Source organism: Mycobacterium sp. 3-98, from assembly GCF_035918355.1.
Taxonomy (GTDB): Bacteria; Actinomycetota; Actinomycetes; order Mycobacteriales; family Mycobacteriaceae; genus Mycobacterium; species Mycobacterium intracellulare.
This window is the reverse complement of sequence record NZ_CP142360.1, coordinates 4,551,741-4,609,411: the sequence shown is the minus strand read 5'-3', so window position 1 is coordinate 4,609,411 and position 57,671 is coordinate 4,551,741. Positions and strand designations below refer to the sequence as shown.

Annotated in this window: 49 protein-coding genes and 1 pseudogene (2 of these 50 cut by a window edge); 27 read left to right on the top strand and 23 right to left on the bottom strand. The window is 68.4% G+C overall.

Going from position 1 to position 57,671, the window contains the following annotated elements:
* From fadD6 to QGN30_RS21530, 6 genes are all read left to right on the top strand, one after another.
* Positions 1-1,207, top strand: partial view of a long-chain-acyl-CoA synthetase FadD6 gene (gene fadD6 / locus QGN30_RS21555; protein ID WP_009956208.1) — the 3' portion only. Its footprint begins 572 nt before the window's first position; the window shows 1,207 of its 1,779 coding nt (coding positions 573-1,779); the start codon falls outside the window, past its left edge; it ends in the stop codon at positions 1,205-1,207.
* 127 nt (positions 1,208-1,334) lie between these two features.
* Positions 1,335-2,210 carry a dihydropteroate synthase gene (gene folP / locus QGN30_RS21550; protein ID WP_416366867.1) on the top strand — a complete coding sequence of 292 codons (876 nt, stop codon included), beginning with the start codon at positions 1,335-1,337 and terminating at the stop codon, positions 2,208-2,210.
* Positions 2,207-3,205, top strand: coding sequence for a glucosyl-3-phosphoglycerate synthase (locus QGN30_RS21545; RefSeq protein ID WP_248923557.1), 999 nt, complete (start codon positions 2,207-2,209; stop codon positions 3,203-3,205). Before folP ends, QGN30_RS21545 begins: the two co-directional genes overlap by 4 nt.
* Positions 3,206-3,263: 58 nt before the next feature.
* A complete protein-coding gene (locus tag QGN30_RS21540) occupies positions 3,264-3,617 on the top strand; it encodes a DivIVA domain-containing protein (protein WP_014382009.1) in 354 nt (117 codons plus the stop codon).
* Positions 3,618-3,619: 2 nt separating this feature from the next.
* The gene (locus QGN30_RS21535) at positions 3,620-4,201 is read left to right on the top strand and encodes a DNA-3-methyladenine glycosylase I (RefSeq protein WP_009956315.1); all 582 of its coding nucleotides are present in this window, start codon (positions 3,620-3,622) and stop codon (positions 4,199-4,201) included.
* 166 nt (positions 4,202-4,367) lie between these two features.
* Complete coding sequence (locus QGN30_RS21530; protein ID WP_003878471.1) at positions 4,368-4,541, top strand: DUF3117 domain-containing protein; 174 nt, start codon at positions 4,368-4,370, stop codon at positions 4,539-4,541.
* A gap of 27 nt (positions 4,542-4,568) precedes the next feature.
* Here QGN30_RS21530 and glgA read toward each other — a convergent pair whose 3' ends face one another.
* Complete coding sequence (gene glgA, locus QGN30_RS21525; RefSeq protein ID WP_009956313.1) at positions 4,569-5,741, bottom strand: glycogen synthase; 1,173 nt, start codon at positions 5,739-5,741, stop codon at positions 4,569-4,571.
* A gap of 156 nt (positions 5,742-5,897) precedes the next feature.
* On the opposite strand from glgA, the gene glgC reads away from it, so the two are divergent.
* Entirely contained in the window at positions 5,898-7,112 is a 1,215-nt protein-coding gene (gene glgC, locus QGN30_RS21520) for a glucose-1-phosphate adenylyltransferase (protein WP_008254617.1), read from the top strand.
* 113 nt (positions 7,113-7,225) lie between these two features.
* Here the strand turns inward: glgC and QGN30_RS21515 are convergent, their stop codons facing one another.
* The 5 genes from QGN30_RS21515 to QGN30_RS21495 all read right to left on the bottom strand — a co-directional run bounded on the left by QGN30_RS21515 (position 7,226) and on the right by QGN30_RS21495 (position 11,882).
* Positions 7,226-7,900, bottom strand: coding sequence for a methyltransferase family protein (locus tag QGN30_RS21515; RefSeq protein WP_009956312.1), 675 nt, complete (start codon positions 7,898-7,900; stop codon positions 7,226-7,228).
* Positions 7,901-7,907: 7 nt separating this feature from the next.
* Positions 7,908-9,551 (bottom strand): ABC transporter permease, encoded by a 1,644-nt coding sequence (locus QGN30_RS21510; protein WP_014384062.1) that lies wholly within the window; start codon positions 9,549-9,551, stop codon positions 7,908-7,910.
* Entirely contained in the window at positions 9,548-10,513 is a 966-nt protein-coding gene (locus QGN30_RS21505; protein ID WP_014941451.1) for an ABC transporter ATP-binding protein, read from the bottom strand. Before QGN30_RS21505 ends, QGN30_RS21510 begins: the two co-directional genes overlap by 4 nt.
* Complete coding sequence (locus QGN30_RS21500; protein WP_009956308.1) at positions 10,503-11,141, bottom strand: TetR/AcrR family transcriptional regulator; 639 nt, start codon at positions 11,139-11,141, stop codon at positions 10,503-10,505. The genes QGN30_RS21505 and QGN30_RS21500 overlap by 11 nt, the downstream gene beginning before the upstream one ends.
* A 72-nt stretch (positions 11,142-11,213) precedes the next feature.
* Positions 11,214-11,882: an O-methyltransferase gene (locus tag QGN30_RS21495; RefSeq protein ID WP_009956306.1), complete on the bottom strand. Its 669-nt coding sequence runs from the start codon at positions 11,880-11,882 to the stop codon at positions 11,214-11,216.
* Positions 11,883-12,083: 201 nt separating this feature from the next.
* Here QGN30_RS21495 and sigE point away from each other — a divergent pair, with 201 nt between their 5' ends.
* From sigE to tatB, 4 genes are all read left to right on the top strand, one after another.
* Positions 12,084-12,839, top strand: coding sequence for an RNA polymerase sigma factor SigE (gene sigE / locus QGN30_RS21490; RefSeq protein ID WP_014384063.1), 756 nt, complete (start codon positions 12,084-12,086; stop codon positions 12,837-12,839).
* Positions 12,840-12,980: 141 nt separating this feature from the next.
* Complete coding sequence (gene rseA, locus QGN30_RS21485) at positions 12,981-13,376, top strand: anti-sigma E factor RseA (RefSeq protein WP_020821917.1); 396 nt, start codon at positions 12,981-12,983, stop codon at positions 13,374-13,376.
* A gap of 154 nt (positions 13,377-13,530) precedes the next feature.
* A complete protein-coding gene (htrA, locus tag QGN30_RS21480) occupies positions 13,531-15,045 on the top strand; it encodes a serine protease HtrA (protein ID WP_014384064.1) in 1,515 nt (504 codons plus the stop codon).
* Positions 15,046-15,465: a Sec-independent protein translocase protein TatB gene (tatB, locus tag QGN30_RS21475; protein WP_009956299.1), complete on the top strand. Its 420-nt coding sequence runs from the start codon at positions 15,046-15,048 to the stop codon at positions 15,463-15,465.
* 7 nt (positions 15,466-15,472) lie between these two features.
* On the opposite strand, the gene QGN30_RS21470 is transcribed toward tatB, so the two are convergent.
* Positions 15,473-16,627 (bottom strand): Mrp/NBP35 family ATP-binding protein, encoded by a 1,155-nt coding sequence (locus tag QGN30_RS21470; RefSeq protein WP_008254633.1) that lies wholly within the window; start codon positions 16,625-16,627, stop codon positions 15,473-15,475.
* Here QGN30_RS21470 and QGN30_RS21465 point away from each other — a divergent pair.
* Positions 16,626-16,881 (top strand): annotated as a pseudogene (locus QGN30_RS21465) (hypothetical protein); the annotation flags it as partial. The gene QGN30_RS21470 and the pseudogene QGN30_RS21465 sit on opposite strands and share 2 nt — an antisense overlap.
* Here QGN30_RS21465 and QGN30_RS21460 read toward each other — a convergent pair.
* The 4 genes from QGN30_RS21460 to QGN30_RS21445 form a co-directional block, all read right to left on the bottom strand.
* Positions 16,851-18,173 (bottom strand): lytic transglycosylase domain-containing protein, encoded by a 1,323-nt coding sequence (locus tag QGN30_RS21460; protein WP_196233641.1) that lies wholly within the window; start codon positions 18,171-18,173, stop codon positions 16,851-16,853. The pseudogene QGN30_RS21465 and the gene QGN30_RS21460 overlap by 31 nt on opposite strands.
* Before the next feature lie 104 nt (positions 18,174-18,277).
* On the bottom strand, positions 18,278-18,820 hold the full coding sequence (locus tag QGN30_RS21455; protein WP_008254638.1) for a DUF1003 domain-containing protein: 543 nt from the start codon (positions 18,818-18,820) through the stop codon (positions 18,278-18,280).
* Complete coding sequence (locus tag QGN30_RS21450) at positions 18,817-20,124, bottom strand: magnesium transporter MgtE N-terminal domain-containing protein (protein ID WP_008254643.1); 1,308 nt, start codon at positions 20,122-20,124, stop codon at positions 18,817-18,819. Before QGN30_RS21450 ends, QGN30_RS21455 begins: the two co-directional genes overlap by 4 nt.
* Before the next feature lie 60 nt (positions 20,125-20,184).
* The gene (locus QGN30_RS21445; RefSeq protein ID WP_248923558.1) at positions 20,185-20,763 is read right to left on the bottom strand and encodes a DUF4190 domain-containing protein; all 579 of its coding nucleotides are present in this window, start codon (positions 20,761-20,763) and stop codon (positions 20,185-20,187) included.
* Between the two features lie 183 nt (positions 20,764-20,946).
* On the opposite strand from QGN30_RS21445, the gene QGN30_RS21440 reads away from it, so the two are divergent.
* The 6 genes from QGN30_RS21440 to QGN30_RS21415 are packed head-to-tail and all read left to right on the top strand — an operon-like array spanning position 20,947 to position 26,447.
* The gene (locus QGN30_RS21440) at positions 20,947-21,474 is read left to right on the top strand and encodes a general stress protein (RefSeq protein WP_008254647.1); all 528 of its coding nucleotides are present in this window, start codon (positions 20,947-20,949) and stop codon (positions 21,472-21,474) included.
* A 23-nt stretch (positions 21,475-21,497) separates the two neighbouring features.
* Positions 21,498-22,910: an extracellular solute-binding protein gene (locus QGN30_RS21435; RefSeq protein ID WP_038535357.1), complete on the top strand. Its 1,413-nt coding sequence runs from the start codon at positions 21,498-21,500 to the stop codon at positions 22,908-22,910.
* 50 nt (positions 22,911-22,960) lie between these two features.
* Complete coding sequence (locus QGN30_RS21430) at positions 22,961-23,845, top strand: carbohydrate ABC transporter permease (RefSeq protein WP_014379469.1); 885 nt, start codon at positions 22,961-22,963, stop codon at positions 23,843-23,845.
* A complete protein-coding gene (locus QGN30_RS21425) occupies positions 23,835-24,674 on the top strand; it encodes a carbohydrate ABC transporter permease (RefSeq protein WP_014379470.1) in 840 nt (279 codons plus the stop codon). The genes QGN30_RS21430 and QGN30_RS21425 overlap by 11 nt, the downstream gene beginning before the upstream one ends.
* A 4-nt stretch (positions 24,675-24,678) precedes the next feature.
* A complete protein-coding gene (locus tag QGN30_RS21420; RefSeq protein ID WP_014382019.1) occupies positions 24,679-25,857 on the top strand; it encodes an ABC transporter ATP-binding protein in 1,179 nt (392 codons plus the stop codon).
* Complete coding sequence (locus QGN30_RS21415; protein ID WP_014941457.1) at positions 25,854-26,447, top strand: suppressor of fused domain protein; 594 nt, start codon at positions 25,854-25,856, stop codon at positions 26,445-26,447. Before QGN30_RS21420 ends, QGN30_RS21415 begins: the two co-directional genes overlap by 4 nt.
* 83 nt (positions 26,448-26,530) lie before the next feature.
* Here QGN30_RS21415 and corA read toward each other — a convergent pair whose 3' ends face one another.
* Positions 26,531-27,625: a magnesium/cobalt transporter CorA gene (gene corA, locus QGN30_RS21410; RefSeq protein ID WP_008254660.1), complete on the bottom strand. Its 1,095-nt coding sequence runs from the start codon at positions 27,623-27,625 to the stop codon at positions 26,531-26,533.
* A 179-nt stretch (positions 27,626-27,804) separates the two neighbouring features.
* Here corA and QGN30_RS21405 point away from each other — a divergent pair, with 179 nt between their 5' ends.
* The 3 genes from QGN30_RS21405 (at position 27,805) to QGN30_RS21395 (ending at position 30,926) form a co-directional block, all read left to right on the top strand.
* On the top strand, positions 27,805-28,794 hold the full coding sequence (locus QGN30_RS21405) for a malate dehydrogenase (protein ID WP_008254662.1): 990 nt from the start codon (positions 27,805-27,807) through the stop codon (positions 28,792-28,794).
* Between the two features lie 63 nt (positions 28,795-28,857).
* Positions 28,858-30,057: an NAD(P)-dependent malic enzyme gene (locus tag QGN30_RS21400; protein ID WP_008254665.1), complete on the top strand. Its 1,200-nt coding sequence runs from the start codon at positions 28,858-28,860 to the stop codon at positions 30,055-30,057.
* A complete protein-coding gene (locus QGN30_RS21395) occupies positions 30,054-30,926 on the top strand; it encodes a glycine betaine ABC transporter substrate-binding protein (protein ID WP_008254666.1) in 873 nt (290 codons plus the stop codon). Before QGN30_RS21400 ends, QGN30_RS21395 begins: the two co-directional genes overlap by 4 nt.
* Before the next feature lie 5 nt (positions 30,927-30,931).
* On the opposite strand, the gene QGN30_RS21390 is transcribed toward QGN30_RS21395, so the two are convergent.
* From QGN30_RS21390 to QGN30_RS21375, 4 genes are all read right to left on the bottom strand, one after another.
* Positions 30,932-31,783 (bottom strand): SDR family NAD(P)-dependent oxidoreductase, encoded by an 852-nt coding sequence (locus QGN30_RS21390; RefSeq protein ID WP_014384066.1) that lies wholly within the window; start codon positions 31,781-31,783, stop codon positions 30,932-30,934.
* A 111-nt stretch (positions 31,784-31,894) separates the two neighbouring features.
* Positions 31,895-32,722, bottom strand: coding sequence for an SDR family NAD(P)-dependent oxidoreductase (locus QGN30_RS21385; protein ID WP_008254671.1), 828 nt, complete (start codon positions 32,720-32,722; stop codon positions 31,895-31,897).
* 81 nt (positions 32,723-32,803) lie between these two features.
* Positions 32,804-36,532, bottom strand: a complete 3,729-nt coding sequence (locus QGN30_RS21380) for a multifunctional oxoglutarate decarboxylase/oxoglutarate dehydrogenase thiamine pyrophosphate-binding subunit/dihydrolipoyllysine-residue succinyltransferase subunit (protein ID WP_248921262.1) — start codon at positions 36,530-36,532, stop codon at positions 32,804-32,806.
* A gap of 183 nt (positions 36,533-36,715) precedes the next feature.
* Positions 36,716-37,495 carry a hypothetical protein gene (locus QGN30_RS21375; RefSeq protein ID WP_029385054.1) on the bottom strand — a complete coding sequence of 260 codons (780 nt, stop codon included), beginning with the start codon at positions 37,493-37,495 and terminating at the stop codon, positions 36,716-36,718.
* Positions 37,496-37,766: 271 nt separating this feature from the next.
* Here QGN30_RS21375 and QGN30_RS21370 point away from each other — a divergent pair, with 271 nt between their 5' ends.
* Positions 37,767-39,779 carry an MFS transporter gene (locus QGN30_RS21370; protein ID WP_248923559.1) on the top strand — a complete coding sequence of 671 codons (2,013 nt, stop codon included), beginning with the start codon at positions 37,767-37,769 and terminating at the stop codon, positions 39,777-39,779.
* Here QGN30_RS21370 and QGN30_RS21365 read toward each other — a convergent pair.
* Both QGN30_RS21365 and QGN30_RS21360 read right to left on the bottom strand, forming a co-directional pair.
* Complete coding sequence (locus QGN30_RS21365) at positions 39,776-43,198, bottom strand: TM0106 family RecB-like putative nuclease (protein WP_036458364.1); 3,423 nt, start codon at positions 43,196-43,198, stop codon at positions 39,776-39,778. The genes QGN30_RS21370 and QGN30_RS21365 overlap by 4 nt on opposite strands.
* A 60-nt stretch (positions 43,199-43,258) precedes the next feature.
* Positions 43,259-43,861 carry an LppP/LprE family lipoprotein gene (locus tag QGN30_RS21360; protein ID WP_036390547.1) on the bottom strand — a complete coding sequence of 201 codons (603 nt, stop codon included), beginning with the start codon at positions 43,859-43,861 and terminating at the stop codon, positions 43,259-43,261.
* A 99-nt stretch (positions 43,862-43,960) separates the two neighbouring features.
* Here QGN30_RS21360 and QGN30_RS21355 point away from each other — a divergent pair, with 99 nt between their 5' ends.
* Positions 43,961-45,664: a DEAD/DEAH box helicase gene (locus QGN30_RS21355; RefSeq protein WP_014382022.1), complete on the top strand. Its 1,704-nt coding sequence runs from the start codon at positions 43,961-43,963 to the stop codon at positions 45,662-45,664.
* Positions 45,661-46,800 (top strand): acyltransferase family protein, encoded by a 1,140-nt coding sequence (locus QGN30_RS21350; RefSeq protein WP_014382023.1) that lies wholly within the window; start codon positions 45,661-45,663, stop codon positions 46,798-46,800. Before QGN30_RS21355 ends, QGN30_RS21350 begins: the two co-directional genes overlap by 4 nt.
* Positions 46,801-46,917: 117 nt before the next feature.
* Here QGN30_RS21350 and QGN30_RS21345 read toward each other — a convergent pair whose 3' ends face one another.
* The 3 genes from QGN30_RS21345 to QGN30_RS21335 form a co-directional block, all read right to left on the bottom strand.
* Positions 46,918-47,499 (bottom strand): TetR/AcrR family transcriptional regulator, encoded by a 582-nt coding sequence (locus QGN30_RS21345; RefSeq protein WP_008254688.1) that lies wholly within the window; start codon positions 47,497-47,499, stop codon positions 46,918-46,920.
* A complete protein-coding gene (locus QGN30_RS21340) occupies positions 47,499-48,740 on the bottom strand; it encodes a cytochrome P450 (protein ID WP_008254689.1) in 1,242 nt (413 codons plus the stop codon). Before QGN30_RS21340 ends, QGN30_RS21345 begins: the two co-directional genes overlap by 1 nt.
* 114 nt (positions 48,741-48,854) lie before the next feature.
* On the bottom strand, positions 48,855-50,222 hold the full coding sequence (locus tag QGN30_RS21335) for an FAD-binding oxidoreductase (protein WP_008254690.1): 1,368 nt from the start codon (positions 50,220-50,222) through the stop codon (positions 48,855-48,857).
* A gap of 65 nt (positions 50,223-50,287) precedes the next feature.
* Here QGN30_RS21335 and QGN30_RS21330 point away from each other — a divergent pair, with 65 nt between their 5' ends.
* Genes QGN30_RS21330 through QGN30_RS21320 form a run of 3 tightly spaced genes read left to right on the top strand, consistent with a single transcriptional unit; the run spans position 50,288 to position 53,328 of the window.
* Positions 50,288-51,124 (top strand): uracil-DNA glycosylase, encoded by an 837-nt coding sequence (locus QGN30_RS21330; RefSeq protein ID WP_248923560.1) that lies wholly within the window; start codon positions 50,288-50,290, stop codon positions 51,122-51,124.
* On the top strand, positions 51,121-52,251 hold the full coding sequence (locus tag QGN30_RS21325) for an FAD-binding protein (protein ID WP_248923561.1): 1,131 nt from the start codon (positions 51,121-51,123) through the stop codon (positions 52,249-52,251). Before QGN30_RS21330 ends, QGN30_RS21325 begins: the two co-directional genes overlap by 4 nt.
* 45 nt (positions 52,252-52,296) lie before the next feature.
* The gene (locus QGN30_RS21320; RefSeq protein ID WP_248923562.1) at positions 52,297-53,328 is read left to right on the top strand and encodes an LLM class flavin-dependent oxidoreductase; all 1,032 of its coding nucleotides are present in this window, start codon (positions 52,297-52,299) and stop codon (positions 53,326-53,328) included.
* A 7-nt stretch (positions 53,329-53,335) separates the two neighbouring features.
* Here QGN30_RS21320 and QGN30_RS21315 read toward each other — a convergent pair whose 3' ends face one another.
* Together QGN30_RS21315 and QGN30_RS21310 are read right to left on the bottom strand one after the other, a co-directional pair.
* Positions 53,336-57,202 carry a bifunctional diguanylate cyclase/phosphodiesterase gene (locus tag QGN30_RS21315; RefSeq protein ID WP_248923666.1) on the bottom strand — a complete coding sequence of 1,289 codons (3,867 nt, stop codon included), beginning with the start codon at positions 57,200-57,202 and terminating at the stop codon, positions 53,336-53,338.
* 219 nt (positions 57,203-57,421) lie between these two features.
* Positions 57,422-57,671 carry the 3' portion of an HIT family protein gene (locus QGN30_RS21310; protein ID WP_009953969.1) on the bottom strand. Its footprint extends 185 nt past the window's final position, so only the last 250 of its 435 coding nucleotides appear in the window; its start codon lies beyond the right edge, outside the window; its stop codon occupies positions 57,422-57,424.

The window sequence follows — 57,671 nt, the reverse complement described above, 5'->3', positions numbered from 1 at the left end:
GGCCGTGCACGCCCGGGACACGGCGTTCTACATCTTCACCTCGGGCACAACCGGTTTCCCGAAGGCCAGCGTCATGACGCACCTGCGCTGGCTGAAGGCGCTCGCGGCGTTCGGCGGCATTGGGTTGCGGCTCAAGAGCTCGGACACCCTCTACTGCTGCCTGCCGCTGTACCACAACAACGCGCTGACGGTCGCGTTGTCGTCGGTGATCACGTCGGGAGCGACGCTGGCGCTCGGCAAGTCGTTCTCGGCGTCGAAGTTCTGGGACGAGGTCATCGCCAACGACGCGACGGCGTTCATCTACATCGGCGAGGTGTGCCGGTATCTGCTCAACCAACCGGCCAAGCCGACCGACCGAGCGCACAAGGTGAGGGTGATCGCCGGGAACGGCCTGCGCCCGGAGATCTGGGACGAGTTCACGAAACGGTTCGGCATCGCGCGCGTCTGCGAGTTCTACGCCTCCAGCGAGGGCAACGCCGCGTTCATCAACGTCTTCAACGTGCCCCGCTCCACCGGTGTCTTCCCGATGCCGTTGGCCTACGTCGAGTACGACCCCGACACCGGCGCCCCGCTGCGCGGCGACGACGGGCGCGTGCGCCGGGTGCCGGCCGGGGAGCCGGGCCTGTTGCTCAGCCCGGTCAACCGGCTGCAGCCGTTCGACGGCTACACCGATCCGGAGTCCAGCGAAAAAAAGTTGGTGCGCAACGCTTTTCGTGAGGGCGACTGCTGGTTCAACACCGGCGACGTGATGAGCCCGCAGGGCATGGGACACGCGGCGTTCGTCGACCGGCTGGGCGACACGTTCCGCTGGAAAGGCGAAAACGTGGCCACCACCCAGGTCGAGGCCGCACTGGCATCCGATGACTCCGTCGAGGACTGCACGGTCTTCGGGGTCGAGGTGCCGCGCACCGGCGGTCGCGCCGGGATGGCCGCTGTCAAGCTGCGCGACGGCGCCGAGTTCGACGGGCAGTCGTTGGCCCGCGCCGTTTACGAGCAGCTGCCCGGCTACGCGCTGCCGCTGTTCGTGCGGGTGGTCGAGTCGATCGAGCAGACCACGACCTTCAAGAGCCGCAAGGTGGAGTTGCGCGAGCAGGCCTACGGTCCCGACGTCGAGGACCCGCTCTACGTGCTGGCCGGACGCGACGAGGGCTACGTGCCGTTCTACGACGAGTACCCCGACGAGGTGGCCGAGGGTAAACGCCCGTAAGGCCGGCGGCGCCGATCAGTCGGTCGCGAGCGTAACCACACTGCGAGAGGGCGAATCGGATTTCGCAGTGCCGTCACGCTCGCGACCTGGCACTGCACGCTGTTCGGCGACCAGGCACCATAGACGCGTGCAATCGTCGTTCTGCGGCCGTCCCGTGTCAGCCGATCGCGCGCTGATCATGGCGATCGTCAACCGCACCCCGGACTCGTTCTACGACAGGGGCGCGACCTTCAGCGACGAGGCCGCCCGGGCGGCCGTGCACCGGGCCGTGGCCGACGGCGCCGACGTCATCGACGTGGGCGGCGTCAAGGCCGGCCCGGGCCAAGAGGTCGACGCCGACACCGAGATCGCCCGGCTGGTGCCGTTCATCGAATGGTTGCGCGACTCCTATCCCGACCATGTGATCAGCGCCGATACCTGGCGCTCCGAGGTCGCCAAGGTGGCCTGCGCGGCCGGGGCGGACCTGATCAACGACACCTGGGCCGGCGTCGACCCCGCCCTACCGGAGGTGGCCGCGGAGTTCGGGGCGGGTTTGGTCTGTTCGCACACCGGCAACGCGCAGCCGCGCACGCGCCCGTTCCGGGTGAACTACGGAACCGCCACACGCGGCGTCGTCGACGACGTGATCGCCCAGGTCACCGCCGCCGCCGAACGCGCGGTCGCGTGCGGGGTGGCCCGCGACCGGGTGCTGATCGACCCGACCCACGACTTCGGCAAGAACACCTTCCACGGGCTGCTGCTGTTGCGGCACGTCGGCGATCTCGTCGATACCGGGTGGCCCGTGCTGATGGCTTTGAGTAACAAGGACTTCGTCGGGGAGACTCTGGGTGTGGAACTGACCGAGCGGCTCGAGGGAACGTTGGCGGCCACCGCGCTGGCCGCGGCCGCCGGTGCGCGGATGTTTCGCGTGCACGAGGTCGCCGCCACCCGCCGGGTGCTGGAAATGGTGGCGTCGATCCAGGGGACGCGCCCGCCGACCCGCACGGTGAGGGGGCTCGCATGACGATGTCGGACCTGGTCGCCGGCGATCTGGCCAGCGACGGGATGCTCGCCGCGAGGCCGGGGGACACCTGGCTGGGCGACCGCAGCTGGAGCCGTCCGAGCTGGACCGTCGCCGAGCTGGAGGCGGCCAAGGCCGGGCGGACCATTTCGGTGGTGCTGCCGGCCCTCGACGAGGAAGACACCATCGAGTCGGTGATCGACAGCATCTCACCGCTGGTTGATGGGCTGGTCGACGAGCTGATCGTGTTGGACTCCGGCTCCACCGACGACACCGAGATCCGGGCGGTCGCCGCCGGCGCCCGCGTGGTCAGTCGCGAGCAGGCGCTGCCCGAGGTGCCGATACGGCCCGGCAAGGGCGAGGCGTTGTGGCGGTCGCTGGCGGCCACCCGCGGCGACATCGTGGTGTTCGTCGACTCCGACCTGATCAACCCGCACCCGATGTTCGTGCCGTGGCTGGTCGGCCCCCTGCTCACCTGCCCACCCTCCCGCGGCATTCACCTGGTCAAGAGCTTCTACCGGCGGCCCCTCAACGTCGCCGACGTGGGCGGCAGCGCGGGCGCGACCGGCGGCGGGCGGGTCACCGAGCTGGTGGCCCGGCCGTTGCTCGCGGCGCTGCGCCCCGAGCTGGGCGCAGTGCTGCAGCCACTGGGTGGCGAATACGCGGCCACCCGCGAATTGCTGACGTCGGTGCCGTTCGCCCCGGGCTACGGCGTGGAGATCGGACTGCTGGTGGACACCTTCGACCGGCTGGGGCTGGACGCGATCGCCCAGGTCAACCTGGGCGTGCGGGAGCACCGCAACCGGCCGCTGGCCGAGCTGGGCGCGATGAGCCGCCAGGTCATCGCGACCCTGCTGTCGCGCTGCGGGATCCCCGACTCCGGCGTCGGCCTGACCCAGTTCGTGGCCCACGGGCCCGACGGCGAGGGCTACACCCAGCACACCTCGCCGGTGTCGCTGGCGGACCGGCCGCCGATGCAGGCGATCAGGCCCCGATAGCCGCCGACGCCGTCACGCTGCGCATCGCGTGTCGGCGGCATAGGGCAGTATCGATCCCGTGGCGTTGGTGTTGCTGTACCTGGTGGTCCTGGTGCTGGTGGCGATCGTCCTGTTCGGCGCGGCCAGCCTGTTGTTCGGTCGCGGCGAGCAGCTGCCGCCCCTGCCCCGGGGGACGACGGCGACCGTGCTGCCCGCCTACGGGGTGACCGGCTCCGACGTCGACGCGGTCAAGTTCACCCAGACGCTGCGCGGATACAAGACCAGCGAGGTGGACTGGGTGCTGGACCGCCTCGCCCGCGAGCTGGAGGCCCTGCGCGGCCAGCTGGCCGCGGTGCACGCCGCGCCCGCCGCCGACCAGGACAACGAGGACGATTCGGCGGAACCCGGCGAGGGCGAGGATCGTCAGGACTGAATGTGAGCGAAGACGAGCTGGTTCGGTGCAGCTGGGCGGCCATTCGGCCCGGGCCGGACTTCGAGATGTACCGCGATTACCACGACCAGGAATGGGGTCGCCCGCTGCACGACGGGGTGGCCCTGTTCGAACGGATGAGCCTCGAGGCCTTTCAGAGCGGCCTGTCGTGGCTGATCATCCTGCGCAAGCGGGAGAATTTCCGGCGCGCCTTCTCCGGGTTCGACATCACGACGGTCGCCGAGTACGGCGACGACGACGTGCGGCGGCTGATGGCCGATCAGGGAATCGTGCGCAACCGCGCCAAGATTGACGCGACAATCGCCAACGCGCGCGCGGCCGCGGAGCTGGGTACTCCGGCGGACCTGGCGGAGCTGCTGTGGTCGTTTGCGCCGTCGCCGCGGTCACGCCCGGCCGACGCATCCCAAATTCCCTCGGCCACTGACGAATCGAAGGCCATGGCCCGTGAACTCAAGCGGCGCGGGTTCCGCTTCGTCGGTCCGACCACCGCCTACGCGTTGATGCAGGCAACCGGCATGGTCGACGACCATATCCGGGGTTGCTGGGTGCCCGCGACCGCCCGCTGAGCACACAGTTGTGGGTCTTTGTACGAGCGGTGACCTGGATAGGGAACAATGGAGGGGTGATAAGTCAGTTCGTGGCCGGGCATGGCTTGAAGTTCGCTGGCGGAGCGTGCTCGGTGCCGACCAGGTCCGCGCGGGCGGGCCAGCTCGAACCTGGAGGGAGCACTCGATGGCGGCGATGAAGCCCCGGACCGGAGACGGTCCTCTTGAAGCAACGAAGGAGGGGCGCGGCATCGTGATGCGGGTACCACTTGAAGGTGGAGGTCGACTGGTCGTCGAGCTGACGCCCGACGAAGCCGCTGCCCTCGGTGACGAACTCAAGGGCGTCACAAGCTCCAGCTAGGGCTTGCCGCCGAACGATTCGGCGGTGCTACGCACACACCTTCCGATAGATCTCCAGGGTCTGCTCGGCGACGTGGGCCCACGAGAACTCCTCGACGCAGCGTCGGCGTCCCGCCTTGCCGTAGCGCTGCGCTTTTGCGCGGTCGGCGACGAGCTCGTTGACCGCCTCGGCCAGTCCGGCCCGATAGCCCGCCACATCGCCGGGGTCGTAATGCACCAAAGTCCCGGTGACCCCGTCGGCGACCACCTCCGGGATCCCGCCCACATCCGAGGCCACCACAGCGGCCCCGCAGGCCATCGCCTCCAGATTCACGATGCCCAACGGCTCATACACCGACGGGCACACGAAAACCGCTGCGGCCGATAAGATTTCGCGCAACTCGCCGATGGGAAGCATTTCCCGGATCCAGAAGACGCCGGTGCGTCCGCGGGCCAGGCCGGCGACCGCATCCCGAATCTCCTCGGCGATCTCCGGGGTGTCGGGCGCCCCGGCGCACAGCAGCACCTGCGCCTCCGGGCTGAACCGGTGGGCGGCCGCCACCAGGTGCGCGACGCCCTTCTGCCGGGTGATGCGGCCCACGAACACCACCAGGGGACGGTCCGGATCGACACCCAGTGCGGCCAGCATCGACTCGCCCTGCGATGGGGCCGCCGGGCACCACACGTCGGTGTCGACACCGTTGCGGATGACGTGCACGGCCCCGGGATCCAGCGCGGGGTAGACGCGCAGGATGTCCTCGCGCATCGCGGAGCTCACCGCGATCACCGCGTCGGCGGCCAGCACCGCGGTGTGTTCGACCCAGGTCGAGATCCGGTAGCCCCCGCCGAGTTGTTCGGACTTCCACGGGCGCAGCGGCTCGAGCGAATGCGCGGTCAACACGTGCGGGACGTCATAGAGCAGCGCGGCCAGGTGCCCGGCCATGCCGGTGTACCAGGTGTGTGAATGCACCACGGTGGCCGCCGATGCCGCGTTGGCCATCAGCAGGTCGGCGGACAGCGTCGTCATCGCCGCGTTGGCGCCCTGCAACCGCGGGTCGGGCTGATGCACCTGCACGCCCTGGGCGCCCGGCCGGGGTGCCCCCATGCAATGCACGTCCACCGCGCACAGCCGGCGCAATTGGCTGACGAGTTCGGTGACGTGTACGCCCGCCCCTCCGTAGACCTCTGGGGGGTATTCCCGAGTCATCATCGCCACCCGCATACCCGCACGGTAGTTCCGCGACGGGGAGGGCCGCGAGCCGGGCGGCACCCTCGGTGCGCCCGCGCAGCCAAATACCTTGACGGACAGCCCCACAGAACGCGGGCAATAGCCCCTTCCCCCTGGCAGCGTTTCGCGGCGGCCGATAGGTTTGACACCATGAGGGAAGCACCACACGTGCTGGGCATCGTCCTGGCCGGCGGTGAGGGCAAGCGGCTGTATCCGCTGACCGCGGATCGCGCCAAGCCCGCGGTTCCCTTCGGCGGCGCCTATCGGCTGATCGACTTCGTGCTGTCCAACCTCGTCAACGCCCGCTATTTGCGGATCTGCGTTCTGACGCAGTACAAGTCGCATTCACTGGACCGTCACATATCACAGAACTGGCGGTTGTCCGGCTTGGCCGGTGAGTACATCACCCCGGTGCCCGCGCAGCAACGGCTCGGTCCGCGCTGGTACACCGGTTCGGCCGACGCGATCTACCAGTCGCTCAATCTGATCTACGACGAAGACCCCGACTACATAGTGGTTTTCGGCGCCGACCACGTGTACCGGATGGATCCCGAGCAGATGGTCCGGTTCCACATCGACAGCGGGGCGGGCGCGACCGTCGCCGGCATCCGGGTGCCGCGCAGCGAGGCCACCGCGTTCGGGTGTATCGACTCCGACGAGTCCGGGCGCATCCGCCAATTCGTGGAGAAGCCACTGGATCCGCCCGGCACCCCGGACGACCCCGAGACGACGTTCGTGTCGATGGGCAATTACATCTTCACCACCAAGGTGCTCATCGACGCGATCCGCGCGGACGCCGACGACGACCATTCCGATCACGACATGGGTGGTGACATCATCCCGCGACTGGTCGACGACGGGATGGCCGCGGTGTACGACTTCAGCGACAACGAGGTGCCCGGCGCCACCGACCGTGACCGGGCCTACTGGCGTGACGTCGGGACGCTCGACGCGTTCTACGACGCACACATGGACCTGGTGTCGGTGCATCCGGTGTTCAACCTCTACAACAAGCGTTGGCCGATCCGCGGCGAGTCGGAGAACCTGGCGCCGGCAAAGTTCGTCAACGGCGGTTCCGCGCAGGAGTCGGTGGTGGGCGCCGGCAGCATCATCTCGGCGGCCTCGGTGCGCAACTCGGTGCTTTCGTCCAACGTCGTGGTCGACGACGGCGCGATCGTGGAGGGCAGCGTGATCATGCCCGGCGCTCGCGTCGGCCGTGGCGCGGTGGTGCGCCACGCGATCCTGGACAAGAACGTCGTCGTGGGGCCGGGCGAGATGGTCGGGGTGGACCTGGAGAAGGACCGCGAGCGCTTCGCGATCAGCGCCGGCGGTGTGGTCGCGGTGGGCAAGGGCGTCTGGATCTAGCTCGGTCAGGCACCGCGAACCGTGCTTCGGCGCCGACATTGCGAAAGTTGTTGATCCGCAACATCGTCGCGCCTGGTGGCGCCGACGCCGGGCTAATACCCTCGGCGCGCCGGCTACCAGAGGTAGGGAACCAACCGGTAGCGCACGCGCTCGGCGTATTCGCGGTACCCGGGCAATTCGTCGAAGAGGAGCTTCTCTTCGTCGAACATGCGCAGCGCGAGCACGATGGTGCCGGGGATGACGAAGAGCAGCCCCCAATACGAGTCGAGCGCCAGGGGGATACCGATCATCATGATCACGTTTCCGACGTACATCGGATGGCGCACGAATCGATACAGGCCACCGGACACCAAGGTCTGGTCCGCTTCCACCGTGACCGTGGCGCCGGCATAGTTGTTCTGGACGATCACCAGCATGGCGATGCCGAGCCCGGTCGCCACCAGCAGATCGCCGAGCAGCGACAGCCAGACCGGTACCGACGACCAGCCGAACCGATGATCGAGCGCGCTGAACACCATCGTCGCGAAGAGACCCAGGAACGAGGCGGTGATGATGAACTTCTGCGAGGTTCGGGGTTCGGCCCGCGGGCCGGCACGCATGCGCCGCTGCAGGGCCGCGGGGTTGGCCCTGCTCAGGTAGACCGTGGGCACGATGGTCGCCACCGTGAACACGGCGATGAAAACCCACGCCTGCCAGTAGTGCAGCGTGCCCGCCGGCAAGAGCAGGATCAACACCCACGAGAGAATGCCTCCGAGGGATGTCGTCGTCACGCGGATCCCGGTTTTCATCTCGCTCCTAGCAGCGTAGATCGCGGCGCCGAAAAGCCAGGGCGCCCAGAATTACCAACCCTACGTCGATGGCCAGTAGGCATAGCAAGGGCACGGCGGTGAAATCGGCGCCAATTCTCGGGATGTGCCCGAACGGTTCCAGGTCGAGCAACCACTGCGGGAACCGGGCCAACGATCCGATCAGGTACAGAGCGATGAAACCGATCAGCACGCCCCAGGCCACCGGTGTGAACCGCGGCGCGACGCCGAATACGCAGACCGTCACGGCCGACAACAGCCAGACGGCCGGGAGTTGGACCGCCGCGCTTGCGACGACCATCGCGAGTTTGCCGCCCACATCGCCGGCCGCGATGCCGTAGACAACTCCGGCGGTTACCCCGCAGGCCAGCATCGCGAGCGCGGATCCGCCCAGCGCGGTCACCAAATGGCTCGCGAGCCAACGAGTTCGCGACACCGCGCCGGCCAGCACCGTTTCGGCTCGCTGGCTGGATTCTTCCTGGTGCAACCGCAACGTGAGCGAAACGGCGAACGCGGCGGCCACCATGCCCATCATGGCGAAAGCCACGGCGATGAAGGCCTGCTCGAGGGCGCTGGTGCCGCCCATCCGCGCGACGATATCGCGGGCCGGACCGCTGTCGCCCAGCTCGTCACCGATGCCGTGCACCACGCTGCCCACCAGCAACCCGTATAGGCACAGTCCGACCGTCCACAACAGCAGCGCGGCCCGGTCGAGACGCCACGTCAGCCCGAACGCGTTGCCCAGCGCCGGCGCGGCGGTCGCGGGACCGGGCCGCTCCGCGATGAGCCCCGCGCCGACGTCACGGCCGGCGAGCAGCCAATACGCCACCATGGTCAACGCGGACGCCGTGACCAGGTGCAGCAGCAGCACCCACCAGCGATCACCCGCATACGGTTTGACCAGTAGCGACCACCCCAGCGGAGACAGCCACGACAGTGTGCCCGACCCGGCGTCGCCGACGGCGCGCAGCGTGAACGCGGTTCCCAGGACGGCGAACGCGGCACCGCGGGCGAACCTGGCGCTGGGCGACAACTGCGCGGTCACCGCGGCGACCGCGGTGAACACCAGGCCGGAGCAGGCCAGCGCCGCACCGAACGCCAGTGACCCGGCCGCCGGGACGTCGGTGCTCAGCAGGCCGGCCGCGCCGATCGCGCCGGTGCCGAGCGAGGCCCCGAAAGACAGCAGCAGCGCCGCGCTCAGGCTGGCGTAGCGACCGATCGCGGTCGAGTCCACCAACTCGGTCCGTCCGTTCTCCTCGTCGGCGCGGGTGTGCCGGATCATCGTGAGGATGACGGCCACCGCGATCAGCACGTGGAACATCCCGGCCTTCCAAATCCCCACGGCGCCAAGGCTGTCGCTGTAGACCTGGCCATACAGCGCACGCTGGGCCGGGCTGGCCATGATGGAGGCGGCGAACCCGGCACGGGCGGCCTCGGTGGGGTAGATCTTTTCGATGCTGCCGACGTACACCGTCGCCAGCGGCACCGACAGCAGAAACACCCACAGCGGCAACGAGAGCCGATCCCGGCGCAGGTATAGCCGCAACATCGCAAGCGTTCCGGAGAAGTTCGAACTGCGCTGGGGCGCAGGCGATGCCGACGCGTGAGGCCGGTCCAGTGTGGTCGCGCTCATGACAACGACACCTTTTGCGCATCGCGCCCGTGCCGGCCGTCGCCGCCGGACGCGTCTCCGGACGTGTCATAGTGGCGCAAGAAGAGCTCTTCGAGCGTCGGCGGCTGGCTGACGAGACTGCTCACGCCGGCGTCACCGAGCACGCGGATGAGCTCACCCAGGCTTTCGCTATCGACCTGGGCGCGCAGCGTATTACCCTCGACGCTGATGTCCTCGACGCCCTTGATCCGCCTGAGATCGCCCGGATCGCCGATCATTTCGGCCCTGATCGAGGTGCGGCTCAGATGCCGCATGGAGCTCAGCGAACCACTTTCGATGGTCTTGCCCGCCCGGATGATCGTCACGCGTTCGCACAACGCTTCCGTTTCGGCCAGGATGTGGCTGGACAACAACACCGTCGTGCCCCGGTCACGGGCCTGCGCCACGCACTGTTGAAACACGTTCTCCATCAGCGGGTCCAGTCCACTGCTGGGCTCGTCCAGGAGCAACAGCCTGGCATGGGACGAGAACGCCGAGATGAGGGAGACCTTCTGGCGGTTGCCCTTCGAATACGTGCGGGCCTTCTTGTGCGGGTCCAAATCGAAGCGCTCGATCAGCTCCGCGCGGCGCCGCTTGTCGATGCCGCCGCGCATGCGGGCCAGCAGGTCGATGGTCTCTCCACCTGTCAGCGACGGCCACAGCGTCACATCACCAGGAACGTAAGCGATTTGACGATGCAGCGCAACGGATTGGGTCCAGGGATCACCGCCCAGCAACCGCACGCTACCGCTGTCGGCCTTCACCAGGCCCAGCAGGATGCGGATCGTGGTGGACTTCCCGGCGCCGTTGGGGCCGAGGAATCCGTGGACCTCCCCCTCTCGCACAGTGAGATCGAGGCCGTCCAGCGCCTGCACCGCGCCGAATCTCTTGGTGAGGCCCCGGATTTCGACAGGGGCGGAGCCGACTGAATTTTCAGGTGCCATGGAATTCTCCTTGATCTTCGGCAGCCAGGAACGCGTCGTACATGGTCCGGTCGGTCAGCAGCCCTTCGGTATAGACCTCGAGGGCGGGCAGGATCATGTCGCGCGAGTAGTCGCGCAGCACCGCGCGCAGATCCGTTGGTGTGTCGTGCATTTGGATGTAGAGCAGGAATCCGCCGCCTCCGGTGATCGCCAGATACTTGGCCCGGGCCTGGGGATCGCGGCTGGGTTTGATCGTCCCTGCGCGCACGCCCTCTTCCATGTACCCTTCCGTGTTGTCAATCATCCTGCGCCACATCATGTTCGCTAGATCGCCGCCGGTCTGCATGCTGCGCACCAGGTATGCCATCAGTGGTGCGTAGTCCTCGATCTCTGCCAACTGGGCGAACCAGGTGGCCGGGTCGTTGGACTGGATAGCCTCGGACTTGGTGTTGCGGATCTTTTCGGCGATGTAGTCCTCGCAGGCCTTGCGCAGGCCCTCCTTGGAGCCGAAGTGGTGGATCACCAGCGCGGCACTCACGCCCGCCGCTTCGGCGATGGCGCGAAGCCCGACACCGAACCCGTGCTCGCCGAACTGCTCGATGGCCGCATCGCGGATCCGGGCGGCGGCCGTCAGGTCGGCTGAACGCATGTTCAGTACACTAAACATGCGTTCAGCCCGCGGTCAAGGACGACCCGCGTCAAGAATTCGTAAAAGTGCGAATCAGTCGCGAACGGCGGCCAGGATGCCGTCGCCGAGCGGCACCAGCGCCGGGGTGAGCCGCTCGTCCTCGGCGATGAGGCGGGCCGCCTCGCGCACCGCCACCACCTCGGCGTCGCGGGCGGTCGGATCGCCGGCCCGCCCGCCCAGTGCGGCCCGGTGCACCACGATCACGCCGCCCGGGCGCAGCAACCGGACGCCCTCGACGACGTAGTCCGGCTGATCGATCGGGTCGGCGTCGATGAACACCAGGTCATAGGACTCGTCGGCGAGCCGGGTGAGCACCTCTTGGGCGCGGCCGCCGATCAGCCGGCTGCGCGACGGTCCGATGCCCGCCTCGCTGAACGCCTGCTTGGCCAGCCGCAGGTATTCGGGCTCGATGTCGATCGTGGTCAAGACGCCGTCGTCGCTCATGCCCGACAGCAACCACAAGCCGCTGACGCCGGCGCCGGTGCCCACTTCGGCGACGGCCTTGCCGCCGCTCAGCTTCGTAAGCATGCTCAACAACGCCCCGACGGCCGGCGTCACCGCGCCCGCCCCGATGTCGACGGCCCGCTCCCGGGCGGCGGCCAGCAGCGCGTCCTCCGATATCGATCCCTCGGCGTGGGCAAACAGCGATTCGGCCCGGCTGGGCGCCGTGTGGCCAGGGGCTTCTGCGTCGGTGCCGTCCATGCCCGCAGCGTATTCCAATTCATCGCACGAACGGACAGGCGCGCCTGAACCGCACGCTGGCGACACGCCCAAGAGGCCCGGCGCGTTTAAGGTCACCGCGCGGTGGATATTTCCTGCACAACGCAGGGCAAGAAACGGTTTCTCAGGCGCAGCTCAGATTGTTCATATACCGCACATACGCCGATACGCGACGGTGTCCGTATGGATCGCGGAGCGCGTTGGACGGGGAATACCGAATGGCAGCTGCCTGTTGCCGTCAATGACGAAGTGCCACTGGGTGGCGCACCCGATTCGGAGGAATTGATTATCACCACTCTTCTCAGTCCGTCCAGCATGTCGCACGCGCAAGAGCGCCCCACCGACGAGTGGGTGGAGCCCTCGGACGTCCCGCAGGGGACCGCGGTTTTCGACGCGACCGGGGACAAGGCGGCCATGCCGTCGTGGGACGAGCTGGTACGCCAGCACGCCGACCGGGTGTACCGGCTGGCCTACCGGCTTTCCGGCAATCAGCACGACGCCGAGGACCTCACCCAGGAGACCTTCATCCGGGTCTTCCGGTCCGTGCAGAACTATCAGCCGGGAACGTTCGAAGGGTGGCTGCACCGCATCACCACCAACCTCTTCCTCGACATGGTGCGCCGACGCGCGCGCATCCGGATGGAGGCGCTGCCCGAGGATTACGAGCGGGTGCCCGCCGACGAGCCCAACCCCGAGCAGATCTATCACGATTCACGGCTGGGGCCCGATTTGCAGGCCGCGCTCGATTCGCTGCCGCCGGAATTTCGCGCGGCCGTCGTCCTGTGCGACATCGAAGGCCTGTCCTACGAGGAGATCGGTGCCACCCTGGGCGTGAAGCTCGGGACCGTCCGCAGCCGCATCCACCGCGGACGCCAAGCCTTGCGGGACTACCTGGCCGCCCACTCCGGTCGGCAGGAACTGCGCGCCCAGTCGGCGTAGGCAGCGTCGCCCGCCTGTTTCGGCAGCGGAGCGATCAGGTAGATATTCAGCGGCTTTGCGCCCGTAGCTGCGGTATTGCGCACCGGCTCGCGCTACATTCGAGAGGAGGCGGCAATGAGAATGAGTGGCAAGGAGCTGGTAATGCCCGATCGAGGACATGTGTTCCGCCGCGCGTTCTCCTGGCTTCCCGCCCAGTTCGCCTCCCAGAGCGACGCGCCCGTGGGCGCACCCCGCCAGTTCGGTTCCACCGAGCACCTGTCCGTCGAAGCAATCGCCGCGTTCGTCGACGGCGAGTTGCGGATGAACGCTCACCTGCGGGCCGCGCATCACCTGTCGATGTGCCCCCAGTGCGCGGCCGAGGTCGACGATCAGAGTCGGACGCGCGCGGCGCTGCGCGACTCCCACCCCATCCGCATCCCCAGCACGCTGCTCGGCATGCTGGCCGAAATTCCCTACGACTCGCGCGACGACTCGACCGCGCCGGCCTCCGACCCCTTCGCCGACCGCGAGGCCCGCGAGCGGCGCAAGCGCCGATAGTCGGACCCGCTGCGCACTCGCCCCACACGCTCGTTCATGTCGCCCTACGGCGCGCCGTGGATACTAGGGTGGACACGGACAACGCCGGTGCCGCGTATCTCGGCCGGTAAAGGCCCGTCTCGCGCGCTCAAGTAGAGGATCCAAAAGGGATAACGTGACGTCCGACCAAGGCTTCGACCGAAGCAATGACAGCGGCAACCGCCTGGCGCCGCGCCCCGTCTCGCGTCCGCCGGTCGACCCCGCATCGCGTCGGGAGTTCAGTCGTCCCGACGGGTTGCGCGGGTCGTTCGTGGCCGAGCGCGTCCGCCCGCAGAAGTACCGGGACCAGGCCGAATTCCGGCCGAGCGATCGTCCGGCCGACCCCGTCCTCGAGGAGGCGTTCCACCGGCCGGAGGGCAGCTCCGATTCGCTGCAACGCCACCCCGTGGACGTGGGCGCGCTGGCCGCCGAGAAAAACGGCGGGGAGCCCGACGAGCTGGACGACCCCTGGCGGGACCCGGGGGCCGCGGCGGCCCTAGGAACGCCGGCGGTCGCGCCATCGACGTCGCGCTCCGCCCTGGGCTACGGCGGCAAACTGGGCGTGCGCGACGTGCTGTTCGGCGGCCGGGTGTCCTACCTCGCGCTGCTCGTGTTGGCGCTCATCGCGTTGGTCATCGGCCTCGTCGGCGGGGTGGTGGGCCGCAAGACGGCCGAGGTCGCCGAGGCGTTCACCACCTCCAAGGTGACGCTGTCGACCAACGGCAACGGGGAAGGCCCGGCCGGGCGCTTCGCCAAGGTGGCGTCGGCGACCGCGAACTCCGTGGTGACCATCGAGTCCAAGAGTGACCAGGAGGGCATGCAGGGCTCCGGCGTCGTCATCGACGGGCGTGGCTACATCGTCACCAACAACCACGTCATCTCCGAAGCGGCGAACAACCCCAGCCAGTTCAAGACCACCGTGGTGTTCAACGACGGCAAGGAAGTGCCCGCCAACCTGGTCGGGCGCGACCCCAAGACCGACCTGGCGGTGATCAAGGTCGACAACGTCGACAACCTGAGCGTGGCGCGCCTGGGCGATTCCGACAAGGTGCGGGTGGGTGACGAGGTCCTCGCCGCGGGTGCGCCGCTGGGGCTGCGCAGCACCGTGACGCACGGCATCATCAGCGCGCTGCACCGGCCGGTTCCGCTGTCCGGGGAGGGCTCGGACACCGACACGGTGATCGACGCCCTGCAGACCGACGCGTCGATCAACCACGGCAACTCGGGTGGCCCGCTGATCGACATGGATTCCCAGGTGATCGGCATCGACACCGCGGGTAAGTCGTTGTCGGACAGCGCAAGTGGGCTCGGCTTCGCGATCCCGATCAACGAGGCCAAGGAAGTCGCCCAGACCTTGATCCGGGACGGAAAGATCGTGCATCCGACGCTGGGCGTCAGCACCCGCTCGGTGAGCAACGCGATCGCCTCCGGCGCCCAGGTCGCCAACGTGAAGGCGGGAAGTCCGGCGCAGAAGGGCGGCGTCCTGGAAAACGACGTCGTCGTCAAGGTGGGTAACCGCAAGGTTGCCGACGCCGACGAGTTCGTGGTCGCGGTGCGGCAGCTGACCATCGGCCAGGATTCCCCGATCGAGGTGGTCCGCGATGGCCGCCACGTCACCCTGACGGTGAAACCGGACCCGGATAACGGCTAGATGTTCGCCAACGTCGGCTGGGGAGAGATGCTCGTCCTCGTCGTGGTCGGGTTGGTGGTCCTCGGCCCCGAACGGCTCCCCGGCGCCATCCGATGGTCGGCCAACGCGCTGCGTCAGGCGCGCGATTACCTCAGCGGTGTGACCAGTCAGCTGCGCGAGGACCTCGGGCCCGAGTTCGACGACCTGCGGGGCCCGCTCAGCGAATTGCAGAAGCTGCGCGGCATGACCCCCCGCGCCGCGCTCACCAAGCACCTGCTGGACGGCGACGACTCGTTTCTGACCGGAAACTTCGACAAGCCGGTGAACGGCGCCCCGCCGGAGACGCCGCCACCCGCGCCTCCCACGCCGGCGAACGGCCAGACGCTTGGGGCGGAACAGCAGACGGGCGACCGCACGCCGTTCGACACCGACGCGACCTGAACCGGTTTCAGCGGCCTTTGGGATCGAGCCCGAGCGATACGCCGGCCAGCCCGCGCCGACGTGAGGACAAACTGTCGGCCACCCCGCGCAGCGCCTTGCCCACCGGCGAATCCGGCGCACTCAGTACCAGCGGAACGCCGGAATCGCCCGCGGCCACCAGCTCGGGATCCAGCGGGATCTGGCCCAGCAGCGGCACATCGGCGCCGACCGCGCGCGACAACCGCTCGGCCACCTGCTCGCCGCCGCCCTCACCGAACACCTTCAGCGTCGAGCCGTCCGGCAACGTGAGCCCGGACATGTTCTCCACGACGCCGGCGAGGCGTTGGCGCGTCTGCAGCGCGATGCTGCCGGCCCGCTCGGCGACCTCGGCCGCCGCCAGCTGTGGCGTCGTCACCACCAGAATCTCCGCGTTGGGGATCAGCTGAGCCACCGAGATGGCGATGTCGCCGGTCCCCGGCGGCAGATCGAGCAGCAGCACGTCCAGGTCGCCCCAGTAGACGTCGGCCAGGAACTGCTGTAGCGCGCGGTGCAGCATCGGTCCGCGCCACACCACCGGAGTGTTGCCCTCGGTGAACTGAGCGATCGAGATGACCCGCACCTCGTGCGCGATGGGCGGCAGGATCATCGACTCGACCTGGGTGGGGCGGTCGGTAGTGCCCATCATCCGGGGGATGGAATGGCCGTGGATGTCGGCGTCCAGCAGCCCGACGGACAGGCCGCGGGCCGCCATCGCCGCGGCCAGGTTGACCGTGACGGTGGACTTGCCGACCCCGCCCTTCCCGGACGCCACCGCATAGACCCGCGTCAGCGAATTCGGTTGTGCGAACGGGATAATCGGCTCGCGGGCGTCACCGCGCAGCTGCTTGCGCAGCTCGGTGCGCTGTTCGTCGCTCATCACGTCCAGGGTGACCTTCACCGCGCCGGTGCCCGGGACGTCGGAGACCGCCTGGCTGACCCGGTCGCTGATCTCGTTCTTCTTCGGACAGCTGGCGGTGGTCAGATAGATCGCGACGTGAACCGAGCCGTCGGGTTCGGTGTCGATGCTTTTGACCATCCCGAGATCGGTGATGGGGCGCCGCAGTTCGGGGTCGATGACCTTCCCCAGTGCGGTGCGGATCGCCGCGCTCAGGTCGGCTGCGTCAGAAGAGTCGTGGCTGGACATCACCGCCGAGTGTAGGCGTGCGCGACGGAGCGGTTGGGCGGCGACCCGTTCAGGATCGTTTGGCGGCGACCCGCTGCGCCCGGCCTTGCCGCGCTTGCGATCGCCGCGGGGTCAGTTGGCGGCGACCCGCTGCGCCCGGCTTCGCCGCGCTTGCGATCGCCGCGGGATCGTTTGGCGGCGACCCGCTGCGCCCGGCTTCGCCGCGCTTGCGATCGCCGCGGGGTCAGTTGGCCGGGCCCGGCGCGGGCTTAAGCGGCGCTGACGCGTTCGGCGCCGCCGGGGGAGCGGCCGGCTTGGGCGACGGTGCGGCTTGCGGCGCAACCGGGGGCGCCGGCGGCGCGATCGGTGCCGGGGGCGGGACGACATCCGGGGGCGGCGGAGCGAACGGCGGCTGCGCGAAGGGCGCAGGCGGCGCGAACGGTGGCGGGGGCCCCGCGGGCGCCGCGCTTTGGGTGCCGATGCAGATCACGGTGCACCCGGGAAGTTGGGTCGGCGCCTGCTGAGGCGTGGGAGACATCCAGGGGAACATCGGCGGCGGACTGACCATCGCCGGGCTGCTCAGGTCGATAAGCGGCACGCGCGCCAGCGGGTCGTCCATCGGCAGGCCGTTGATGTTCATCGGCAGGTTGGGTCCGAGCCCCTCGGGATGCTCGAGGTGCGCGTCGCCCAGCGGCGGCGGCGGTCCGGTCATCGGCGGCAGGTCGACCGGGACGACGCCCGTGGCGTAGGCCGCGGCCCAGCCCAGCACGTTCTGCGCGTAGGGCATCGAGTTGTTGTAGCGCAGAATCGCGGCCAGCACCTGCGACTGATCACGCAGGTTCAGCCCGCCGCTGCACAAGTACCGCGCGGCCGCGAGCGTCGAGTCGAACAGGTTCTGCGGGTCGGCCACGCCGTCGCCCTTGCCGTCGGAGGCGTAGCGCGCCCAGGTCCCCGGCAAGAACTGCATCGGTCCCATCGCGCGGGCGTAGGTGACGCGATTGCCGGCGCTGCTCTGGATGATGACCTCGTTGCCGGGCAGCGTGCCGTCCAGCGACGGGCCGTAGATCGGGTTGATCGCGGTTCCGCGTGCGTCCACCGCACCGCCGCCCGCGTGGCCCGATTCGATGCGCCCGATGCCGGCCAGCAAATTCCAGCTGACGCCGCAACCGGGGGCGGCGACGGCCATCTTCTGCTCCGCATTGCGGTAGGCGGCCAATGCGATGCTCGGAATGCCCAGTGCGCCACGCGCATTGACGATCATCGCCGGCGGCGGCGCGGACAGCGCGGGCTCGGCGACGTGAAAGGCGGTGGGGCTGCGGTCGATTGGGACGACGGCGGGCCCGGAGAGGTCCGGGAAGGAGGGCGAGACCGCGGCCACCGGAGTGACTGCGGCGTGGACCGGCGGCATGTGCGCCGGAAGTTCAGGAGCCGCCCCGCTGACGGCGCCCGCGAAGACCAATGGAGTAATCATGGCGACGCCGAATATCGGCTTGCGCGTGTTCCGAAGTGCTTGCTGCCGCACAGTCGCGGCGGCCGGGCCCGCACCCCGGCTTCCCCCTATGCGCACTCGACCGTCCTAGTGTGAGCTGGGCGTACTTTCTGTTAGCTCGGTGAACCAGATCACCATACATAACTCTTGTGACACGAGTGGCGCAATGGTTGAAGAGGTTCTCACCTGGATTTCTTAGCCGCGCGCTCCAAGTTGTCGCCCTGCCGCGGCGGCCCCGAGTCCGGGGTCCCGGGCTGCAGATTGGCCAGCCTTTCGCGCAGGTCATCCAGCTCGTGGCGCAGGTATTCACGCGTCACCACCTCGCCGACGGCCAGGCGTAACGCGGCCAGTTCGCGGGCCAGGTACTCGGTGTCGGCCTTGGTCTGGGCGGCGCGACGGCGGTCCTCTTCGAGCGTGACGCGGTCGCGGTTCTCCTGCCGGTTCTGCGCCAGCAGGATCAGCGGGGCCGCGTAGGCGGCCTGGGTTGAGAACGCCAGGTTCAGCAGGATGAACGGGTAGGGGTCCCAGCGCACCGTCACCGCGAACAGGTTCAACGCGATCCACACGAACACCACGACCGTCTGCAGCAAAAGGTAGCGGCCGGTGCCGAAGAACCGCGCGATGGACTCGGTGAATTGCCCGACGGTCTCGGGGTCCAGCCGCGGCGAGTATCTGCGCGATGTCCGCGGGGTGTACAGCCCTCGCGGAGCCGTGGATTTGCTCACGAGGATCCTCCCAGTCCTTCGAACCGGCCGGCGGTGTCGAGTTCCTGCATGTCCACGCGCCAGTCGTGCGGCAGCAGGTGATCGAGCAGGTCGTCCACCGTGACCGCGCCCAACAGGTGGTTCTGGTCGTCGACGACGGGACCGCACACCAGGTTGTACGCGGCGAGGTAGCGGGTCACGGCGACCAGCGGAGTCTCCGGTGTCAGCGTGAGCAACTCGCTGTCGACGATCCCGCCGACCAGCTCGGCCGGCGCCTCGCGCAGCAGCCGCTGCAAGTGCACGCAGCCCAGATAGCGGCCCGTCGGCGTCGCCGTCGGCGGCCGCGCGACAAAAACCATCGACGACAGGGCGGTGCTCAGGTCCGGATCGCGGACCCGTGCCAGCGCCTCCGCGACCGACGTGTCGGGGGTGAGCACCACCGGATTGGAGGTCATCAGGCCGCCCGCGGTGTCCGGCGAATGCGTCAGCAGCCGGCGCACGGGGGCGGACTCGTCGGGGTCCATCCGGGTCAACAGCATCTCGGCGTCGGTGGGGTTCAGCATGCCGAGCAGGTCGGCGGCGTCGTCGGGATCCATCTCCTCGAGCACGTCGGCCGATCGCTCGGTGCCCAGCTGCGAGAGGACCTCGGCCTGGTCCTGCTCCGGCAGCTCCTGCAGGATGTCGGCCAGCCGGTCGTCGTTGAGCGCCCTGAGCACCTCGTAGCGGCGCTTGGCCGGCAGCCCGCGGATCGCGTCGGCCACATCGACCGGCTTGCGCCCTTCGAACTGGCCCAGCAGCTGCGCCACTCCCTGCCCCGGCAAGGCCAGGGCCGACGGGGTCAAACCCTGCACGCTCTGCCAGTCCACGACGTGCACGGGACCGCGCCGTCCGAGCCGCCGGTGGGTGCGCACGGCGACCCGGCTCACCATCCAGTCGCGCGTCCGGTTCTGTTCGATGCCCAGGTCGGTGACCACCACGTCGAGGCCGGCAAGCTCCGGCAGTTCGGGGTCGTTGACTTTGACCTGGGTGTCCAGCACCTGGCCGATCGCCAGCACCTCCCCGGGTCGCTGCACGAAGTGGCGTAGGGACACGTTGCCGGTGCTCAGCGTCACGGCGTTGGGCTCGATGGACGCGACCCGCAGGATCGGGATGAAGATGCTGCGCCGGGTCGCGAGGTCGACGACCAGTCCCAGGACCCGCGGCTGCTGGCGGACGATGCTGATGCTGATCACCACGTCGCGGATCCGACCGACGGATTCCCCGAGTGGACCCAACACCAACATCCGCGCGAGCCGCGCGATGTACACCCTGTTGACCGATCCCATGGAAGTAGAGCCTAGGCAGCCGCCGGCCCGATGGCAGACCGGCCGGGGGCGGTCAGGCCGTTAATGCGTGCGCAGTGTGAAGAGCACGACCACCAAAATCACCACCAGCGTGGCGATTCCGATGACGATGCCGGCGACCGCCAGGCCGAAGCCCTCCTGCCGGGTCCGCTTGATCTGATCCAGGGCGATCGCGCCCAGCACTATGGCGACGATTGAGCCCAGCCCGCACAACAGGCCGGTGAACGACGCGATGAGCGACGCGATCGCCAGCGCGTTGGTGCCGGGTACAGCGGCTTGAGTGGGATAGCCGCCCTGGTAGTCCGGCGGCGGGTAATAGCCCGGATATCCGTGCGCCCCGTAGGGGGGCGGGCCGCCGTACGGCGGCGGCGCCATCGGGTAGGGCGGTCCGAAGTAGCCGGGCGGTTGTTCGTACCCAGGGGGCGGGGGGACGGGCGGGGGATACGACGGCGGGTACCCGGGCGGGTGGTCGGTGGGACCCGGCGGCGGATACGCCGGGGGCGCCGAATCGGCGGCGGGGGACTCCCAGGGGGCGGGCTCGGAGGCTTCGCCGCCGGTGGGGGGCGAGTCGGTGTTGTCGTCGTGGCCGCCCTCGCCGAAGCCGCCGCCGGGAGCTGTCATGGTGTTCAACCTAACCCATCCGCCGCCGGTGACCGTGGGTGCGAAACGTCAGCGCGCCACGGGCGCCCGGGAGGGTTCCCGCCACCCCGTGCGCCGTGTTTTCGCAGGTGGCGGAAGGCCGGTGGTTAGGCTGGGGAGGGCCTGAGATGAAACCATCCCCAAGGCGGAGGACAATGAACGGCGATGACTAATCCTTACCAGCCTGGGCAGGTTCCCGGCGCGACACCAGGAAACGCGACGGGGCGTGGACGAGGCGCGCCCGGACTGCCGACACCGCCCAGGGGCTGGCCGGTCGGCTCCTATCCCACCTACGCCGAGGCGCAGCGTGCCGTCGACTATCTGTCCGAGCAGCAGTTCCCGGTCCAGCAGGTGACGATCGTCGGGGTCGACCTGATGCAGGTGGAGCGGGTCACCGGCCGGTTGACGTGGCCCAAGGTGCTCGGCGGAGGCGTGCTGAGCGGGGCGTGGCTGGGCCTGTTCATCGGCTTGGTGCTGGGTTTCTTCAGTCCCAATCCGTGGGGTGCGCTGATCACGGGCCTGGTCGCTGGCGTCTTCTTTGGGCTGATCACTTCGGCCGTTCCGTACTCAATGGCCCGTGGCACAAGGGATTTCAGTTCGACCATGCAGTTGGTGGCCGGGCGTTACGACGTGCTGTGTGACCCGCAAAACGCAGAGAAGGCGCGGGACCTGTTGGCGCGCTTGGCGATTTGAGGCGCGCACGAGAGGTGTGAGCGGTGGTGAGTCGTCGTGGGCGCGTACGCCGGGCAGGCGCGATCGCGCTGGCGACGCTCACCATCGCCGCGACGGTACCCGCGTGCGCTTCGGGAACCCACGGGCTGGTAATCAGCTTCTACACCACGGCCGCCGACGGCGCGACGTTCACCGCGGTCGCTCAGGATTGCACGAAGCAGTTCGATGGCCGCTTCGCCATTCAACAGATCAGTCTGCCCAGAGCCCCCGGCGAGCAGCGTTTGCAGCTGGCGCGGCGGCTGACCGGTCGCGACCGCACGCTGGACGTGATGTCGCTCGATGTGGTGTGGACGGCCGAGTTCGCCGAGGCGGGCTGGGCGCTACCGCTGTCCGACGATCCCGCGGGGCGCGCCGAACCCGACGCGACGGCCGACGTCCTGCCGGGCCCGCTGTCGACGGCGCGCTGGGAAGGCAAATTGTTCGCGGCCCCCGTCACGACGAACACCCAATTAGTTTGGTATCGACCCGATTTGGTGCGTCAGCCGCCGAGAACCTGGGATGGGATGGTGCGCGAGGCCACCAGATTGCACGCCGCGGGGCAGCCCAGCTGGATCGCCGTGCAGGCCAATGAGGGCGAAGGCCTGGTGGTCTGGTTCAACACGCTGCTGGCCAGTGGGGGCGGCCAGGTGCTCTCGGAGGACGGCCGCCGCGTCACGTTGACCGACACGTCGGCGCACCGGGCCGCCACCGTCGATGCGCTGCGGATCCTCAAATCCGTGGCGACCGCGCCCGGGGCCGATCCGTCGATCACCCGCACCGACGAGGGCACCGCGCGGTTGGCGGTCGAACAGGGCCGGGCCGCACTCGCGGTCAACTGGCCGTACGCGCTGGCATCGATGCTGGAGAACGCGGTGAAAGGCGGTGTGCCCGTTCTGCCGCTCAACCAGGATCCGCGGCTGGCCGGCAGCATCAACGACGTCGGGACGTTCGTGCCCAGCGACGAGCAATTCCGCATCGCCTATCAGGCCAGCCAGAAGGTCTTCGGCTTCGCGCCGTATCCCGGTGTGGCGCCGGGCCATCCGGCCAAGGTGACCATCGGCGGGGCGAACCTGGCGGTGGCCAGCACCACCCGCCACCGCGCCGAGGCGTTCGAGGCCATCCGCTGCCTGCGCAGCCTGCAACATCAGAAGTACGTGTCGATCGCAGGCGGCCTACCCCCGGTGCGCACGTCGCTGTATTCCGATCCGCAGTTCCAGGCCAAGTATCCGATGTACACGATCATCCGGCGGCAACTCACCGACGCCGCGGTGCGTCCGGCCACGCCGGTCTACCAGGCGGTGGCCATCCGATTGGCCGCGACACTGAGCCCGATCACCGAGATCGACCCGGAGCGAACCGCCGACGAACTCAGCGCCGAGGTGCAGAAGGCGATCGACGGGAAGGGGCTGTTGCCGTGACGGCCACCGCCCCCGCAACGCGCGCCCGGCCGTCTTCCGTCGCACCGCGTTTGCGGACCCGAAACCGGCTCTCCGAACAGCGCTTGGCCTTGTTGCTCGTCGCCCCGGCGGCGCTTCTGATGCTGACGGTGACGGCCTATCCGATCGGTTACGCCGTGTGGTTGAGCCTGCAGCGCAACAACCTTGCCGTCCCCGACGACACCGCGTTCATCGGCCTGGGCAATTACGTGACGATCCTGACCGATCGGTATTGGTGGACCGCGCTGGCGGTCACGCTGGGCATCACCGTCGTGTCGGTGACCGTCGAATTCGTCCTGGGCCTGACACTGGCGCTGGTGATGCACCGCACCCTCGTCGGAAAAGGCATGGTGCGCACCGCGATCCTGATCCCGTACGGCATCGTCACCGTGGTCGCGTCGTACAGCTGGTACTACGCCTGGACGCCCGGGACGGGCTACCTGGCCAACCTGCTGCCGCATGGCAGCGCACCGCTGACTTCGCAGATCCCGTCGCTGGCGATCGTCGTGGTCGCCGAGGTCTGGAAGACGACGCCGTTCATGTCGCTGCTGCTGTTGGCCGGGCTGGCATTGGTGCCAGAGGAGCTGCTGAAAGCCGCCCAGGTCGACGGCGCCGGCCCCTGGCGCCGGCTGACCGGCGTCATCCTGCCGATCATCAAGCCGGCCGTGGTGGTCGCCCTGCTGTTCCGAACCCTGGACGCGTTCCGCATTTTCGACAACATCTACGTCTTGACCAACGGCGCCAACAACACCGATTCGGTGTCAATCCTGGGCTACGACAACCTGTTCAAGGGGTTCAACGTCGGGCTCGGCTCGGCGATCAGCGTGCTGATCTTCGTGTGCGTGGGCCTCATCGCCCTACTGTTCATCAAGGTCTTCGGCGCGGCGGCGCCCGGTGGTGACGTCGATGGCCGCTAACCGGCAGGACGCGCGGCGCACCGCGATCTGGGCCGTCATCGACACGGTGGTCGTGGTGTACGCGCTGCTGCCGGTGTTGTGGATCTTCAGCCTCTCGCTGAAGCCGACGTCAACGGTCAAGGACGGCAAGCTGATTCCGTCGTCGGTCTCCCTGGACAACTATCGCGGCATCTTTCGCGGCGACATCTTCAGCTCGGCACTGATCAACTCCGTCGGGATCGGGTTGATCACCACCGCGATCGCGGTGACTCTCGGGGCGATGGCCGGCTACGCGATCGCGCGCCTGAATTTTCCGGGCAAGCGGGCGCTGGTCGGCGCCACCCTGCTGATCACGATGTTTCCCGCGATCTCGTTGGTCACACCGCTGTTCAACATCGAACGCTTCGTCGGCCTGTTCGACACCTGGCCGGGCCTGATCCTGCCCTACATCACGTTCGCGCTGCCGCTCGCGATCTACACGTTGTCGGCGTTTTTCCGCGAGATCCCCTGGGATTTGGAGAAGGCGGCGAAAATGGACGGCGCTTCCCCGGCGCAGGCGTTCCGCAAGGTGATCGTCCCCCTGGCGGCGCCGGGCGTGGTGACCGCCGCGATCCTGGTGTTCATCTTCGCCTGGAACGATCTGCTGCTGGCGCTGACCCTGACCGCTACCAAGGCGGCGATCACCGCGCCGGTGGCGATCGTGAACTTCAGTGGCAGTTCACAGTTCGAGGAGCCGACCGGATCGATCGCGGCCGGCGCCGTGGTGATCACCGTTCCCATCATCGCTTTTGTTCTAATCTTCCAACGACGAATCGTCGCCGGGTTGACCTCCGGCGCCGTGAAGGGATGACGCGATGGCCGAGATTGTGCTGGACCATGTCAGCAAGAGTTATCCCGACGGCGCCGTGGCGGTGCACGACCTGAACATCACCATCGCCGACGGCGAATTTCTGATCCTGGTCGGCCCGTCGGGCTGCGGTAAGACCACGACGCTGAACATGATTGCCGGGCTTGAAGATATCTCCTCGGGTGAGCTGCGCATCGGCGGCGAACGGGTGAACGAGAAGGCGCCCAAAGACCGCGACATCGCGATGGTGTTCCAGTCCTATGCGCTGTACCCGCACATGACGGTGCGGCAGAACATCGCGTTCCCGTTGACGCTGGCGAAGATGCCGAAGCCCGAGATCGCGCAAAAGGTCGCCGAGACCGCCAAAACCCTTGACCTGACCGACTTTCTGGACCGCAAGCCCTCCCAGCTGTCCGGAGGACAGCGGCAGCGGGTGGCGATGGGCCGCGCGATCGTGCGCCATCCCAAGGCGTTTCTGATGGACGAGCCCCTGTCCAACCTGGATGCCAAACTGCGCGTCCAGATGCGCGGCGAGATCGCCAGGCTGCAAAAGCGCCTGGGCACGACGACCGTTTACGTCACCCACGATCAGACCGAGGCCATGACACTGGGCGACCGGGTGGTGGTGATGCATTCGGGCGTCGCACAGCAAATAGGCACCCCCGATGAGCTTTACGAGCACCCGGCCAACCTGTTCGTCGCGGGCTTCATCGGCTCGCCGGCGATGAACTTCTTCCCGGCCACGTTGACGCCGATCGGGCTGACGGTGCCCTTCGGGGAGGTGATGCTGACACCGGACGTCCAAGAGGTGATCGCCCAGCACCCCACGCCGGGCAACGTCATCGTGGGGGTGCGGCCCGAGCATCTGTCCGACGCCGCGTTGATCGACGGTTACCAGCGCATCAGGGCGCTGACCTTCGAGGTGAAGGTCGACCTGGTCGAATCGCTGGGCGCCGACAAGTACGTGTACTTCTCCACCGCGGCATGGGCCGCGCACTCGGCGCAACTGGACGATCTGGCCGCCGAGGGAGACGCGCACGAAAACCAGTTCGTGGCACGGGTTCCCGCCGAATCCAAGGCGGTCATCGGGCAGTCGATCGAGTTGGCGTTCGACACGACACGGCTCGTGGTCTTCGACGCCGACTCCGGGGCCAACCTGACCATCGCGCCGTCGGACGCGCGGTGACACAGCCGTTGGAGCAGGTCCGTGCGCATGTACGCGCCCACTTCGGCGACCTCGAACCCGATTCGGCGAGCGTGACATTCCTGGGCACCGAAACCATCGAAGTGCTGCGATTCCGCGAGACAAGCGGGCTGGTGCACTACGTCTCCCTGGGCTGCTCGCGCCACCCCATGGCCGAACCGACCCTCGATATCGCCGACCCGGTGCGCGGCCCGCGGGCCGAAATCGTCCTCCAGTTGCGCGATCCCGGCCCGATCACCGGCATCGCCCGCAGCATCGCGATACTGGCGGCAACTCCCGCCGTCGAGGGCGCCGTGCTGAGTGCCGATGCGCTGATCGACCTCGGCTCGCCGCTGTGGGCGTCGCCGTCGCGGAAGGTGCCGTTCACCGCGGTGTTGCTGGGCCGCAGCGAGATCGCGGATCTGCCGCTGGAACCGCCGCGCGACCCGGTGCGCTTCCTGTCGGCGACCCCCATCACCGCGACCGAGGCGGCGTGGGTGCGGTTGAAAGGCGCCGAGGCGATGCGGCAAGCGTGGGATAACGACGGCGTCGATGTGCTGAACACGAATCGCCCTGCCGCACAACCAAACTGACGCCACGGCGCATCGTCGAACGTGCACTCAGGGCGAGAATTCTGCGATTTCGTCGCCGTGAGTACACGCTCGGCGAGGAAGCGTCAGAGCCAGTTGCGGTTGCGGAACTGGAAATACAGGACCAGGCAGACGACGACCATCACCGCCATCACCCCCGGGTAGCCCCACGTCCAAGTCAGCTCGGGCATGAAACGGAAGTTCATCCCGTAGATGGCGGCGACCATGGTGGGCACCGCCAGGATGCCGGCCCAGGCCGCCATCTTGCGCATGTCGTTGTTCTGCTGCATCCCGACGCGAGCCAACGCGGCCTGGATCAACGAGTTGAGGGTGTCGTCGTAGCTGGCGATCTGGTCGGCGGCCTCGGAGTGGTGGTCGGCGACGTCGCGCAGATAGCGCCGCAACTCCTTGGAGATCACGTCCTTGTTCTCCACCTGGATCCGGTGGAACGCGGCCGACAGCGGATTGACGCACCGGCGGAGCTCGACGACCTCGCGTTTGAGCAGATAGATCGGCTCGACGTCGATCTTGCTGCCCGGCGCGAAGGCCAAACCCTCGATGCTGTCGATGTCGGACAACATCAAACTGCTCACCTCGAGGTAGTGGTCCACCACGTGGTCGGCGATCGCGTGCATCACCGCGAAGGGGCCCAGCCGCATCTGCTCGGGGTCGCCGTCCATCCGCTTGCGCACCTCGGACAGTCCGCCGTGTTCACCGTGGCGGACCGTGACCACGAAGTCGCGGCCGACGAAGACCATGATCTCGCCCGTCTCGACGATCTCACGGGCCAGCACAACCGATTCGTGCCGGACGTAATTGACGGTCTTGAGGACGAGGAACAGGGTGTCGTCGTACCGCTCCACCTTGGGCCGCTGATGGGCGCACACCGCGTCTTCCACGGCCAGCGGGTGCAGGCCGAAGACGTCGGCCACCTCCTGCATCTGGGCCTGGCTGGGTTCGCGCAGGCCCACCCAGACGAACCCTTCGTGCCCCTGCGCTTCGATCTCGCGCACCTTGTCCAGGGAGGCGGCGTAACCGATCTTGCCGGGCAGCCGGTGGCCGTCGGCGTAGACGGCGCAGTCGACGAGCGTCTCCTTGGCCGGTCGCGCGCCCGGCTGCGGTTCGGGTTCCTGCGCGAGGGGCCGAAGCGCTTCGGGCAGTGCGTCGAATCCTTGGAACACATCCACCTCCCTCGCAGCGCAGGTCCCGACCAGGCGGTGCTCCATGCTACGCGTCCCGGCTGTTCAAAGCCTGACGATCAGCCCTGGTAGCGGACCGGAGAATGCGATCGAAAAAGGGTGCGCTAGTTTCGAGCCGAAACCGGAATCCACACGACCTTCTCCACAAGGAGTACATCGACGTGAGCGCAAGTCCTCTCAAGGTCGCCGTCACCGGCGCCGCCGGCCAGATCGGCTACAGCCTCTTGTTCCGCCTGGCCAGTGGCTCGCTGCTGGGCCCCGACCGCCCGATCGAGCTGCGTCTCCTGGAGATCGAGCCCGCGCTCAAGGCGCTCGAGGGCGTCGTGATGGAGCTCGACGACTGCGCCTTCCCGCTGCTGTCCGGCGTCGAGATCGGCGCGGACGCGAACAAGATCTTCGACGGCGTCAACCTGGCCCTGCTGGTCGGGGCGCGGCCGCGCGGCCCGGGCATGGAGCGCAGCGACCTGCTGGAGGCCAACGGCGCGATCTTCACCGCCCAGGGCAAGGCGCTCAACGAGGTTGCCGCCGACGACGTCCGCATCGGCGTGACCGGCAACCCGGCGAACACCAACGCGCTGATCGCGCTGAGCAACGCCCCCGACATCCCCAAGGAGCGGTTCTCGGCGCTGACCCGGCTGGACCACAACCGGGCTATCTCGCAGCTGGCCCGAAAGACCGGCGCCAAGGTCACCGACATCAAGAAGATGACGATCTGGGGCAACCACTCCGCGACCCAGTACCCCGACATCTTCCACGCCGAGATCGGCGGCAAGAATGCCGCCGAGGTGGTCAACGACCAGGCCTGGATCGAGAACGACTTCATCCCGACCGTCGCCAAGCGCGGCGCGGCCATCATCGACGCCCGCGGCGCGTCCTCGGCCGCGTCGGCCGCCTCGGCCACCGTCGACGCCGCCCGCTCCTGGCTGCTCGGCAGCCCGGAGGGCGACTGGGTGTCGATGGCCGTCTACTCCGACGGCTCCTACGGCGTGCCCGAAGGCATCGTGTCGTCGTTCCCGGTGACCACCAAGGACGGCAACTGGTCGATCGTGCAGGGCCTGGAGATCGACGAGTTCTCCCAGGGGCGCATCGACAAGACCACCGCCGAGCTGGTGGAGGAGCGCACCGCGGTCACCGAGCTCAAGCTGATCTAACGCCGGAGTATGACCCAGATCACCAATTAGGCCTACTAATGGGTAGGCCTTACCCTGAACCCCGTGTCCGAATTGCTTGAATCGATACAGACGCAGGCCGAGCATGGTGCGATCACCGATGCCGAGATCTTCGAGGCACACGTAGGCGGCAAGCTTTCGGTGAGCCTGACGTCCCCGCTGGACACCCAGCGCGCGCTGTCGATCGCCTACACCCCCGGCGTGGCGCAGGTCAGCCGCGCGATCGCCGCCGACCACGCTCAGGCGGCCCGCTACACCTGGGCGAACCGGCTGGTGGCCGTCGTCAGCGACGGCAGCGCGGTGCTCGGCCTGGGCGACATCGGGCCCGCGGCGTCGCTGCCGGTCATGGAGGGCAAGTGCGCCCTGTTTCAGGCGTACGGCGGGCTGAACGCCATCCCGATCGTGCTCGACACCAAGGATCCCGACGAGATCGTCGAAACCCTGGTGCGCCTGCGCCCGACGTTCGGCGCCGTCAACCTCGAGGACATCTCCGCGCCGCGCTGCTTCGAGATCGAACGCCGGGCCATCGAGGCCCTGGACTGCCCGGTGATGCACGACGACCAGCACGGCACGGCCATCGTGGTGCTGGCCGCGCTCATGGGCGCCAGCAAGCTGCTCGGCCGGGACATGAACTCGCTGAAGGTGGTGGTGTCCGGGGCCGGGGCCGCCGGTGTCGCGTGCACCAATCTCCTTATGGTGATGGGTGTTTCGGACATCACCGTCCTCGACTCGCGCGGAATCCTGCACACCGCTCGGGACGACATGAACGACGTCAAGGCGGCCCTGGCGCGGCGCACCAATCCCGACGGCCTGACCGGCAGCGCGGCGGAAGCCCTCCGCGGCGCGGACGTGTTCCTCGGCCTGTCGGGCGGCGTGGTCCCCGAAGAGATGATCGCCACGATGGCACCCAACGGAATCGTGTTCGCACTGTCCAACCCCGATCCGGAGATCCACCCCCAGATCGCGGCCAAGTACGCCTCGGTGGTGGCCACCGGCCGCAGCGACTTCCCGAACCAGATCAACAACGTGCTGGCATTCCCAGGGGTGTTCCGCGGCGCGCTAGAGGCGGGTGCCCGCCGGATCACCGAGAAGATGATGGTCGCCGCGGCCGAGGCGATCTTCTCCGTCGTCAGCGACGACCTTGCCCCCGACCGGATCGTCCCCAGCCCGCTGGACCTGCGCGTCGGGGAGGCGGTTGCCGCGGCCGTGGCGATCGCCGCCGACATTTCCGTCTCCGGGGGGTGAAAATCGGCAGGCTGGCGGCACCGCTGCTCGCCGCCATACTCGCCGTTTCCGGTTGCGCGACCGACACCGGCGGCGATCCTCGCGCCCGCGCGGAGGTCGTGGTCGGGTCCCGGTCTGATGCCGAATCGGCGCTGCTGGCCGGCATCTACGTGGCCGCCTTGCGGTCCTACGGATTCGGCGCGCGGTTCCAGCCGACCACCGACCCGAAGGCCGAATTGGATTCGGGCGCAATCACCGTCGTTCCCGCCTTCACCGGCCGGGTGTTGCAACGCCTGCAGCCAAGCGCCACAGCGATGTCCGACAAAGACGTCTACCGAGCGATGATCGCCGCCCTACCCGAGGGCATCGTGGCGGGCGACTACACGACCGCCGCCGAGGACAAACCCGTGCTGTTGGTGAGCCGGGCCACCGCCAAGTCATGGGGCGGCAGCGACGTCAGCGCGGACTTGAGCACGCTGCCGCGGCACTGCGCCGATCTCGTCCTCGGGACCGTCGCCGGCCACCGGGCGCCGTCGGCCATCGGCCCCTGCCGCCTTCCGGATCCGCGTGAATTCCCGGATGGCACAACGATGTTCGCGGCGGTCGCGTCCGGACGGCTGACCGCGGCATGGACGACCACCGCCGACCCGGGTGTCCCCGCCGACCTGGTCGCGCTGGCCGACACCAAGCCCACGCTGATCCGGGCCGAAAACGTGGTGCCGCTGTATCGGCGCAACGCGCTCAGCGAACGGCAAGTGTTGGCGATCAACGAAGTGGCCGGCGTGCTCGACACCGCGGCCCTGGTCGACATGCGCCGGCAAGTGCGTGCCGGCGCCGACCCGCAGGCGGTGGCGGCCGGCTGGTTAGCCGAGCACCCGCTGGGCCGCTGAACAAATCAGCGCTTGGGCAGCAGCCGGTGCACGACCTGCTGAAGCCGGCTCATCACCGGCCCGCCCAGCAGCAGCTCCGGCCGCGAACCCGTCAGCCGCACGACCAGGTCCATCGCCTTGACGTCCGGCCCAACCAGCACCCGGGCCTTGTTCTTGCGCACCCCTTCGAGGATGAGCTGAGCCGCACGCTGCGGGGTGGTCTTGGCCTGCTGTTCCTCGAACAGGTTGGCCAACTCGGCGTGGTCGAGCCCCTCGACGCCGGTGGCGTTGCGGGCGAACGCGGTTTTGATGCCGCCCGGATGCACTGTCGTCACCCGCACCGGGTGACCGGCGCGCGCCATCTCCTGGTGCAGCGCCTCGGTGAAGCCGCGGACGGCGAACTTGGCCGAGACGTACGCCGCCTGGCCGGGCGCGGAAAACAGGCCGAGCGCGCTCGAGATGTTGATGACGTGTCCGTCCCCGGAGGCGATCAGGTGCGGAAGGAACGCCTTGGTGCCGTTGACGACGCCCCAGTAGTCGACGTCGATGACGCGCTCGATGTCCTTGAACCGGCTGTCCTCGATGGATCCGATGAACGTGATGCCGGCGTTGTTGTAGACCTGGTTGACCGCGCCGAAGTGCTCGTTGACCGCGTCGGCGTAAGCGAGGAAGGCGCTGCGCTCGGTCACGTCGAGCTGGTCGGATTTGACCGGTGCGCCGATCGCCGCCAGTTGCTCTGCGGTCTGCGCCAGCCCTGCGGTGTCCACGTCGCTGATCGCGACCTTGGCGCCGGCGCGACCGAGCTCGACCGCCAGCGCCTGGCCGATGCCCGAGCCCGCGCCCGTGACCACGGCGACCTTGCCGGCGAACCCATCCATGCAACACTCCCTCGACCAGGCTTGACCGCGTTGAGGCTAATCGTTACCAGTGATGGTGGCTAGCGCAGGGCGAAACGGTGAACGCGCGCGCCCGTCACACTGAGAGATCGATCACTGCTTGGGCAGCAGCCGGCCCATGACGGGGCCGAACAGCTGCTGATACCCCGAACCCGTCAGGCGCACCAAGATGTCCAACACCTTGGCGTCCGCGCCGACGAGCACCCGCGCCTTCTTCTTGCGCACCGCGTCGAGGATGATCTGGGCCGCGCGCTGCGGGGTGGTCTTGGCCAGCCGCTTGTCGAACAACTTGGCCAGCTCGGCCTGATCGAGGCCCTCGGCGGTGGTGGCGTTGCGGGCGATCGCGGTCTTGATGCCGCCCGGGTGCACCGTGGTCACCGCCACCGGGTGGCCGGCGGCCACCATCTCCTGGCGCAGCGCCTCGGTGAAGCCGCGGACGGCGAACTTGGCCGAGTTGTAGGCCGCCTGCCCCGGCACCGAGAAGAGCCCGAACACGCTGGAGACGTTGATGACGTGCCCGTCGCCGGAGGCGATCAGGTGCGGGAGGAACGCCTTGGTGCCGTTGACCACGCCCCAGAAGTCGACGTCCATCACGCGTTCGATGTCCTTGAACTGGCTGACTTCGACGTCGCCGGTGAAGGCGATCCCGGCGTTGTTGTAGATCTGGTTGACCGTGCCGAAGTGCTCTTTGACCGCGTCGGCGTAGGCCAGGAACGCTTCGCGTTCGGTCACGTCGAGGCGATCCGCCTTGACCTGGGCGCCGATCGCCTTCAGCTGCTCCTCGGTCTGGGCCAGCCCTTCGAGGTCGACGTCGCTGATGGCCAGCTTGGCCCCCGAGCGCCCCAACTCGACGGCCAGCGCCTGCCCGATACCCGAACCCGCGCCCGTCACCACCGCGACCTTGCCGGCGAATCCTTGCATGAGCACCCTTCCTAGTCGGCCCGTTTGCGTCGAGGCTAGCCGGTACCGGCGGTCCCACTTTCTTCGGGTGTGAACGGCGAATCAGCCGAAGGCCGTGTCGATGATCTCCTGCTGCTCGACGGCGTGCACCTTCGACGAGCCCGACGACGGGGCCGACATCGCCCGGCGGGAAATCCGCTTGAGCCCGGTCAGCTTGTCGGGCAGCAGCTCGGGCAATTCCAGGCCGAAGCGCGGCCACGCGCCCTGGTTGGCCGGCTCTTCCTGGACCCAGAAGTACTCCTGGACGCTCGGGTAGCGGTCCAGCGTTTCGCCCAGCCGGCGCTTCGGCAGCGGGGCGAGCTGCTCGATCCGCACGATCGCCACGTCGTCCCGGTTGTCCTTGGCCTTGCGGGCCACCAACTCGTAGTAGAGCTTGCCGCTGGTCAGCAGGACCCTGCTGACCTTGCTGCGATCGCCGATGCCGTCCTCGTAGGTCGGCTCTTCGAGCACCGAGCGGAACTTGATCTCGGTGAAGTCCTTGACGTCGCTGACCACCGCCTTGTTGCGCAGCATCGACTTGGGCGTGAACACGATCAGCGGGCGCTGCACCCCGTCGAGGGCGTGCCGGCGCAACAAGTGGAAATAGTTGGACGGCGTGGAGGGCATCGCGATCGTCATCGAACCCTCTGCCCACAGCTGCAGGAAGCGCTCGATGCGGCCGGAGGTGTGGTCGGGGCCCTGGCCTTCGTGGCCGTGCGGCAGCAGCAGCACCACGTTGGACAGCTGGCCCCACTTGGCCTCGCCGGAGCTGATGAACTCGTCGATGATCGACTGCGCGCCGTTGACGAAGTCCCCGAATTGGGCTTCCCACAGGACGAGCGCGTCCGGGTTGCCCACGGTGTAGCCGTACTCGAAGCCGACGGCCGCGTATTCCGACAGCGGGGAGTCGTAGACCAGGAACTTGCCGCCGGTGGGGGTGCCGTCGGGGTTGGTCGCCAGCAGCTGCAGCGGCGTGAACTCCTCGCCGGTGTTGCGGTCGATGATCACCGAGTGGCGCTGCGAGAAGGTGCCGCGCCGGGTGTCTTGCCCCGATAGGCGCACCAGCTTGCCCTCGGCCACCAGCGAGCCGAGCGCCAGCAGTTCGGCGAAGGCCCAGTCGATCTTGCCCTCGTACGCCATCTCCCGGCGCTTCTCCAGGACCGGCTGCACCCGCGGGTGCGCCGTGAAGCCCTCGGGTAGCGCCAGGAACGCGTCACCGATGCGGGCCAGCAGCGCCTTGTCCACCGCGGTGGACAGGCCCGCGGGCAGCATCTGGTCGGCCTCCACCGATTCGCTGGGCAGCGCGCCGTGCTTCTCCAGCTCGCGGACCTCGTTGAACACCCGCTCGAGCTGGCCCTGGTAGTCGCGCAGGGCGTCCTCGGCTTCCTTCATCGAGATGTCGCCGCGGCCGATCAGGGCTTCGGTGTAGCTCTTTCGGACCCCGCGCTTGATGTCGACGACGTCGTACATGGCGGGGTTGGTCATCGACGGGTCATCGCCTTCGTTGTGCCCGCGCTTGCGGTAGCACAGCATGTCGATGACGACGTCCTTCTTGAACTCCTGCCGGAAGTCGACGGCCAGCTTGGCCACCCACGCGCACGCCTCCGGGTCGTCGCCGTTGACGTGGAAGATCGGCGCCCCGATCATCTTCGCGACGTCGGTGCAGTACTCGCTGGACCGTGAGTACTCCGGCGCGGTGGTGAAGCCGATCTGGTTGTTGGCGATGATGTGGATGGTGCCGCCGACGCGGTAACCGGGCAGGTGGGTCAGGTTGAGGGTCTCGGCGACCACGCCCTGACCGGCGAACGCCGCGTCGCCGTGCAGCATCATCGGCACCACCGAGAAGGCCTTGTCGTCCCCCTGGTCCTCGGCGCGCCGGTCCAGCAGGTCCTGCTTGGCGCGCACCAGGCCCTCCAGCACCGGGTCGACGGCTTCCAGGTGCGACGGGTTGGCGGTCAGCGACACCTGGATGTCGTTGTCGCCGAACATCTGTAGGTACACGCCGGTGGCGCCCAGGTGGTATTTGACGTCGCCGGAGCCGTGCGCCTGTGCCGGGTTGAGGTTGCCCTCGAACTCCGAAAAGATCTGTGAGTACGGCTTGCCGACGATGTTGGCCAGCACGTTGAGCCGGCCACGGTGCGGCATCCCGATGACCACCTCGTCGAGCCCGTGCTCGGCGCACTGGTCGATCGCCGCGTCCATCATCGGAATGATGCTTTCCGCGCCCTCAAGTGAAAACCGTTTCTGCCCAACGTATTTGGTCTGCAGGAAGGTCTCGAAGGCCTCGGCCGCGTTCAGTTTGCTCAGGATGAACTTCTGCTCGGCCACCGTCGGTTTGACGTGCTTGGTCTCGACGCGCTGTTGCAGCCACTCCTGCTGCTCGGGATCGAGGATGTGGGTGTACTCCACGCCGATGTGGCGGCAGTAGGCATCGCGCAGCAGGCCCAGCACATCGCGCAGCTTCTTGTACTCGGAACCGGCGAAGCCGTTGACTTTGAACACCCGATCGAGATCCCACAGCGTCAGGCCGTGGTTGAGGATCTCGAGGTCGGGGTGGCTCCGGAACCGGCTGCCGTCCAAGCGCAGCGGATCGATGTCGGCCATCAGGTGGCCGCGATTGCGGTAGGCCGCAATCAATTCCATCACCCGGGCGGTCTTGTCGACGATCGAGTCCGGGTTGTCGGTGCTCCAGCGCACCGGCAGATACGGGTTGCCCAGCTCGCGGAAGATCTCGTCCCAGAACGCATCCGAGAGCAGCATCTCGTGGATCGTGCGCAAGAAGTCGCCCGATTCCGCGCCCTGGATGATGCGGTGGTCATAGGTCGAGGTCAGCGTGATCAGCTTGCCGATCCCCAGTTCGGCGATGCGTTCCTCGCTGGCGCCCTGGAACTCGGCGGGGTACTCCATGGCGCCGACGCCGATGATGGCGCCCTGGCCGTTCATCAGCCGCGGCACCGAGTGCACGGTGCCGATGGTGCCCGGGTTGGTCAGCGAAATCGTCACGCCGGCAAAGTCTTCGGCGGTCAGCTTGCCGTCGCGGGCCCGCCGCACGATGTCTTCGTAGGCGGTGACGAACTGCGCGAACCGCATGGTCTCGCAGCCCTTGATGCCGGCCACCACCAAGGAACGCTTGCCGTCCTTGCCCTGCAGGTCGATCGCGAGCCCCAGGTTGGTGTGCGCCGGGGTGACGGCCGTGGGTTTGCCGTCGACCTCGGCGTAGTGCCGATTCATGTTCGGGAACTTCTTGATCGCCTGCACCAGCGCGTACCCGAGCAGGTGGGTGAACGAGATCTTGCCGCCGCGCGTGCGCTTGAGTTGGTTGTTGATGACAATCCGGTTGTCGATCAGCAGCTTGGCGGGAACGGCGCGCACGCTGGTCGCCGTCGGCACCTCCAGCGACGCCGACATGTTCTTGACGACGGCCGCCGCGGCGCCGCGCAGCGTCTGCAACTCGTCGCCTTCGGCCGGCGGGGGGGCGGCGGCCTTCACCGGCGCGGGACGCGCCGGGACCCCGTTGCCGGCGGCGGTGCTGACGGGGGGCGCCGTGCTAGCGGGGGGCGCGGGCTTGGGGCTTTCGGGGGCCGCCGGGGCCGGCTTGGCGGGGGCCGCGGCCGGCCGGCCATCGCCGCTGGTCGGGGTGGCCGTCGCCGCCTCGCCCGTCGGCTCGGGGTTGTAGTCGACGAGGAACTCGTGCCAGCTCGGATCCACCGACGAGGGGTCATCGCGGAACTTGCGGTACATCTCCTCGACCAGCCATTCGTTTTGACCGAATGGTGAACTTATGTTGCTCACGACCGCAGTTCGCCTCAATCCCTTTGTCCTACAGGGCCACCGCAGCTATCGCGCGGTGCCTGCACCCTCGTCTGCCCGGCGGGCCGAGCACCTCATATCCATGGCGGTACCCATTGCTGCCGCCCTATAAAGGCTAACCTCTCGCCACCAATCTGCCAGGGCGACCGGGGGCCCCGGGGCGGGTCAGCCGGCTTCGTGGATCGGGGGCACCAGATGCAGCGCGCGGGGCCAGCGCCCGGGTGGGGGGCCGAACGCCCGGTTGGCGTTGCGGACCATCTTCTTGCCGGCGAGGTAGTTGCCGACCGCTCCCACCACGACCCCGATCCCGACCGGCAGCAGTTTGCCGAACAACAGGGCGCCCCGCCGCACCGTGTACTTCCTGACCCACGACTTGAGCAGCCGCGAGTTCAGTCCCGACATCGACGACAGCGGAAGCGCGGCCAGGCTCTCGGAAATCCAGCCGCCGTTGGTGCGCCGCGGACCGATCAACTGCGTGACGGCTTGCTCGCTGTTGTCACCGACAAGCACCGCCAGCACCAGGGCGCGGCGCCGTTCCCGGTGATCGGCCGGAATGTCGTGGACCACCGCGACCGCCAACACGAAGAACGCGGTGGCCTCGAGGAACGTCACCGTTTCCGCCGCCGCCGCGGACAGGGCACTCAACGTGCCGATTCCGGGGACGGTCGCCGCGGCTCCCACCGCAACACCGCCGGCCGTCACCATGGCCACGTAACGCTTCTGCAGCTTGGCCAGGATCTCGGCCGGGCTGGCATCGGGATCGGCGTTGCGCAGCCGGGTCACATAGGCCTCGGCGGCGGGGCCCTGTATCCGCGAGCTGCGCTCGATGACCTGCGCCAACGCCCGCGCGGACATCTTGGGTCGACCGTTCTTGCCGGTCGGCGCCTCTCCCGCGTTGGCCATGGTGAATAACCGCTTCGGCGACCTGTTCCGTCGGGCCCGCATAGTGTCTCTCCTGCAAATGGGGTTCTTTCAGGCTAACGTGCCCGCGCCAAATCCTGACGCCGTTATCGACGCCGACCGGATCCGTGGCTGCCGGCCCTCTTGCGCCGCCGGGAATAATGCAGGCTGGATGTCTGCGACGGCCGTGCCGCCGGCCGGTCGTCGTGGTGAACGGTTCGCCGCGCGCGGTCGATGACCTGGGAGTTCAGGCCGATCGACCGGACGGGCAGGTGCGGCGTAACGGCATCGTCGGGAGCGAAACGAGGTGGGGTGGATGACCACGGCTGCGCCCCGCATGCCCGGGGGTGAGCGGCGTGCGGGTTCCGGGCCGACGCGGGCCGCCCATCGTTGGGATTTCATCACCCGCAGCTCGCCGCACTCGCAGAATCCCTGGAACCCGCTTTGGGCGATGATGATCGGCTTCTTCATGATCATGGTCGACTCGACCATCGTCGCGATCGCAAACCCGACCATCATGGCCAACCTGCGCATCGGCTACGACACCGTGGTCTGGGTGACCAGCGCCTACCTGCTGGGTTACGCCGTCGTGCTGCTCGTGGCGGGCCGCCTCGGCGACCGGTTCGGCCCCAAGAACCTGTACCTGATCGGCCTGGTGGTCTTCACCGTCTCCTCGGTGTGGTGCGGGCTGTCGGGCAGCGCCGCCATGCTGATCGCGGCCCGCGTCGCGCAAGGTATCGGAGCCGGCGTGCTCACCCCGCAAACCTTGTCGACGATCACCCGGATCTTCCCGCCGGAGCGGCGCGGCATCGCGGTGAGCCTGTGGGGGGCCACCGCGGGAGCCGCCAGCCTCGTGGGCCCGCTGGCCGGCGGCGTGCTGGTCGACGGGCTGGGCTGGCAGTGGATCTTCTTCGTCAACGTCCCGGTCGGCGTGATCGGGCTGGCATTGGCGTACTGGCTGATCCCGGTGCTGCCCACCCAGTCACACCGGTTCGATCTGATCGGGGTCGGGCTGTCCGGGGTGGGCATGTTCTTGATCGTGTTCGGGCTGCAACAGGGGCAGGCCGCGCATTGGGAGCCGTGGATCTGGGCGTTGATCGTCGCGGGCTTCGGGTTCATGACGGTGTTCGTGTTCTGGCAGTCGGTGAACCCCCACGAGCCGCTGATTCCGTTGGTGATCTTCGGTGACCGCGACTTCAGCCTGTGCAACGTCGGGGTCGCCATCGTCTCGTTCACCGCAACGGCGATGATGCTGCCGCTGACGTTCTACGCGCAGGCCGTCTGCGGGCTGTCGCCGACGCGCTCGGCCTTGCTGATCGCGCCGATGGCGATCGCCAACGGGGTGTTCGCGCCGTTCGTCGGCAAGATCGTCGACAACTACCATCCCCGGCCGGTGCTCGGTTTCGGCTTTTCGGTGCTGGCGATCGCGCTGACCTGGCTGACCTTCGACATGTCGCCGACGACCCCGATCTGGCGGCTGGTCTTGCCGTTCTTCGCGATGGGCGTCGGCATGGCGTTCGTGTGGTCGCCGCTGACCGCGACCGCGACGCGCAACCTGCCGGCGCACCTGGCCGGTGCGGGCTCTGCGGTGTACAACTCCGTGCGCCAGCTCGGCGCGGTGCTCGGCAGCGCCGGCATGGCCGCGTTCATGACCTGGCGGATCACCGCCGAGATGCCGCGGCGGCCCGCCGGTGGGGGCATCGACGAGGACGCCGCCACGTTGCAGCTGCCGCGGTTTCTGCGCGAACCGTTTGCCGCCGCGATGTCGCAGTCGGTGCTGTTGCCGGCGTTCATCGCGTTGTTCGGGATCATTGCCGCCCTGTTCTTGGTGGGCTTCGCGCCCTGGTCCCGCACCGGCCGGGGCGGCGACCCCTTCGGGCCCGACGAGGATGACATCGTCGACGACGACTACGACGACGACGAATACGTCGAGTTCGTTCTGGTGCGTGAACCCGATGTCGGGCGCGGCAACCCGCCGTCAGGGGAGCGTGCTCATGCGGCGGCCCCCCCACCCGCCGCGGTGCGGCATCGGGGCCCGGACGATTCGTGGCACCGTGTGTTCGACGAGCCGGTTGCGCGGGCACAGCCAATTGGATTTGCCCACAACGGGTCTCATCTGGACAGCGGAAAGCGCCTCCGTCAGGTGCCGGTGCGGCGCTCGGTCAAGCCCAGCCCGCCGGTCGACCGGCTCACCCGACCGCCGCGCCGCCCCCACCGGGGTCCGTCGGGTCACCACTTCACCGACGGCGACCCGCTGCGGGGCCAGCACCACCGCCCCGATCCCGACGACGATCCCACCGGTCACGGCCGTCACTCGTCGGGCAATTAGGCGCCTCCGCGCAGATCGGGTTGGGTGAGCGCCAAGAACGCGCCCAGATCGATCAGCCCCGCGGGTGTGGCGGGCAGGTACTCCGTCAACGACGGCGACCGCACGATCACCGCTGCATTTTGGGCCCGGCTGACCGCCACGTTGAGTCGATTCCTGTTGAGCAGGAAGGAGATTCCGCGCGGTACCACGTCCATGGAGGACACCGTCATCGAGATGAACACCACGGGCGCCTGTCCGCCCTGGAACTTGTCGACGGTCCCCACCCGCACCCCGCCGAGCCCGGCGGAGCTCAACCGGCGACGCAGCAGTGCCACCTGGGCGTTGTAGGGCGCCAGCACCAGCACATCGGCGGCCGTCAACGCTCGGCGGCCGTGCTCATCGGTCCACGACGCGCCGAGCAGTCGCCCGATCTCGCCGGCGATCGCGTCGGCCTCCTCGGGACTTTCGGTCGAATTGCCCTGGTGCTCAACCGAAAGCAGCTGCACGCCCGGCCGATGCCCGTCCAGGCGGCGGGCGGCGGTGCATTCGTGGGAGCGCAGCCTGCCCTCGTAGGACAGCGCCGAGACCGCGGCGCAGACGGCCGGGTGCATCCGGTAGGAGAGGTCCAGGAAGTAGCCACGTTCGTCGGGCAGGGTGCGACGGCCGTCGACCAGCCAGTCCAGCGCCGAGGTGTCCACCGGCTCGGGATGGGTGCCCTGGCTGACTTGCGGCAACTGCTGAGGGTCTCCGAGCAGCAGCAGGTTCGCGGCGGCCGCGGCCACGGCGATGGTATTGGCCAGACAGAATTGGCCGGCCTCGTCGATCACCAGCAGATCCAAACTCCCCGGCGGTATCCGGTTGGCGTTGGCGAAATCCCATGCGGTGCCGCCGATCACACAGCCCGGCGTATCGGCGAGGAATGCCGCGTACGCGCCGCCGTCGATCTCCTGCCAGCGCGGAGCCTGGTGGTCGTAACGCTTCTTCGCGACGCGGTGCGGATCCAGGCCGGCGTCGATCACGCAGTCCAACAGGTTTTCCACCGTGGCGTGCGATTGCGCGACGACACCGACGCGCCAGCCGTGTCGGGTAACCAGGTCGTGGATGACCCGGGCGGCGGTGTGCGTCTTGCCGGTTCCGGGCGGCCCATGAACCGCCAGGTACGACGAGTTCAGATCGAGTAGCGCGGCGGTGATGTCGGCGACGGTGTCACCGCCGTGCGGGAGGGGATCAGCGCTGCGCGTCCGGGGCGCTCGGCGCAGCAGCACGTCGACCACGGCGCTGTGCGGCAGCTGCGGCAATCCGGCGGCCACCGTGGTGGCGGTCGCCTCGATCGATTCCCGCAGGGCGGTGGTGGGGATGGGCGGGCCGGGAGTCAGCGCAAAAGGCAATTGGTCAAAGGTGTTGCCGTCACTGCCAACTCGTTCAACGACCACCACCTCGGTGGGCACCGCCGGATCGTCGGCCTCGATGACCGAGGCGCGTCCGGCCGCCCGCCGGTCCGGGTTGTCGGTCATGCCCGGCGGCGCCGGCGGGTTGTAGAGCGCGAATACGTCGCTTTTCAGGTCGCCACGCGCGAGTTCGCCGCGTAGCTGCAGCCGCCGCTGGGGTTTGCGCGCGCGGGGAGGTGTGTGCCAGTCGACGCTGACGGACGCGCGCTCAGCGACGAACACGTCGGTGTTATCCGCCCATTCGTCGACCGGGAAGTTCAACCGGTCGAAATGCGCCCACCAGAAGGGCTTGTCCTCGCGACGGTGGTAGCCGCGCGCGGCGGCCACCAGCGCCACCGCCGTCTGCTCCGGGGTGCGCTCGTCGATGCCGGCGGCCCCGGTGAACGCCGCCAGGGTCACCGCCAGTTCGTCGCGGTCCTCGACGGTGTTGCCGTCGCCGACGGGCTGGGCGCCGATCGGTACGACACCGGATTCGTAGGCGCGCAACATCAGCCAGTTACGCAGTTCCTGTGTCGACCGGCAGTCGTAGTGGTTGTAGTCCTCGATCTCCTTGAGCACGGAGGCGGCCTCGTCGCCGCGGCCCTCCGCGCGCAGTTCGCAATAGCGCGCGTAGGAGGTGATCGAACCGGTCGCCGTGGTCACGTCGCCCGCGCGCAGTTGTGACCCCATGTAGAGCGGTTCGAGCGCCTTGAGGCTGAATGACTCCGCGCCGACGCGAATGCTCCTGCGCACCAACGGATAAAGGTCGACCAGCGTGCCGCTGCGCAGCAGTTCGTCGACCTCGTCCTCGCCGACGCCGTAGCGCCCGGCGAGCCGCAGCAACGCGGTCTTCTCGTAGGGTGCGTAGTGGTAGATGTGCATGTTGGGGCGGCGCCTGCGCCGCTTGGCCACCATCGCCAAGAAATCGGTCAGCGCCTTGCGTTCGTCTGCCCGGTTGTGCGCCCACAGCGGGCGAAACCTGCCCGTAGGCCCGGCCTCCAAGACGCCGAACAGGTATTCCAGGCCCCACTCGCGGCCGTCGGCGGTCCACAGCGGGTCGCCTTCGAAGTCGAAGAACAAATCACCGGGGTCCGGCTCGGGGAGCAGCGCCAGTGGCTGCGCGTCGATGACCTGGACCTGCGGAACGCCCGTATCGCGTTGGCGCACTTGCAGTTTCGCCTGGGTGGTCAAGGCGGTGACGACACCCGCGGCCAGCTCGGGAACCGGCCCGCTGTGGGCGGCAAGTTCGGTGACGGTGGTGATGCCGGCCTTGAACAGCTTGTCCCGCTGGCTTACCCGCAGACCGGCGACCAACAGCACGTCGTCGGCGGCGCGCAGCTGCTCGATGCACGACGGGCAATGAAAACAGGCGGCCACGCTTTCGTCGTCCCATCGCACCGCGGCGCCGCTCGCATGGTGGTCGTCGAGCAGCCGCTGCAGCCGCACCCGCTGCAATCGGTAGACCGGGACCAGGTCGCTGACGCGGTGCCGCACGGCCGTTCCGTCGCCGAGCCGCAGTTCGGCCTCGGGCGCGACGGGCACACCCGAGGCCGCCAGCACGTCGGCGTAGGCGGCCAGTTGCAACAGCGCGGTCACCTTTTCGGAGCGGGCCAGCTTGGTGTCGACGACCCGATACTGCTCGCCGTCGCGGACCAGAAAGTCGGCGAATCCGAGGAAGCGGCCGTCGAACATCGCGGCCTGATACACCGCGGGGGCGTGGTCGGCGACGGCGCGCAGCGTCGCGTCGGTGGCCGCCGCCAGCCCCGCGGGTGTGTAGGCCGGGCGGCCGATGACCGCGACGGCATCGCCGAATCGCTCGCGCAATCGGGCGAGCTCGCGCCGCTCATGCTCGTCGCCGAGGGTGGCTGTCCGCGTGAGCAGTTCGTCCTCGATCGCGGTCGCCGGCCCGCGGCCGAGTTTGGCGTCGAAATCCCGCAGCAGCGCGAATTCGCAGCGGGCGGCGGCGGCAAGGTCCGACGCGCTGTAAACGATGCTGTCGCCGGTCACGAACACTGGAGCCACTGTAGGACAGGGCTCCGACACGATGGTCGCGCCGGGCGGGCGTGCCCGGGATCAGTGCGCGGGCGTATTGCCGATCAGTTCGACGGCGTTGCCGTTCCAATGAAACTTCACGTGGGTGTTGAGGCCCTGGATCCCGCCCGGATAGGTCAGCGCCACCGTGTCGCCCGTGGTTTGCGCCGGGTCGATGCCGTTGAAGCCGTAGGTGTCGGGGACGCCCTGCGGGATGAATTGACCGAGGTGGAACAGCACCGCGCGGGTGGTGGGGCTGACCGCATTGGTGTTGGCCTTGATGATCACCGCCGACAGCTGCGCGCACTGGTTGTAGTTGCCGGCCAGCGGCTCGGGATTCCACGGCTGCTGGCTGCGCGGGTCGCGTGGCAGTTCGGACACCACCTTCGCGATGGTGGGCGAGGCGAGGTTGACCGCACATGGATCGGCCGGTGGCGCGTTGCCCGGCTGGGCGGCCGGCAATGGCGTGGCCGGGGCCGTGATCGACGGGGTCTCAGAAGTCCTTGCCTGCGGTGTCTTTGCGACTGTGGAATCTCCTGAACCGCAGCCGGTCAAAGTGGCGGCGATCAATGCAACAGCGGCCGAGCAGGTCAGTGGCTCGGTACGACACGGTAGCGACCACACATCGACGCACCGTACCGTCATCGGCGCCGCGGGTGTGGCAGGCGTGGCCGAGGCCCGCTCGGCTGTGCTGATGATCACGCGGACCGCCGGACAGCCGGTCACCACTAGACTTCTTGGGCGATGACCCTCTCAGACAGCTCGACCGGGGCTGCCTCTACGACGTTTGCCGACCTGCAGATCCACCCCTCGGTGCTGCGGGCGGTTGCCGACGTCGGCTACGAATCACCCACCGGTATCCAGGCCGCGACGATCCCGGCGCTGATGGCGGGCTCCGACGTGGTCGGGCTGGCGCAGACCGGCACCGGCAAGACCGCCGCGTTCGCGATCCCGATCCTGTCCAAAATCGACGTCACCAGCACCGCCACCCAAGCCCTGGTGCTCGCCCCGACCCGGGAGCTGGCCCTGCAGGTCGCCGAGGCGTTCAGCCGGTACGGAGCCCACCTGCCCAAGATCAACGTGCTGCCGATCTACGGCGGCTCGTCCTACAGCGTGCAGCTGGCCGGGCTGCGGCGCGGGGCGCACGTGGTGGTCGGCACGCCCGGCCGGGTGATCGACCACCTCGAACGGGGGACGCTGGACCTGTCCCACGTCGACTACCTGGTGCTCGACGAGGCCGACGAGATGCTCACCATGGGCTTCGCCGAAGAGGTCGATCGCATCCTGTCGGAGACCCCGGAATACAAGCAGGTGGCACTGTTCTCCGCGACCATGCCGCCCGCGATCCGCAAGCTCACCACCAAGTACCTGCACGACCCGCTCGAGGTCAGCACCAAGGCGAAAACCGCGACCGCCGAGAACATCTCGCAGCGCTACATCCAGGTCGCCGGTCCCCGCAAGATGGACGCGCTGACCCGGGTGCTCGAGGTCGAGCCGTTCGAGGCGATGATCGTCTTCGTCAGAACCAAACAGGCCACCGAGGAAGTCGCCGAAAAGCTAAGGGCGCGAGGTTTCTCCGCCGCGGCCATCAACGGGGACATCCCGCAGGGCCAGCGCGAGCGGACCGTCGCCGCCTTAAAGGACGGCAGCATCGACATCCTGGTCGCCACCGACGTGGCCGCACGCGGACTCGACGTGGAGCGGATCTCGCACGTGCTCAACTACGACATCCCGCATGACACCGAGTCGTACGTGCACCGGATCGGGCGCACCGGCAGGGCCGGACGTTCGGGCACCGCGCTGCTGTTCGTTTCGCCGCGAGAGCGCCACCTGCTCAAGGCGATCGAAAAGGCCACGCGGCAAACGCTCACCGAAACCGCCTTGCCCACCGTCGAGGACGTCAACGCGCAACGGGTGGCCAAGTTCGCCGATTCGATCACCACCGCGCTCGGGGCCCCCGGCATCGACCTGTTCCGCAAGCTGGTCCAGGACTACGAACGCGAACACGACACCCCGATGGCCGATATCGCCGCCGCGCTGGCCCTGCAATCCCGCGACGGCGAGGAATTCCTGATGTCGCCCGAACCTCCGCCCGAGCGTCGCGAGCGGCGCACCGAGCGCCGCGACCGCCCCGAAAAGCCAAGGTCTACACGGCCGTTCGCCACGTATCGCATCGCGGTGGGCAAGCGCCACAAGATCGGTCCGGGCGCCATCGTGGGCGCCATCGCCAACGAGGGAGGGCTGCATCGCAGCGACTTCGGCCACATCGCGATCGGCCCGGACTTCTCGTTGGTGGAACTGCCGGCCAAGTTGCCCAAGTCGACGTTCAAAAGGCTTGAGCAGACCCGCATCTCGGGGGTGTTGATCAACCTTCAGCCGGACAGGTCCTCAGCCAAGGCCCGCGGCGGCCGGGACGGCGGGAAACCGCGCAGGAAACACGGCGAATGACGCTGTCCGAAGAACAGGACGCCCAGGGCGGACTCGAGCAGACCTCGCGCGTCGACCGCGTCGCCTCGCTGACGGGCGTCCGGGCCGTCGCCGCGCTGCTCGTCGTCGGCACCCACGCGGCCTACACCACCGGCAAATACACCCACGGCTATTGGGGCCTGGTCGGTTCCCGGATGGAGATCGGGGTGCCGATCTTCTTCGTGCTGTCCGGTTACCTGTTGTTCCGCCCGTGGGTGAAGTCCGCCGCAACCGGCGGCCCGCCGCCGTCGCTGAGTCGCTATGCGTGGCACCGGGTTCGGCGCATCATGCCCGCCTACGTCGTCACGGTGTTGTTCGCCTACGTGCTGTACCACTACCGCGAGGCGGGGCCCAACCCCGGGCACTCGTGGCTGGGGTTGGCGCGCAACCTGACGCTGACCCAGATCTACTGCAACGGCTACCTGGGCAAGTATCTGCACCAGGGGCTGACCCAGATGTGGAGCCTGGCCGTGGAGGCCTCGTTCTACGTCATCCTCCCGCTGCTGGCCTACCTGCTGCTGGTGTTGATATGCCGGCGTCAATGGCAGCCGAAGCTGGTGCTGGGCGCCCTCGCGGCGATGGCGTTGATCAGCCCGGCGTGGCTGGTTCTCGTGCACACCGACCACTGGTTCCCCGACGGCGCCCGGCTGTGGCTGCCCACCTATTTGGCCTGGTTCCTCGCCGGCATGATGCTCACCGTGTTGCAGGAGATGGGCGTGCGCGCGTACGGGTTTGTGGCCATCCCGCTGGCGATCATCAGCTATTTCATCGCGTCCACACCCATCGCCGGCGCGCCCACCACCTCCCCGGCGACGTTGAGCGAGGCGTTGTTCAAGACCTGTTTTTATGCCGTGATCGCCGCACTGGCGGTGGCGCCCTTGGCGCTGGGGGATCACGGATGGTATTCGCGGCTGTTGGCCAGCCGCCCCATGGTGTGGCTGGGGGAGATCTCCTACGAAATCTTCCTGATCCACCTGATCACCATGGAATTCGCGATGGACTACGTGGTGGGCGCGCGCGTCTACACCGGGCCGATGCTTTATCTGTTCGTCGCGACGCTGGCGCTGACGATCCCGTTGGCGTGGCTGTTGCACCGTTTCACGCGGGTTCGCGACTAGCGCCTTTGCCCGCCTCCCAGCGACAAGCGCATTGCTCAGCGCGCCGAGCCGACGTTGCTTGGAGGCGGGCGCTGAGGACATTGCTTCCGGCCCGGGAGCGCGACGAATCCGGCGGCCCTAGCCGCGGGCGGACACCGGCGCCACGATCGGCACGACGAATTCCTCGATCATCGCCCGCTCGTCGGCTTCGTCGTGGCCCGGGAACAGCAGCATCGACACGATCACCCGGACCACCCAGCGCGCCCGGCGCTCCACCACCGCGGGATCATCGGCTCCCAACGAGTTCAGGAACGCCGCCGCCAGGGCCGCGATCACGTCGGACTGGCCCGCCAACTCGCCGCCGACTGGCGGGCGCGTCGTGGCGAACCACGACGCCAGCGCGGGACTCTCGCGCACCATCTGCAAGGTGACCAGGATGCTCGCGACCAGTCTTTCGTGCGGGTCCTCGATGCCGCCGGTGCGCGCGAGGATGGCGCGGCCGAGCCGGTGGGTCTCGCGGTGCACGTACGCGGTGCGCAATGCCTCGCGATTCTCGAAATACCGGTACAGCGTCGCTCGGGAACACCCTGCGGCCCTGGCGATTTCGTTCATGCCGATCGAATCCGAGTCGCGCTGGGTATAGAGTTCCTCGGCCGCGTCGAGTATCCGGTCGGCGGCCGCTTCGCTGCGCCGCGCGGAAAGCCAGTCGTTTCCCGGCATCAGGACCCCACTCGAATCGGCACCGACAGCGGCCGCCGCACGTAATTGCCCCCGGCCCAGGCGATCCCTGATTCGTCGACCTCGAAGTCGGGGCATCGGGCCAGCAGCTCGGTGAGCGCCACCCGGGACTGCATCCGGGCCGCGGCGGCGCCCAGGCAGTGGTGCGCGCCGTGGCTGAACGTCAAAATGTTGCGCGGGCACCGGGTCACGTCGAGTTCGGCCGCGTCGGGCCCGTATTGGCGTTCGTCGCGGTTGGCCGACCCGTACAGCAGCAGCGCCCTGCGCCCGGCGGGAATGGTGGTGTCGCCGATCGTCACCTCGCGGGTGGTCGTGCGCGCCAACCCCTGGACCGGTGAGGTCATCCGCAGCAGCTCCTCGACAGCGTCGGTGATCAATTCGGGGTTGTCCACCAACAACTTTCGCTGATCGGGACGCTCGTGCAGCAGCGGCATCGAGCCGCCGAGCATGCCGGTGACGGTGTCGTTGCCGCCGGTCACCATCGTGAATGTGAACGCCAGGATCGACAGCGTGCCGGCGACGTCACCGTCGGCGCCCACCCCCGCGGTCACCAGGTGGGAGATCGTGTCGTCCTCGGGGTCGGTGCGACGACGTTCGATCAGGCCGGTGAAGTAGGCCATCATCGACCCGACCGCGTCGCCGACGGTCTCCAGTGCCCCCGCGACGCCGCCCTCGGCGGTGTTGGCCGCGACGATCGCCTGGGTCCAGCCGTCGAACTGCACCCAGTCCTCTTCGGGCACACCGAGATAATGCGCGACCACCATCGACGGCAGCGGTTTGAACAGCTCGGTGACGATGTCACCGCCGCCGGCCGCGCGCAACCCCTCGATGCGCTCGACGACGAATTCCCGCACCTTGGGTTCCACCGCCTCGACCTGCCGCGGCGTGAACCCGCGCGACACCAGCTTGCGGAACTGGGTGTGCACCGGTGGATCCTGCATCACGAACGGTGGATTGTCTTGCAGGCCAATCAGTTCCAGATCGTCATAGTTGACGGTCAGGCCCTTTGCCGAGGAGAAGGTTTCGTGGTCGCGGGCCGCCGCCCACACGTCGGCGTGCCGCGACAACACGTAGTAGTCATGCTCGGGAGAATTCGCCGGAACGACGTGGTGCACGGGGTCGTGGTCGCGCAGCGCGCGGTACATCGGCCACGGGTTCGACCAGGTGGCGGCGGTCGCGAGCTGGAAGGCGACCGGTGCGTTCTGAGACATAACAGCAGCCATGTCTTATTCGTACGACAGCAGCCGAGATATGTCAACCGCCCGGCGACGCCAGTGCTCGGCCAGCCGGGCAGTCGACATCGATTTCCCGGCCAGCCGGGCGCTCAGCAGCCAGAACTAAATGCCCGACCCGGGGTTGAGGATGCCCTTCGGATCCAACGCCTGCTTGATGCGCCGGTTGAGGTCCATCACCTCGGGCCCGAGATAGCCAGCCAGCCAGGGCCGCTTCAACCGGCCCACCCCGTGCTCGCCGGTGATCGTGCCGCCGAGACCGACGGCCAGGTCCATGATCTCGCCGAATGCCAGGTGGGCGCGTTCGGTCATGTCGGCATCGGCGGGGTCGTAGACGATCAACGGGTGGGTGTTGCCGTCGCCGGCGTGGGCGATCACCGAGATCATCAGGTCGCGTTCGGCGGCGATGCCGGCGATCCCGGTGACCAGCCGGCCCAGCGCCGGAAGCGGCACGCCGACGTCCTCGAGCAACAGCGATCCCTTGGCTTCGACGGCCGGGATGCAAAACCGCCGCGCGACGACGAATGCTTCGCCCTCGTCGGGATCGTCGGTCGAAAATACTTCCGTCGCAGCGTTTTCCGCCAAGACCTTGGCCATGATCTCGGCGTCCTCGCTACCGGCGCGGCCGCGCTCGTCGGACCCGGCCACCAGCATGGCCGCCGCCCCGCGGTCCAGGTCCATGCGCAGGGTGTCCTCGACGGCGTTGATCGCCACCGAGTCCATGAACTCCAGCATCGAGGGGCGAAGCCGGGCGGTGACCCCGAGCACCGCGTCGACCGCGTCCTGCACCGAGGCGAAGGTGGCGACGACGACGCTGGACGCGTTCTGCTTGGGTACCAGCCGCAGCGTCACCTCCGTGACGACGCCCAGCGTGCCTTCGCTGCCGACGAAGAGTTTGGTCAGCGACAGGCCCGCGACGTCCTTGAGCCGCGGCCCGCCCAGCCGGACCGCGGTCCCGTCGGCCAGCACCACCTGCATGCCCAGCACATAGTCGGTGGTGACGCCGTACTTCACGCAGCACAGCCCCCCGGCGTTGGTGGCGATGTTGCCGCCGATGCTGCAGATCTCGAACGAGGACGGATCCGGCGGATACCACAGGCCGTGTTCGGCTGCGGCCTTTTTCACCTCGGCGTTGAACAGCCCGGGCTGGCATACGGCGGTCCGCGTCACCGGGTCGACCGAGATGTCGCGCATCTTCTCGGTCGAGAGCACGATGCAGTTGTCCAGGGCGGTCGCCCCGCCGGACAGGCCGCTCCCGGCGCCCCGGGGCACGACGGGCACCCGATTAGCGGTGGCCCAGCGCAGCACGGTCTGCACCTCTTCGGTGCGCCGCGGTCGCACCACGGCCAGCGGTTTGCCGGCCGACGGGTCGAACGCGCGGTCTTGGCGATAGCCCTCGGTCACGGTGGGATCGGTGACGACCATCCCGTCGGGCAGGTCGGCGATCAGGCTGGCCAGGGCGTCAGAGCTCACGGCCCGATAGTAAGCCCGTGTCGCGGCCCCGGACGGTGCCCGGGTCTGCACGACGTGGCCACTGAATGCAGGATGTTCATGTGCTCGACCACCCGCGTACCGGCCAGCCGTTCGACTCTCCGGTTGGCGCGGGCACCGGATGGCCGGGTGACCCGGCCACGCCGCAGACCCCGGTGGCGGCCGATGCCGCTCGGGTCGTCGCCCTCGCGGAACAGGCCACCTCGATCCCCGAGCTCGACGCCCTGGTCAGCGTGTGCCGGGCCTGTCCGCGGCTGGTCGACTGGCGCGAGGAGGTGGCGAGGGTCAAACGGCGGGCCTTCGCCGACCAACCGTATTGGGGCCGGCCCGTACCCAGCTGGGGAGCGGCGCGGCCGCGGCTGCTCATCGTCGGGCTGGCGCCCGCCGCCCACGGCGCCAACCGCACCGGCCGGATGTTCACCGGCGACCGCTCGGGCGACCAGTTGTACGCCGCGCTGTACCGGGCCGGGCTGGTGAACCAGCCCACCAGCGTGGACGCCGCGGATGGGTTGGCTACCAAGCAGATTCGCATCGTCGCACCGGTGCGGTGTGCGCCTCCGGCCAACGCCCCGACCCCCGCCGAGCGGGACACCTGCTGGCCCTGGCTGCAGGCCGAGTGGCAGCTGGTGGCCGACCACGTTCGCGTGGTCGTGGCCCTCGGCGGATTCGGCTGGCAGATCGCGCTGCGACTGCCGGGCACCCCCGGTCGAGCCGCGGGACCCAAGCCCCGGTTCGGCCACGGCGCCGTTGCCGACCTCGCCCCCGGGGTGCGGTTGCTCGGCTGCTACCACCCGAGCCAGCAAAACATGTTCACCGGTAGGTTGACACCAGCAATGCTCGACGACATCTTCCGGGACGCAAAAGAACTGGCAGGGATCAAGTGAGCGAGATTCTCGTTTCCGGCGCCAGCGTGGCGGGCACGGCGGCCGCGTTTTGGCTTGGGCGGCATGGCCATTCGGTGACGGTGGTGGAGCGTCATCGCGGGCCGCGGCCGGGCGGCCAGGCGATCGACGTGCGCGGCCCGGCGCTGACCGTGCTCGACCGCATGGGGCTGCTGGCCGCCGCCGAGAAGCGCAAGACGCAAATCCGCGGCTCCTCCGTCGTCGACCGTGACGGCAATGAGCTGTCCCGCGACACCGAATCGACACCGACCGGCGGGCGCATCGACAGCCCAGACATCGAACTGCTGCGCGACGACTTAATCGAATTGCTCTACGGCGCAAGCCAATGGACGACCGATTACCTTTTCGACGACACCGTCACCGCGTTGGACGACGATGGCACGGCCGTCCGCGTCATCTTCGAGCGTGCCGCACCACGGGAATTCGACCTCGTCATCGGCGCCGACGGATTGCACTCCAACGTGCGGCGACTGGTGTTCGGGCCGGAGGAGAACGTCATCGAACGGCTGGGCACGCACGCGGCGATCTTCACCGTGCCCAATTTCTTGGACCTCGACCACTGGCAGATGTGGCACTACGGGGACTCCACCATGGCGGGGATCTACAGCGCGCGTCACAACGCGGAGGCCCGGGCCATGTTGGGTTTCATGGACCCGGAGCTGCGGATCGACTACCGCGACGCCGAGGCCCAGTTCGCCGAGCTGGAGCGGCGGATGGCCGGGGAAGGATGGGTTCGCCCCCAACTGCTGGAGTACATGCGGACCGCGCCCGATTTCTACTTCGACGAGATGTCGCAGATCAAGATGGACCGCTGGTCGCACGGCCGCGTGGTACTGGTCGGCGACGCCGGGTATTGCTGCTCACCGCTGTCGGGCCAGGGAACCAGCGTCGCGCTGCTGGGCGCCTACATCCTCGCCGGCGAGCTCAAGTCCGCCACCTCGGACGGGACCGCCGACCACGCGCGCGGATTCGCCAACTACCACCGCGAATTCGCGGACTACGTGCAGCGCAACCAATGGTTGGTCGTGGACAACATTCCCGGCGGCGCCCCGATTCCGCAGCAGGTGTTCGACCGCATCGTCTCGTCGATCGCCCTCAAGGACTACTAGGGCGGGTTCGGGAACGTTTGCCGGCCCGCGCGCGTTGACGCCATCGTGCGTCTTTCCGTCCTTGATCTCATCCCGGTGCGCACCGACCAGACGACCGGCGACGCGCTGGCGGCCACCGTGCAGCTGGCGCAGGCCGCGGATCGGTTGGGTTTTACCCGCTACTGGGTTGCCGAGCACCACAACATGCCTTCCGTCGGTGCCACCAGCCCGCCGGTGGTGCTCGCCTATCTGGCACCCCAGACCTCGCAGCTGCGGCTCGGCTCGGGTGGGGTGATGCTGCCCAACCACGCGCCGCTGGCGGTGGCCGAACAATTCGCGCTGCTGGAAGCGGCCGCCCCCGGGCGCATCGACCTCGGCATCGGCCGCGCGCCGGGATCCGACCCGGTGACCTCCTACGCGCTGCGGGGCGGGCAGGACGGCCGGGACATCGAGAACTTTCCCGAATACCTCGACGACGTGGCGGCACTGATGAGCGCGCGCGGCGTGCGGGTTCCGTTGCGCTCGGGCGACTACACGCTCAAGGCCACCCCGGCCGCCGTGACCGAACCGCGCCTGTGGCTGCTGGGTTCGTCGATGTATTCGGCGCACTTGGCCGCCGCCAAGGGGCTGCCGTACGTGTTCGCACATCACTTCTCCGGCAAGGGAACCGACGAGGCGCTCGAGGTCTACCGCGCCCGCTTCACGCCCAGCGCGTTTGCCGCCGAGCCGCGGACGTTTCTGACGGTCAACGCGGCGGTGGCCGAAACCCGGGAGGAGGCAACGGCGTTGATGCTGCCCAACCTGCAGATGATGGCCAGGTTGCGGACCGGGCAGCCGCTCGGTCCGGTGCCGCTGGTGGAGGAGGCGGCCGTGGCCGAGTTGACCGGACAGCAGCAGGCGATCGTCGACAGCGGTCTGCGACGCGCCATCCTGGGGACGCCGGCGGAGGCCGCCGAGCAGATCCGAGCGCTCGCCGAGCATTTCGGCGTCGACGAGGTGATGGTGAACCCGGTGGCCTCGGCCCGCCGCGGCACCGGGCCCGACACCGCACCGGCGCGCGTCGCGACGCTGCAGCTGCTGGCCAAAGAGCTGTTCTGAGTCCCGCTCACGCCCGCCGGTTGAACTGGCGGGTGCGGGGTTCGGGGGCGTGCTGGGCGATCCAGTCCCGCAACTCGTCGGGCGGCAACGGCGCGGTGTGCACGTAACCCTGGGTGATCATGCAGCCGTACCGGTGCAGCGCGTCCAGGGTGGCCTCGTTCTCGACGCCCTCGGCGACGAGGTCGGCGCCCAGGTTGTGGGCGAGCGCCACCGTGGACCGCACGATCGCGACCGATCGTGCGTCGTGATCCAGGCGGGTTACGAAAATCCGGTCGAGTTTGAGCTCATCGACCGAAACCTCTTGCAGCCGGGCCAATGACGACCAGCCGGTGCCGTAGTCGTCGAGCGATATGCGGATCCCCAAGCGTTGCAGGGCGGCGACGGTGTTGCGGGATCGCGCGGAATCCACCAGCGCGCTCTCGGTGATCTCGAGGATGAGCGCGTCGGCGGGCAGGTCATAATTCGCGAGCAGCCGCTCCACGGTGCCGACGAGCTCGATGTCGAGCAGGTTGGTCGTCGACAGGTTCACCGCGACGGTGAGCGTGATGCCCTGCTCACGCCAGCACCGGACCTGTTTGAGCGCCATGCTCAGGGTGCGGTTGGAGATCTTGCGCATCAGTCCGGCGCGCTCGGCGACGGGCAAGACCTCCTCCGGCAGCAGCGTTCCGCGGGTGGGATGCTGCCAGCGCAGCACCGCCTCGACGCTGTGAACGCTGCCGTCGCGCCCGTCGATCTTGGGCTGGTAGTGCAATTTCAGCTCGTCGGTGTCGAACAAGGCCGTGCGCAGGTCCTCGATGAGGTTGGGGTCGTTGTTCCGGTAAACCTCGAAGGACGAGTCGTAGACCGCGATCTTGCTGCGAGCGGATTCGGCGTGCGCCATCGCGGTCTCGGCGCGGCCCAGCAGCTCTTCCGGGTGGTCGCAGTGGTCGGGGCACAGCGCGATGGCGATGCGGCCTTCGACCTGGACGGTGATCGGATCCAAGGCGATCGGCTCACTCAACGCTTCCAGCAGCCGGCCCGCCTGAGCGCTGGCGGCGGTGAGGTTGGCCCCGTCCGCGAGCAGCACGGCGAATTGGTCATCACCGACCCGCGCCAGCAGGTCGTCGCGACGGACGCTGCCGGACAGGCGGTTTGCGATATGGCACAGCAACTCATCGCCGAACTGGCGACCGATCGAGTCGGTGATCTCGTGAAAATCGCTCAGGCTCAACAGCAACAGAGCCCGCCGGGCGCGCGCTCTGCCCGGAATCGACGCGGACCCCGGCGCCGTAGCGGGCAACGCGGTCAGGGCGCTGGCCAGTGAGTGCCGGTTGGGCAACGCGGTCAACTCGTCGGTCATGGCGTGCTTGTCGTGCGTGTGCAGCAGGCTCACGTCCCGGAAGGTCAGTGAGAATCGCGCGGTCGCCACGACCAGGCTCAACGCCGCCAGGGTCGCGGCCGGCCGCGAATGATGCGCCAGAACGATAACTCCCAGCGCGACAACGGAAGTCGTCACCGGGGTGACGTACGGGCTGAATCGGTGTCTGGGCACCGGCGCCGCCGGCGACGAAGGGGACCAGCTGGCCATCGCGATGAGCAACGACGACGCCGGCCAGCAGGCATCCAGCAAGGTGCCGACCCGATAGGAGCCCGCCGTCGTCTGGAACAGGTACGCTACGTCCGCCACCGCAAACACGACCAGTCCGGTCATCAGCAGCGCCCAGCGAAAGTCATTGCGCCAACCGAGTATTGGCAGCATGCCGGCGGCCAGGGCCAGGAGCACCAGGTCAATCCAGGGGTAGACCAATCCCATCCACACCGTCGCGGGCGTGCGTGACGTCGCCGCCCGCATGGGGCCCTCCGTCACGGCCGCGGCCACCGCCGCCAGCGTCAGGGCGCACACCAGCGAGTCGAGCTGAATCGGGATCGGCAACCGCTTGAACCGTGCCCGCATGAGCAGCAGCAGCCCGGCGTACACCAGCGGGTAGTACGCCAGGTACACCGGGTCGGCCACCGACGGGGAGCGACCGTTGGGCACAAACAACGCGTAGACGATGTCGCCCGCGGCCGAGAACGCCATCCCGGCGGCGATCAGTGACCACGCCAACCGGTCCGCCGAGACGCGGTACGCGCGAAGGACAACCAGACCGGCGGCCAACACGGTCAGCGCCGAATACAGCGTTGTGGCCGAGAACATGCCGTGTCCCGCGTCCGGATGCGCGACGCTGGACGCGGCGAAGGCGATCACGCCGACCGCCAGCACCGCGAAGCCCACCCGGATACCCCTCGGTGGCCGAGGGGCATCGTCCCCGACATCGCCGGAGGGCGAGTTCGTGGTCGGTGTCGCGACGTCGGAAACGGGCGGTGACGCCTGCGGCGTCGCGACACCGCCGCCGCCATCGACCGGCGGCGCCACGTCGGATTCCCCGGAATCGGGAGACGCCGGGAACGCGTACGGCAACGGCAGGTCGGGCATGAAGCTGCGGATGCATTGCCCGCCTTCGCGTTTGGCGGCGTACATGGCGAGGTCGGCGTGCCTCAGCAGCTGGTCGACCGTGCAGGCCGATGCGCCGGTGCACACCGTGAATCCGATGCTGGGCCGGACCATGATCGGAATGCCGTCGATCAGGATGGCCCCGGTGAACGCGTCGAGGATCCGGTGCGCGGCCGCCTGCGATTCTTGGACGGAAGCCTCGATGACCGCCGCGAATTCGTCGCCGCCGAGCCGGGCGATGGTCCCGCTTTCCCCCAACGCCGCGGTGAGCCGCCCGGCCACCCTGACCAAAAGCTCGTCGCCGGCCGGATGGCCCAGGGCGTCGTTGACCGACTTGAAGTTGTCGAGGTCCAGGCACAGCACCGCGATGGGCATGCCGTTGGGATGCCGGCGCGCGACGGCCTGTTCCAGGCGCTGCAGGAACAGGGCGCGATTGGCCAGACCGGTCAGGTTGTCGCGAAACGCCTCGCGCGCGACCTCCGACAACAAATTCTGGTTGTCGACCAGGACGACGAATTGCCGGGCCAGCACGGCGGCCACCAGGATGCCCAGCGCGGCGAGCATGGGGTCGTGTATCGAATGGCCCGCCGCGTGCGCCCAGCCCGCCGCGGCGGCGAGGATCAGCGGCAAGTAGGGCAGCCACAGCCGGGCCCGGAACTCGGTCTCATCCGGCGGCGCGGGCGCGGGACGCTCGTGCGCGGCGGCCAGGGCCGCGAGCGCCAATAACGCCAGGCCCGCGACTCGGACCAGGTCGCCGACCCCGCCCGTGTGATAGCTGGCGATGCCGGTATAGAAGACCAGCGCCATGTCGGCGATGCAGATGGTCGCGACGCCAGCGGCGAGCAGGCTGCGGCTCGGCCGGTCGCCGGGACGAGCCCGGGACAGCATCAGGATCGCCGTCGTCACCTGGACGATGTCGGCGAAGACCTCCGCCGAGGTCACCAGCCGCGCGCCGGAATGCTCCTGCAGCTGCGCTTCGACCACGAACACCCAGGCGATGACGAACAGCGACGTCGCCACGATGAGACCGTCGAGCAGCAGACGCCGGGGGCTCTTGCGAGACAATTGGGACAGCAGCACCAACGACGTCATCGCGCCGACCGGCCACAGCAGAAGGACGAACTCGGTTGCCGCAGGGTGCGTGGCGTGATCGAATTCCGGGCGCACGTCGTAGAACGCCCAGATGACCTCACCGGCCGCCCAGCCGAGCAGGGCCGTCACCAGCGCCAGCCATCCGAATCGTTGGCGCCGGGGCTTGAAGCGGGCCGCGCGCGCGGCGTATGCCGCCGCGATGGCAAGGCACATCGCGATGACGAACCCGTTGATGGGGTGCGTCCCGTACGGGCCGCGCCATCCCCAGAACGACGACAGCACGATCAGCACGCCGGCTACGCCGTACACGGAGACGAGGGCCCACCCGGCGGGTGCCGGCACCCCCGACCGCCGCCACGGATTCACCGCCCGCCGTTTCGTCACGCTTGAGCTCCCCTGTTGTGTGGTGAAGAAACAACAGCATCACCACGAGTTACAGGGCATTAAACCGCTGCAGACGCGCGCTAAGTGTGGCTTTTGCCAGGTTGGTGCCGTTTCCGGTGCCGCCGAAGGACGGCCGCCATGGGCCTAATCCGGTTGACTTGCGTCGATACGGGCCAGTGCGTTGCGCAGAATCTGGCCGGTGGCGTCGCGGTCGGGGTCGCGGCGCAGCAGCATTCCTTTGGCCACCGACAGCTTGTCGCCGTTGCGGCGCGGCAACACGTGCAGGTGGATGTGGAACACCGTCTGGAAGGCGGCGCTGCCGTCGTTGATGGCGATGTTGGTCGCGTCGGCCAATTCCGTCGTGCGCGCGGCCCGGGCGATGCGTTGGCCCAGG

What these genes read in the sequence shown, in the direction of transcription:
- sigE (WP_014384063.1), top strand. Translation starts at nt 12,084, where the DNA reads ATGGATCGCGGAGCGCGTTGGACGGGGAATACCGAATGGCAGCTGCCT.
- QGN30_RS21350 (WP_014382023.1), top strand. Translation starts at nt 45,661, where the DNA reads ATGACGCTGTCCGAAGAACAGGACGCCCAGGGCGGACTCGAGCAGACC.
- QGN30_RS21545 (WP_248923557.1), top strand. Translation starts at nt 2,207, where the DNA reads ATGACGATGTCGGACCTGGTCGCCGGCGATCTGGCCAGCGACGGGATG.
- QGN30_RS21505 (WP_014941451.1), bottom strand. Translation starts at nt 10,513, where the DNA reads ATGGCACCTGAAAATTCAGTCGGCTCCGCCCCTGTCGAAATCCGGGGC.
- QGN30_RS21340 (WP_008254689.1), bottom strand. Translation starts at nt 48,740, where the DNA reads ATGGCTGCTGTTATGTCTCAGAACGCACCGGTCGCCTTCCAGCTCGCG.
- QGN30_RS21420 (WP_014382019.1), top strand. Translation starts at nt 24,679, where the DNA reads ATGGCCGAGATTGTGCTGGACCATGTCAGCAAGAGTTATCCCGACGGC.
- QGN30_RS21425 (WP_014379470.1), top strand. Translation starts at nt 23,835, where the DNA reads ATGGCCGCTAACCGGCAGGACGCGCGGCGCACCGCGATCTGGGCCGTC.
- glgC (WP_008254617.1), top strand. Translation starts at nt 5,898, where the DNA reads ATGAGGGAAGCACCACACGTGCTGGGCATCGTCCTGGCCGGCGGTGAG.
- QGN30_RS21500 (WP_009956308.1), bottom strand. Translation starts at nt 11,141, where the DNA reads ATGCGTTCAGCCGACCTGACGGCCGCCGCCCGGATCCGCGATGCGGCC.
- QGN30_RS21370 (WP_248923559.1), top strand. Translation starts at nt 37,767, where the DNA reads ATGACCACGGCTGCGCCCCGCATGCCCGGGGGTGAGCGGCGTGCGGGT.
- QGN30_RS21530 (WP_003878471.1), top strand. Translation starts at nt 4,368, where the DNA reads ATGGCGGCGATGAAGCCCCGGACCGGAGACGGTCCTCTTGAAGCAACG.
- QGN30_RS21345 (WP_008254688.1), bottom strand. Translation starts at nt 47,499, where the DNA reads ATGCCGGGAAACGACTGGCTTTCCGCGCGGCGCAGCGAAGCGGCCGCC.
- QGN30_RS21360 (WP_036390547.1), bottom strand. Translation starts at nt 43,861, where the DNA reads ATGACGGTACGGTGCGTCGATGTGTGGTCGCTACCGTGTCGTACCGAG.
- QGN30_RS21385 (WP_008254671.1), bottom strand. Translation starts at nt 32,722, where the DNA reads ATGCAAGGATTCGCCGGCAAGGTCGCGGTGGTGACGGGCGCGGGTTCG.
- QGN30_RS21450 (WP_008254643.1), bottom strand. Translation starts at nt 20,124, where the DNA reads ATGGGATCGGTCAACAGGGTGTACATCGCGCGGCTCGCGCGGATGTTG.
- QGN30_RS21330 (WP_248923560.1), top strand. Translation starts at nt 50,288, where the DNA reads ATGCAGGATGTTCATGTGCTCGACCACCCGCGTACCGGCCAGCCGTTC.
- glgA (WP_009956313.1), bottom strand. Translation starts at nt 5,741, where the DNA reads ATGCGGGTGGCGATGATGACTCGGGAATACCCCCCAGAGGTCTACGGA.
- QGN30_RS21355 (WP_014382022.1), top strand. Translation starts at nt 43,961, where the DNA reads ATGACCCTCTCAGACAGCTCGACCGGGGCTGCCTCTACGACGTTTGCC.
- tatB (WP_009956299.1), top strand. Translation starts at nt 15,046, where the DNA reads ATGTTCGCCAACGTCGGCTGGGGAGAGATGCTCGTCCTCGTCGTGGTC.
- QGN30_RS21495 (WP_009956306.1), bottom strand. Translation starts at nt 11,882, where the DNA reads ATGGACGGCACCGACGCAGAAGCCCCTGGCCACACGGCGCCCAGCCGG.
- rseA (WP_020821917.1), top strand. Translation starts at nt 12,981, where the DNA reads ATGCCCGATCGAGGACATGTGTTCCGCCGCGCGTTCTCCTGGCTTCCC.
- QGN30_RS21440 (WP_008254647.1), top strand. Translation starts at nt 20,947, where the DNA reads ATGACTAATCCTTACCAGCCTGGGCAGGTTCCCGGCGCGACACCAGGA.
- QGN30_RS21375 (WP_029385054.1), bottom strand. Translation starts at nt 37,495, where the DNA reads ATGCGGGCCCGACGGAACAGGTCGCCGAAGCGGTTATTCACCATGGCC.
- QGN30_RS21515 (WP_009956312.1), bottom strand. Translation starts at nt 7,900, where the DNA reads ATGAAAACCGGGATCCGCGTGACGACGACATCCCTCGGAGGCATTCTC.
- QGN30_RS21390 (WP_014384066.1), bottom strand. Translation starts at nt 31,783, where the DNA reads ATGGATGGGTTCGCCGGCAAGGTCGCCGTGGTCACGGGCGCGGGCTCG.
- QGN30_RS21510 (WP_014384062.1), bottom strand. Translation starts at nt 9,551, where the DNA reads ATGAGCGCGACCACACTGGACCGGCCTCACGCGTCGGCATCGCCTGCG.
- QGN30_RS21445 (WP_248923558.1), bottom strand. Translation starts at nt 20,763, where the DNA reads ATGACAGCTCCCGGCGGCGGCTTCGGCGAGGGCGGCCACGACGACAAC.
- QGN30_RS21470 (WP_008254633.1), bottom strand. Translation starts at nt 16,627, where the DNA reads ATGTCCAGCCACGACTCTTCTGACGCAGCCGACCTGAGCGCGGCGATC.